The sequence below is a fragment of the Pseudomonas sp. 1152_12 genome, assembly GCF_052850675.1.
Map to the genome: position 1 here is coordinate 1 of NZ_VXCW01000011.1, position 57,671 is coordinate 57,671.

Annotated in this window: 44 protein-coding genes and 1 pseudogene (1 of these 45 running past the window's edge); 16 read left to right on the forward strand and 29 right to left on the reverse strand. The window is 60.2% G+C overall.

What is annotated here, in order from left to right:
* The 3 genes from FW764_RS20460 to FW764_RS20470 all read left to right on the forward strand — a co-directional run.
* Window positions 1–1,197: RHS repeat domain-containing protein (locus FW764_RS20460; protein WP_446435431.1), on the forward strand; the 1,197-nt coding region annotated here is incomplete at its 5' end.
* Between the two features lie 32 nt (window positions 1,198–1,229).
* Window positions 1,230–1,526, forward strand: a complete 297-nt coding sequence (locus FW764_RS20465) for a hypothetical protein (protein WP_446435432.1) — start codon at window positions 1,230–1,232, stop codon at window positions 1,524–1,526.
* A 92-nt stretch (window positions 1,527–1,618) separates the two neighbouring features.
* Complete coding sequence (locus FW764_RS20470) at window positions 1,619–1,954, forward strand: hypothetical protein (protein ID WP_446435433.1); 336 nt, start codon at window positions 1,619–1,621, stop codon at window positions 1,952–1,954.
* 7 nt (window positions 1,955–1,961) lie between these two features.
* Here the strand turns inward: FW764_RS20470 and FW764_RS20475 are convergent, their stop codons facing one another.
* The gene (locus FW764_RS20475; RefSeq protein ID WP_446435434.1) at window positions 1,962–2,399 is read right to left on the reverse strand and encodes a DUF3995 domain-containing protein; all 438 of its coding nucleotides are present in this window, start codon (window positions 2,397–2,399) and stop codon (window positions 1,962–1,964) included.
* Window positions 2,400–2,492: 93 nt separating this feature from the next.
* Between FW764_RS20475 and FW764_RS20480 the strand changes: the two genes are divergently transcribed.
* Both FW764_RS20480 and FW764_RS20485 read left to right on the forward strand, forming a co-directional pair.
* On the forward strand, window positions 2,493–2,882 hold the full coding sequence (locus FW764_RS20480) for a DUF2946 domain-containing protein (protein WP_414189117.1): 390 nt from the start codon (window positions 2,493–2,495) through the stop codon (window positions 2,880–2,882).
* A gap of 96 nt (window positions 2,883–2,978) precedes the next feature.
* Window positions 2,979–5,105, forward strand: a complete 2,127-nt coding sequence (locus FW764_RS20485; protein ID WP_446435435.1) for a TonB-dependent receptor — start codon at window positions 2,979–2,981, stop codon at window positions 5,103–5,105.
* Window positions 5,106–5,245: 140 nt separating this feature from the next.
* On the opposite strand, the gene FW764_RS20490 is transcribed toward FW764_RS20485, so the two are convergent.
* The gene (locus FW764_RS20490; RefSeq protein ID WP_446435436.1) at window positions 5,246–6,262 is read right to left on the reverse strand and encodes an ABC transporter substrate-binding protein; all 1,017 of its coding nucleotides are present in this window, start codon (window positions 6,260–6,262) and stop codon (window positions 5,246–5,248) included.
* A 133-nt stretch (window positions 6,263–6,395) separates the two neighbouring features.
* A complete protein-coding gene (locus tag FW764_RS20495; RefSeq protein ID WP_446435437.1) occupies window positions 6,396–6,845 on the reverse strand; it encodes a hypothetical protein in 450 nt (149 codons plus the stop codon).
* Window positions 6,846–7,638: 793 nt separating this feature from the next.
* On the opposite strand from FW764_RS20495, the gene FW764_RS20500 reads away from it, so the two are divergent.
* Together FW764_RS20500 and FW764_RS20505 are read left to right on the forward strand one after the other, a co-directional pair.
* Window positions 7,639–7,869: a hypothetical protein gene (locus tag FW764_RS20500; protein WP_446435438.1), complete on the forward strand. Its 231-nt coding sequence runs from the start codon at window positions 7,639–7,641 to the stop codon at window positions 7,867–7,869.
* A 73-nt stretch (window positions 7,870–7,942) separates the two neighbouring features.
* Window positions 7,943–8,179 (forward strand): DUF2789 domain-containing protein, encoded by a 237-nt coding sequence (locus FW764_RS20505; RefSeq protein ID WP_446435439.1) that lies wholly within the window; start codon window positions 7,943–7,945, stop codon window positions 8,177–8,179.
* A gap of 1 nt (window position 8,180) precedes the next feature.
* On the opposite strand, the gene FW764_RS20510 is transcribed toward FW764_RS20505, so the two are convergent.
* The 14 genes and pseudogenes from FW764_RS20510 to FW764_RS20575 all read right to left on the reverse strand — a co-directional run bounded on the left by FW764_RS20510 (window position 8,181) and on the right by FW764_RS20575 (window position 23,154).
* Window positions 8,181–8,384: a hypothetical protein gene (locus tag FW764_RS20510; protein WP_446435440.1), complete on the reverse strand. Its 204-nt coding sequence runs from the start codon at window positions 8,382–8,384 to the stop codon at window positions 8,181–8,183.
* Between the two features lie 115 nt (window positions 8,385–8,499).
* On the reverse strand, window positions 8,500–10,182 hold the full coding sequence (locus FW764_RS20515) for a methyl-accepting chemotaxis protein (RefSeq protein ID WP_446435441.1): 1,683 nt from the start codon (window positions 10,180–10,182) through the stop codon (window positions 8,500–8,502).
* 96 nt (window positions 10,183–10,278) lie between these two features.
* Complete coding sequence (locus FW764_RS20520; RefSeq protein WP_010564800.1) at window positions 10,279–10,683, reverse strand: TraR/DksA family transcriptional regulator; 405 nt, start codon at window positions 10,681–10,683, stop codon at window positions 10,279–10,281.
* A 349-nt stretch (window positions 10,684–11,032) separates the two neighbouring features.
* Window positions 11,033–12,055 carry an ABC transporter permease gene (locus tag FW764_RS20525; RefSeq protein WP_083358077.1) on the reverse strand — a complete coding sequence of 341 codons (1,023 nt, stop codon included), beginning with the start codon at window positions 12,053–12,055 and terminating at the stop codon, window positions 11,033–11,035.
* A 58-nt stretch (window positions 12,056–12,113) separates the two neighbouring features.
* A complete protein-coding gene (locus FW764_RS20530) occupies window positions 12,114–13,667 on the reverse strand; it encodes a sugar ABC transporter ATP-binding protein (RefSeq protein ID WP_446435442.1) in 1,554 nt (517 codons plus the stop codon).
* Window positions 13,668–13,730: 63 nt separating this feature from the next.
* Window positions 13,731–14,666: a sugar ABC transporter substrate-binding protein gene (locus FW764_RS20535; protein ID WP_446435443.1), complete on the reverse strand. Its 936-nt coding sequence runs from the start codon at window positions 14,664–14,666 to the stop codon at window positions 13,731–13,733.
* Between the two features lie 48 nt (window positions 14,667–14,714).
* Window positions 14,715–14,894: a hypothetical protein gene (locus FW764_RS20540; RefSeq protein ID WP_446435444.1), complete on the reverse strand. Its 180-nt coding sequence runs from the start codon at window positions 14,892–14,894 to the stop codon at window positions 14,715–14,717.
* Between the two features lie 128 nt (window positions 14,895–15,022).
* Window positions 15,023–16,051 carry a Gfo/Idh/MocA family protein gene (locus tag FW764_RS20545; protein WP_446435445.1) on the reverse strand — a complete coding sequence of 343 codons (1,029 nt, stop codon included), beginning with the start codon at window positions 16,049–16,051 and terminating at the stop codon, window positions 15,023–15,025.
* 154 nt (window positions 16,052–16,205) lie between these two features.
* Complete coding sequence (locus tag FW764_RS20550; RefSeq protein ID WP_446435446.1) at window positions 16,206–17,216, reverse strand: Gfo/Idh/MocA family protein; 1,011 nt, start codon at window positions 17,214–17,216, stop codon at window positions 16,206–16,208.
* 19 nt (window positions 17,217–17,235) lie between these two features.
* Window positions 17,236–19,167 carry a 3D-(3,5/4)-trihydroxycyclohexane-1,2-dione acylhydrolase (decyclizing) gene (gene iolD / locus FW764_RS20555; RefSeq protein WP_446435447.1) on the reverse strand — a complete coding sequence of 644 codons (1,932 nt, stop codon included), beginning with the start codon at window positions 19,165–19,167 and terminating at the stop codon, window positions 17,236–17,238.
* 53 nt (window positions 19,168–19,220) lie between these two features.
* A pseudogene (locus tag FW764_RS20560) lies at window positions 19,221–19,325 on the reverse strand (TIM barrel protein); the annotation flags it as partial.
* A gap of 46 nt (window positions 19,326–19,371) precedes the next feature.
* Window positions 19,372–20,160 carry a 5-deoxy-glucuronate isomerase gene (iolB, locus tag FW764_RS20565; protein WP_446435448.1) on the reverse strand — a complete coding sequence of 263 codons (789 nt, stop codon included), beginning with the start codon at window positions 20,158–20,160 and terminating at the stop codon, window positions 19,372–19,374.
* Window positions 20,160–21,050 (reverse strand): myo-inosose-2 dehydratase, encoded by an 891-nt coding sequence (iolE, locus tag FW764_RS20570; RefSeq protein WP_446435449.1) that lies wholly within the window; start codon window positions 21,048–21,050, stop codon window positions 20,160–20,162. Before iolE ends, iolB begins: the two co-directional genes overlap by 1 nt.
* Before the next feature lie 166 nt (window positions 21,051–21,216).
* Window positions 21,217–23,154, reverse strand: a complete 1,938-nt coding sequence (locus FW764_RS20575; protein ID WP_446435450.1) for a bifunctional 5-dehydro-2-deoxygluconokinase/5-dehydro-2-deoxyphosphogluconate aldolase — start codon at window positions 23,152–23,154, stop codon at window positions 21,217–21,219.
* Between FW764_RS20575 and FW764_RS20580 the strand changes: the two genes are divergently transcribed.
* The gene (locus FW764_RS20580) at window positions 23,153–23,356 is read left to right on the forward strand and encodes a hypothetical protein (protein ID WP_446435451.1); all 204 of its coding nucleotides are present in this window, start codon (window positions 23,153–23,155) and stop codon (window positions 23,354–23,356) included. The genes FW764_RS20575 and FW764_RS20580 overlap by 2 nt on opposite strands.
* Before the next feature lie 83 nt (window positions 23,357–23,439).
* The gene (locus tag FW764_RS20585; RefSeq protein WP_017136418.1) at window positions 23,440–24,348 is read left to right on the forward strand and encodes a MurR/RpiR family transcriptional regulator; all 909 of its coding nucleotides are present in this window, start codon (window positions 23,440–23,442) and stop codon (window positions 24,346–24,348) included.
* A 222-nt stretch (window positions 24,349–24,570) separates the two neighbouring features.
* On the opposite strand, the gene FW764_RS20590 is transcribed toward FW764_RS20585, so the two are convergent.
* Window positions 24,571–25,476 (reverse strand): hypothetical protein, encoded by a 906-nt coding sequence (locus tag FW764_RS20590; protein WP_446435452.1) that lies wholly within the window; start codon window positions 25,474–25,476, stop codon window positions 24,571–24,573.
* Between the two features lie 322 nt (window positions 25,477–25,798).
* On the opposite strand from FW764_RS20590, the gene FW764_RS20595 reads away from it, so the two are divergent.
* Together FW764_RS20595 and FW764_RS20600 are read left to right on the forward strand one after the other, a co-directional pair.
* The gene (locus tag FW764_RS20595) at window positions 25,799–26,482 is read left to right on the forward strand and encodes a response regulator transcription factor (RefSeq protein WP_083358060.1); all 684 of its coding nucleotides are present in this window, start codon (window positions 25,799–25,801) and stop codon (window positions 26,480–26,482) included.
* Window positions 26,460–27,854, forward strand: coding sequence for a sensor histidine kinase (locus tag FW764_RS20600; RefSeq protein WP_446435453.1), 1,395 nt, complete (start codon window positions 26,460–26,462; stop codon window positions 27,852–27,854). The genes FW764_RS20595 and FW764_RS20600 overlap by 23 nt, the downstream gene beginning before the upstream one ends.
* A gap of 139 nt (window positions 27,855–27,993) precedes the next feature.
* Here FW764_RS20600 and FW764_RS20605 read toward each other — a convergent pair whose 3' ends face one another.
* From FW764_RS20605 to FW764_RS20620, 4 genes are all read right to left on the reverse strand, one after another.
* Window positions 27,994–28,410 (reverse strand): SRPBCC family protein, encoded by a 417-nt coding sequence (locus tag FW764_RS20605; protein WP_446435454.1) that lies wholly within the window; start codon window positions 28,408–28,410, stop codon window positions 27,994–27,996.
* Between the two features lie 177 nt (window positions 28,411–28,587).
* The gene (locus FW764_RS20610) at window positions 28,588–29,883 is read right to left on the reverse strand and encodes an NAD(P)/FAD-dependent oxidoreductase (RefSeq protein ID WP_446435455.1); all 1,296 of its coding nucleotides are present in this window, start codon (window positions 29,881–29,883) and stop codon (window positions 28,588–28,590) included.
* The gene (locus tag FW764_RS20615) at window positions 29,880–30,968 is read right to left on the reverse strand and encodes a polyamine ABC transporter substrate-binding protein (protein ID WP_446435456.1); all 1,089 of its coding nucleotides are present in this window, start codon (window positions 30,966–30,968) and stop codon (window positions 29,880–29,882) included. The genes FW764_RS20610 and FW764_RS20615 overlap by 4 nt, the downstream gene beginning before the upstream one ends.
* Window positions 30,969–30,989: 21 nt before the next feature.
* On the reverse strand, window positions 30,990–32,348 hold the full coding sequence (locus FW764_RS20620) for a glutamine synthetase family protein (protein ID WP_446435457.1): 1,359 nt from the start codon (window positions 32,346–32,348) through the stop codon (window positions 30,990–30,992).
* Window positions 32,349–32,486: 138 nt separating this feature from the next.
* Here FW764_RS20620 and FW764_RS20625 point away from each other — a divergent pair, with 138 nt between their 5' ends.
* On the forward strand, window positions 32,487–33,383 hold the full coding sequence (locus FW764_RS20625; protein WP_446435458.1) for a helix-turn-helix domain-containing protein: 897 nt from the start codon (window positions 32,487–32,489) through the stop codon (window positions 33,381–33,383).
* A gap of 114 nt (window positions 33,384–33,497) precedes the next feature.
* Window positions 33,498–35,645, forward strand: a complete 2,148-nt coding sequence (locus FW764_RS20630; RefSeq protein ID WP_446435459.1) for a TonB-dependent siderophore receptor — start codon at window positions 33,498–33,500, stop codon at window positions 35,643–35,645.
* Here the strand turns inward: FW764_RS20630 and FW764_RS20635 are convergent.
* Window positions 35,635–36,765 carry an MFS transporter gene (locus FW764_RS20635; RefSeq protein ID WP_446435460.1) on the reverse strand — a complete coding sequence of 377 codons (1,131 nt, stop codon included), beginning with the start codon at window positions 36,763–36,765 and terminating at the stop codon, window positions 35,635–35,637. The genes FW764_RS20630 and FW764_RS20635 overlap by 11 nt on opposite strands.
* Before the next feature lie 98 nt (window positions 36,766–36,863).
* On the opposite strand from FW764_RS20635, the gene FW764_RS20640 reads away from it, so the two are divergent.
* The gene (locus tag FW764_RS20640) at window positions 36,864–37,634 is read left to right on the forward strand and encodes an AraC family transcriptional regulator (protein ID WP_446435461.1); all 771 of its coding nucleotides are present in this window, start codon (window positions 36,864–36,866) and stop codon (window positions 37,632–37,634) included.
* A 4-nt stretch (window positions 37,635–37,638) separates the two neighbouring features.
* Here FW764_RS20640 and FW764_RS20645 read toward each other — a convergent pair whose 3' ends face one another.
* Both FW764_RS20645 and FW764_RS20650 read right to left on the reverse strand, forming a co-directional pair.
* Window positions 37,639–38,076 (reverse strand): carboxymuconolactone decarboxylase family protein, encoded by a 438-nt coding sequence (locus FW764_RS20645; protein WP_446435462.1) that lies wholly within the window; start codon window positions 38,074–38,076, stop codon window positions 37,639–37,641.
* Window positions 38,077–38,359: 283 nt separating this feature from the next.
* Window positions 38,360–38,830 carry an Lrp/AsnC family transcriptional regulator gene (locus FW764_RS20650; RefSeq protein WP_446435463.1) on the reverse strand — a complete coding sequence of 157 codons (471 nt, stop codon included), beginning with the start codon at window positions 38,828–38,830 and terminating at the stop codon, window positions 38,360–38,362.
* Window positions 38,831–38,953: 123 nt separating this feature from the next.
* On the opposite strand from FW764_RS20650, the gene FW764_RS20655 reads away from it, so the two are divergent.
* Both FW764_RS20655 and FW764_RS20660 read left to right on the forward strand, forming a co-directional pair.
* Window positions 38,954–40,198, forward strand: a complete 1,245-nt coding sequence (locus FW764_RS20655) for a methionine gamma-lyase (protein WP_446435464.1) — start codon at window positions 38,954–38,956, stop codon at window positions 40,196–40,198.
* Window positions 40,199–40,429: 231 nt separating this feature from the next.
* A complete protein-coding gene (locus FW764_RS20660) occupies window positions 40,430–41,101 on the forward strand; it encodes a helix-turn-helix transcriptional regulator (RefSeq protein ID WP_446435465.1) in 672 nt (223 codons plus the stop codon).
* A 71-nt stretch (window positions 41,102–41,172) separates the two neighbouring features.
* Here the strand turns inward: FW764_RS20660 and FW764_RS20665 are convergent, their stop codons facing one another.
* The 4 genes from FW764_RS20665 to FW764_RS20680 all read right to left on the reverse strand — a co-directional run.
* Complete coding sequence (locus FW764_RS20665; RefSeq protein ID WP_446435466.1) at window positions 41,173–43,131, reverse strand: MacB family efflux pump subunit; 1,959 nt, start codon at window positions 43,129–43,131, stop codon at window positions 41,173–41,175.
* A 4-nt stretch (window positions 43,132–43,135) separates the two neighbouring features.
* On the reverse strand, window positions 43,136–44,287 hold the full coding sequence (gene macA, locus FW764_RS20670) for a macrolide transporter subunit MacA (RefSeq protein ID WP_446435467.1): 1,152 nt from the start codon (window positions 44,285–44,287) through the stop codon (window positions 43,136–43,138).
* Between the two features lie 246 nt (window positions 44,288–44,533).
* Window positions 44,534–55,858, reverse strand: coding sequence for an amino acid adenylation domain-containing protein (locus FW764_RS20675; RefSeq protein ID WP_446435468.1), 11,325 nt, complete (start codon window positions 55,856–55,858; stop codon window positions 44,534–44,536).
* Window positions 55,855–57,671 carry the 3' portion of an amino acid adenylation domain-containing protein gene (locus tag FW764_RS20680; protein WP_446435469.1) on the reverse strand. The gene runs 11,095 nt beyond the window's last position, so only the last 1,817 of its 12,912 coding nucleotides appear in the window; its start codon lies off the right edge, out of view — the gene reads right to left on this strand; the stop codon is at window positions 55,855–55,857. Before FW764_RS20680 ends, FW764_RS20675 begins: the two co-directional genes overlap by 4 nt.

The following is a 57,671-nucleotide window of genomic DNA, read 5'->3' on the forward strand; positions in this document are numbered from 1 at the left end:
CGGGCCGACCACTCACAAGATGTGCAGGAACGCTTCGGCCACGACCCGGCCGGCAACCTGTTGATGCAGGATCGACCCGGCCCGGACATCGTTGCGGGTAACCGGTTAGTGATCCAAGGCGATCATCATTATGACTATGACGCCTTCGGCAACCTGATCCGCCAAAGGCGGGGTAAGGGCCATCAACTCGTTACCGAGTACCGCTACGACTGCCAGCATCGGCTGATCGGCATCACTCAACCCAACGGCCAAACCGCCAGCTACCGCTATGACCCGTTTGGTCGGCGGATCAGCAAAACCGTTGATGACATAACCACGGAGTTTTTCTGGCAAGGCGACAAGCTTATTGCGGAACATCACGCAGATCGCCACCGCAGTTACATCTACGAACCGGACAGCTTCCGTCCGCTGGCACTGCTGGAAGGCTTTGGTCCGAAAGAGACCAAGCCTTTCCACTACCAACTCGACCATCTCGGCACACCGCAGGAACTCACCGCCCCCGACGGCGAAATCGTCTGGTCCGCGCACTATCGCGCCTACGGCGAGGTCAGTCGCCTCGACATAAATAAAATCGACAACGCGCTACGCTTCCAAGGCCAATACTTCGACCCCGAAAGCGGGCTGCACTACAACCGCCATCGCTACTACAATCCAGATATTGGTCGCTACCTGACGCCCGACCCGGTGAAGCTGTCGGGTGGGATCAACGCGTACCAGTACGTGCCTAACCCTACGGGGTGGGTAGACCCGCTGGGTTTGAATACATGCCCAGGCGGAGACGGATGCAAGCCAGACTTGGTTGCCAACGACCCGGCAAAGCCTGCAAGAGTTGATGAAGGAGAAGCCGTATCACCAAAAGCTGCGGGAGCTCAGCGCGCGGCTAAATACTCTGCAAACTGGAAGAGCGCCGATTTGAGTGAAAGCGTAATTAAATTTGCTGGTACTGATCCAATCGTGACTACGACAGATAAAGGCAAAAGAATATATAAGAATCATCGCGATGGTATTGAGATTGTAGAGGACCTCAATGGAGGCTATTTCAGAATCTACGACCCCTCATTGCCGGGCTCAAGACGTTATTTAAGCCTTGATGGCGTGGTTCCTAATAACAAGACCTCTCCGACTGGAAAGCAAATGGGCAGGAGCCAAAGCGAATACAATGAAGTCACCCACTTTAATAAGGCCCCAAGTAAATGAAGACAATTTGCGTGCCACTCACGACAGAAGCAATGAAACTGCTAGACATAAACGACTGCCCCGACGTTCTACTTGAGAGTGCGGAGCTTACGGAAGAAGAATACCAACAATTTTTAGAGTCTGGCGCGTTAGAAAGCATAAATATTGAAGTTGGAAAGACAATCGATGAATATGAGGACGAAATCATAAGCACCCCTGAAGACCTAAGCAAAACCTTAAAAATATTGAAGACACACTTAAGACCTGAAAACTCAAAAACACTAAATAAATTGATCCACTTAAATGTATTGGCAATTAATAGAAATACAGGATTATTTTTCTTTTTTTAACTATTTAACCTTAAACCCGTCGTCATTTTCACCCAGCAAAATACAGTCATAGGAAAATTACCGATGTATTTTCAGGTCAGGACGTATTGCACGTGAGATTCCACTCACCCGTTGGAGGTGGCATTGCACTATGGAACGGAAGTGCGCCAAAAACCGGTGAGACCGTTGACGTAGAGTACGATTTAGACGAGGTTTTTTCATGGGGAAAAAACATCATGCCCTCATCGGAAAAAACCTCAAAAATCAACTTGATAGCCGACACTATCTATATAATCGCTGAACTAACCCCTAGTGCAGACAGGACCTGCGCAGCATTAAAACTCAGCGACTCAATAATCCTCATCGAACTCGAAGGACCGATCCCCCTAGAATCCGGATTTGTTGAGGTGAGAGCAGCCAGGATTCACCTCTACCCAACAAACATTTAACCCCACCTCACCCCCACGCCACCACCAACAACCCCACCCCCAACACCAAACACAACGGCGAATAAAAATACGTATCCAGCCGTGCAAACCTCGACCCACCGACCTTCTTGAAAAACCCCACCAACTCCGAATCCCCAATCGCCCTGGCGAACATCACCACGGCTATCGCACTGATCCCCCATTGCAACGCCCCATGGGACACCGGCGAAAAATACAGACCGGCCCGCAGGCAGACGAGCAGTGCTATCGCGACCAAGCCCATTGCGACCAGGAATGTGCCCAACGCTGAGGGCTTGAACGCTGGCCGGGGCCCGTGGGCGAATTCGCCGGGCAATTGCGGGATGGCGGCAAGGCTGCCGAGTTTGCCGCCGGCGGCCCAGTATAGGTGCACCATGCTGATGCAGGTGAAAACCCCAACGATCCATCGTGCGATGAAAAAGCTCATGGCGTGCGCTCCCTGAAAATGTGCGAGTGATGATAGTCGCCCTGAGATTTTTTGTGGGTATTTCGTCGGCGACTGATGGTAAAGTGCCGCCCCATGAAAATCGCTCGTGCCGACCGCTCGCTCATTGCTTGGATGCTTTATTGCTGCGTCCTGTTCAATGTGTTCGCCTGCAGTATCGGACATGGGCAGATGCTGGGGATGCAGCTCAACGGTATCAGCGGGCAGTTCTGTACGGTGGACCCGCGCACCCAGGCGCCCAAGCAGAGCAACTCCACGGATGAGAACCTGCCGACGCTGTCGAAGGCGTTCGGTTGCCCGCTGTGTTCAACCGGCGGCATGGGCCCGGCGCTGAGTTCCAGCCTGAATGTGGCGGTGTTGCCGCAACCCCATGCGCCGCCGCCGGCGGTGGTTCTCGCCGCTGATATCCCTGCCCGTTTCACCTGGCCCACGGCCAACCCGCGCGCGCCTCCCGCTTTCGCCTGATCCCTTCGCTTTCTGATCTGCACCGGCCAACGTTCCCATTGGGGAATACGCGCGGCTGTGCGTTGTTTTTCAAGCCAAGTTTTTCAGGATTCAACCATGAAACATTTACCCCTGTTGGCGGGCCTGTTCGGCTGCCTGCCTGTCTGTGGCTGGGCGCTCGAGTTGGCGCCAACTACCATCGATGGCGAACAAGCCGCAGAGCCTGGCCTGACCCTGGATCAATCCAGCGGCATGGCGTCGCGCCTCGGCCTGAGCGTACGGGAAACCCCGGCGTCGGTGGCCATCGCCACCCGTAACGATATCGAGCGCCATGGCGCGAAGACCTTCCGCGATGCGGCCAACACCTTGCCCGGCGTCAACGCCAGCGCGCCGCCGGGGTTTGGCGGTTTTGTGTCCTACCGTGGGTTTACCAGCAGCCAGATCACCCAGATGTTCAACGGCATCAACGTCGCCACCGGCTTGGCACGCCCAGTGGATGCGTGGATCTATGACCGGGTTGAACTGGTCGGCGGCCCCTCCTCCTTGATCAATGGCGCCGGCTCCGTGGGCGGTTCGCTGAATTACGTGACCAAGTTGGCCACGCGCGAGGAACAAGCTGCAGAAGGCCAGCTCACCTATGGCAGTTACGACACCGCCGGCATGGCCTTCGGCCTCAACCACGCGCTGACAGAACCGGGCGCCGAGGTGCAGCATTACGCGCGCCTGGACGTCAGCCGCAACACCAACCACAGCTATATCGACCGCGACCAGCGTGAGGCCTGGAGCCTGGCGTTTTCGTTGCTCAGTGACCTGACCCCCAACCTATCCCACACCTTGGCGCTGGAATACCAGGATGAACATGAAGACAGCCCGTACTGGGGCACGCCGGTGCTCAACCCCAAGGCCGGTGAGCTGAAGATCGACCGACACAACCGCTTCAACAACTACAATGTTGCCGATGGTCGATACGAACAGCGCACGGTCTGGGCACGTTCGATCATCGACTATCGAATCAGCGACAGCACCTCGCTGAAGAACACCCTCTATCACTTGGACAGCCAGCGCGATTACCGCAACCTGGAAACCTACCAGTACAACGCTGACAACAGCGCAGTGAACCGCTCGACGGCCTACCAAGTGCGCCATCAGGGCGAACAGAACGGCAACCAGTTCGAGTTGCGCCATGACGACACATTCTTCGGCCTGTCCACCACCTGGTCCGGCGGTTTTGAGTACAAGGTCAACAGCACCACCAGTTACCCGCTGAAACAACCGGGCAATAGCACCGTAGACCCGAACAACTACAACCCTGGGCACTTCTACGACATCCCCGGCACCAAACCCGGGCTTGTCAAGGACAAGACCAACGAAGTCACCACCAAAGCCTTGTTCGTGGAAAATCGCCTTGGCCTCACCGATAAATTGTCACTGCTCACCGGCCTGCGTTACGACGCTATCGACTTGGACGTAACCAACCACAGCAGAGTGACGGCCACCAACCCACGCCACTTCAAGCGCAGCTGGGAACCGGTGACCGGGCGTGTTGGACTGACCTACCAGTTCATCCCCTCGGCTAATGTGTATGTGCAATACAGCACGGCGGCCGAGCAGCCATCGACCACCACTCAAGTGTTCGACGTATCGACCGGTAAGCAGTGGGAGGTAGGCAGCAAGTTCGACTACCTGGACGGCCGCGGTTCGGCCACGGTCGCGGCCTACAAGATCGAGCGCAAGGATTTCGCCGTCACCGACCCACAGGACCCGAACAACAGCATCCCAGTGGGCGCGCAGTCGTCCAAGGGGATCGAGTTGGCCAGCTCATTGCGCATCACACCGAAACTGTTGGCGGAAGGTAACTTTGCCTGGGTGGATGCTGAGTACGACGACTTCAACGAGAAAATCGCCAGCGGCGCCGTGGTCTCGCGCAAGGGTAATACACCGACCAACGTGCCAAAACGCGTAGGCAACCTATGGCTGACCTATGACTTCACGTCAGATTGGCAAGGCGGCGTGGATGCGCGGTATGTCGCACAAGTGTATGCGGACAATGCCAACACCCTTACGGTGCCGGCCTACACGCTGTTCGGAACGTTCCTGCGCTACAGGGTCGACTCGCACACCTCGGTGACCGGCCGCGTGCGCAACCTGACGAATGAGGTGTATGCCGAGTTCGCGCATGTGTCGCCAGCGTATTACCTGGGGTCGCCGCGCACGTTTGAAGTGGCGGTTCAAACCAAGTTCTAAGCCTGCAATACAATCAAAAATGAGTCAGCGGGCTTACTCGCGAAAGCGGTGTGCCAGCCACTGGAGAGATTGGCTGAACCATCGCATTCGCGAGCAAGCCCGCGCACACTTTGATCGATGTCTTACCGTTAGATAGGCGCTTACTTCAAACTGGCCTCAACCTTCTGCGCCACATCCGCCGTCAACCACGTCTTCCACACGTCAGGGTGTTCCTTGAGAAACGCCTGGGCCACTTCCCGTGGCGCCGTGTGATTCTCGCTCATCGTCGCCAGAGCTTTGTTCAGCGGCTCGATTGGGAACTGAACCTTGGTGAAGAAGTCGGCGATCTGCGGGTGCTCCTGCTGGAAAGGCGTCGACACGCCAATGCTCAACTTGGACGCCAACGACCGTGTCGGCCTCGGGTTGGGGTTATCCGCGTCGGTCAGGGTTTTCCAGGCATCGGCGTCAAACGGTGGCTCTTCCAGCTGGATCAACTTGTAACGCCCCATCAAGGGCGTTGGCGACCAGTAGTAAAACAACACCGGTTTGCCCCGGCGGATCGACGATGCGATCTCAGCATCCAGGGCTGCGCCCGAGCCGCTGCGAAAGTTCACATAACTGTCGTCAAGGCCGTAAGCCTTGAGTTTCTGTTTGTTGACGACTTCCGAGGTCCAGCCGATCGGGCTGTTGAGAAAGCGCCCCTTGCCTGGGGATTCCGGATCCTTGAACACGTCCTTGTAGCGCGCCAGGTCCTTCACGCTTTTGAGGTCTGGCGCCAGAGGCTTGAGGCCTTTGGCGGGGTCGCCCTTGACCACATATTCCGGCACCCACCAACCTTCGGTAGCGCCCTTGACTGTATCGCCTAGGCCCACCACCTTGCCCTCGGCCTCGGCTTTGATCCAGACGGGACTACGGCCGGCCCATTCTTCGCCGATCACCTGAATGTCATTTTTTGCCAGGGCGGTTTCCAGGGTGATGGTGGTGCCGGGCAAGGTGTCGGTGGGCAGGTCATATCCCTTCTCGACGATAAAGCGCAGTACTTCAGTGATCAGGCTACCGCTTTCCCAGTTCAAGTCGGCGAAATGCACCGGCGCTTGCGCGGCCGATACAGGCCCTGAAGCCACTGACAGGCTCAAGGCCGTAAGTGACGCAGCCAACAGGGTTCTCAATCCTTTCATGCCTTTACACCTCGCGTTTTTCGCAGCCATAGCGGACGGCTTTGCTGCCAATGCGCGAAGCCTCTGAATAGTTAAGTCAACTCAACAGTAGTAGAGGTTCCGATAGAGCAAGAATACACGCGAGGTTTATCGACTATTCACTGGCCTTGAACGTCACCAGCTCACCCTTGCGCCACTTGGCGGCCTTGCCGGTCACGGCCTTGAGGGTCTTGGTCAGGCCTTCCTGCAATTGTTCGTTAGCGGCAAACACCAGCATCACACTGTGGCCTTCCTTGAACACGATGCCCTGGCCTTCGGCCGAAGAAACAAAGGCGTAATCGCCCAGACCATACACCGTCAACTTGATGTCACGGAACTTCAATTCGAACTTGCCACCCTCACGACTCGGCAACACCGAAGCACGAAAATGGTCGCCGACCTTGAGTTCCAGGTGCTGCTTGTCATCCACCACCATCGCCGATTCGGTGTCGATTTCGGCAATGTAGATGCCTTCCGGCGTCTGTTCAGTGATGTAAACGAAACGGCATTGAAACTGCTTGACCAACTTTGCGCGCAAATCACCCAGCACGAATAAAGCGTGCATATCCAGATTACTGACTGCCAAGGAAACGCCCCCACATCAAAAAGACAGCTGACCGCCGGAGCGGGCAGCACAAAAAAACGGCCCTGGGGCACGATCACACATTCGTTAAAAAACTGAAGAGAACCTGCTGCTGTGCCGTAACACTAGTACCCACATGCGCGATGGACCTTATGCAGGTCATCAGGTGCTACAGGAAATCACAGGTTCAACGACCCGAGAACACGGGCCGACCAGCTTCAGAGAATAACTCAATTAAAAACGCAGTTTCCGACAACCTACACATATCAAAATACTTGGCACGGAACCAGGGATCGGCTGCCGACGACAATACTAAAACAGCAACCGGGGTTAAAAGTACCCGAAACGCTGCTGGTGGATCAACAAGACCGATCGACAGGAGCCGACCATGCAACCAGCTCAACACCACGCTACGTCTTCCCGCACTCGTTCATCATGCCAAGACGAGCGCCAATACTACTGCCTGCCTGGCCCTAACGGGTACCGCAATTGCGTCCTTTACCAAGTTGTACCTGCCGGGCGGAATTTCTTTCATATCCTGGAAGTCACCAGCGGCCGGATCCGAGGCTTTCGCAGCAACCACACTCAGGCCTGTGAATTGGCCAAAAAGCTCGAAGCCCGCTTGCACACCGTACACGGCGGGATCGTTTCGTCATCTGCATGACTTTACTGCGCCGCCGCCCCTCAACAACTGCCATACTCGCCCGTCGATTGAAGTTTGCCCCGCGCAGGGTCAGGTTTCATCAGTGCGGTTACCTTGAAGGGAAGGCTATACGTGACGGAATTTGATATTGGCGAATTTTTCATCCATGGCGATGCAAGGGAAGTAAACGGTGAGTTTCAAGCGGTGATCCTCATGCGGGCTAAACCGCCGCTGGCTACAGTGACAACGCACCAGGTGGAAAAGGATCGCTGGTTCAAAACTGCCGACGCCGCCGCAATGGCAGCAAAGGATGCCGCCAAGGCGCTGAAAACCGCTGTGGATTCAGGCGCACTCAATTCCTGACAATCCGATAGAACTCTGCCGCTTCCTGCGCCTCACATGCACAACGACCATCACCTTGCATGGAGAACGAAAAATGGACGCGCCAATCCCCACTCTTGAAACCCTGTTTGAACAACTTGGCCTGGATTCAACGCCCCAAGCAATCGACGCATTCATCGACGCGCACCCGCTGACTGAAGAAGTGAAGTTGATCGACGCACCTTTTTGGACGCCGCAACAGGCGGCGTTTCTTAAAGAAGAATTGCGCGAAGATGCCGAATGGGCGATTGCCGTGGACGAGTTGAACCAACGCCTGCATCAATCTCAATAACTCAATGCACGCTGGCTGACGGCTCCAGGCACAACAGCGCCTGCCAGGCCGCTCTGCACTCCTGCGCTTCATCGCGGCTGGCGAAAGCCGTGCCGCGTTGCTCGCCATTGAGCAGCACAACCCAGCAAGCTTTCTGGCCCAAGGCACGCAAGGTTTCAGGGACGCCACTGCCAATCATCACGGCAATATCGACTTTGTTTTGCATAGCGCTTCTCCGCAACATTAGTTAGCTGACTAACAATGTGGGCCATGCTACGGTCTTCTACCCGTAGGAAAAAGCTATCCCCGGAATAGCTCTGTTGCACAAACAGCAATAATTGCTACCGCGCAGGCTTTGCCCCCTGCGGTTTATAACCCAAGCGTAACCCACCCCAATGCCGATCATTGACCATGATCGGAACAGACAAGTCGTGCATCAACTCACCGGTATCTCGGGTGTAGGTCTGCAACAGCACCGCTTGTTGATGGCTGCCGCAACGAATGCCTGTACGGTCGTCGAACTTGCGCTTGGTGCGGTTCTGCACCGCGTCGATCTGCGCATCGCCGGTGAGGGCCTGAGAAAAAGCCTTGTTGTGCGTCGGCACATAGCCCTGAGGAGTGCAGGCTATGGCAAACACAAGCCCTTCATGGCGCGGTAACAACGCTTCCTGGATCGCCGGTAAAACCTGATCGGTGTAGCCGTCAAACCGCGTGTGATATTTGCTCGGGCTGGTTTTCGGGATCGCGGTGTAGCTACGGTCGAACAAGTCCTCCAGGCTGATACGGCTTTGCCGTACATCGGCCTCGAACTGTTCGGCAATGCGGTTTGCGCCTTCACGGGCCAAGTCATAGATGCGCTGGTGGTAGTCGTCCAGTCCCACCTCGGCCAAGCGCTCGCTGATGGTTTCGGCCTGCCCTTCCATTTGTACGGCGGCTTCGGCCAGTTGGCGGGTTTGCTGATCGCTCACGGTCAAGTCGCTGCGCATCTGCTCCACCGCATGGAACAGGCTGTCGAGTTGCGCACGGTTGGTGTCGGTGCCCTGGGCGATTTCGTTGACCTGCCCCTCCACATCCGCGGCCAGGCTGGCGATACTCTCCAGTTGTTCCCCGGCATGTTCCACCTGCTCGACGCCGGTGTGCAACTCCGCCGACAACTGGCGAATCTGCTCCACGACCTGCGCCGTGCGCTGCTGGATATCGGCGACCATCACCCCGACCTCATCGGTCGCCGTAGCCGTACGTCCGGCCAGGCCGCGCACTTCATCGGCAACCACGGCAAACCCGCGCCCGTGCTCACCGGCACGCGCCGCTTCAATAGCGGCGTTCAATGCAAGCAGATTGGTCTGGCTGGCGATGGATTGAATCACCAAGGTTACGCGCTGGATTTCCTCGCTGCGCTGGCTCAACGCCTCGATCAACTCACGACTGGCATTTGCGCGCTGGCTGAGTTTGTGCATCCGGATAATCGATTGGGCCAACACTTCGCGCCCTTCGGTGCTGCGTTGGTGCGCCTGACTGGCCGCGCCTAGGGCTTGGCGGCTGAGCTGCGAGGTGACCGTTTCAGTGCCAATCATGATTTCGGCGCTGCTGACGATTTGCTTGGCCGCAGTTAACTGCGACTGCAAACGCGCCGCCAGTTGCTTGACCGAATAGGCCACGCCGGCAGCAGAAAGCGCGTTATGACTGGTTGTATAGGAAAGGTCGCGGGTCAACTCGCCCATCGAATCGCTAGCCTGGGCAGGCAGCCCACGCGGCGCACGCCCCTTAAGGGTGGGTAGCCAGATCACCAGCAAAGCCAGTGGCACGCACAGGTAAATCGGCAAGCCGGCAAACGCCAGGCCCAGCAGTACCAACACCAGGGCGGTGCTCTGCAGGAGCGGCGTCAACCAGCCGGGCAGCACGCGCACCACCGTTTGCGGTGACGCTGCTGCACCCATCAGAGATCCGTCTCCAGCCATCGTCGTAACCCCACTGTTTGTCGTTATTGTGTCTGCATTAAACGCCACTATCGGGCCATTATCCATCGGCCTTTAGTGGGGGAGCTTGCAGCAGATCAATAGACGTGGGCGTAACTGGTATTTCTCTTGGGCGCTGCATGCACAACGCCCAACTTCAGCACATCAGGCTTGACGCTGGTGCTTGTCGATCTGCTCGTGGCGCTCTTGCGCTTCGATGCAGTACTTGGTGGTCGGGCTGATCAGCAGGCGTTTGAGGCCGATAGGCTCACCGCTGTCGTCGCACCAGCCAAAAGAATCTTCCTTGATGCGCTCCAGGGCACGCTCAAGCTGCGGCAGCATGCGCTGGTCGCGATCGATGGCATTGACCAACCAAGTGCGCTCTTCTTCTACCGAAGCAGCATCAGCCGGGTCAGCCGGTGTATCCAGGCTTTCAATGGCGATGCGGTTTTGTTCGATGCGCTCGTGGTGTTCCACTTTCATGTCTTGCAGCAACTGCTCAAAAAAAGCGTGCTGTTCGGCATTCATGTAGTCATCCGCCGGCATGGCCAGCAACTTTTCCTTTGTCATTGATTTCTCTATAAAAAATACGTGCATTAAGGCGAATAAGGGAGCGTTCCGGCAGACCTCTGCTGGCCTCGGAAAGGCGCCGTCCATTTCAAGCGCCACCCGGCACTCAATTTACGAGGGGCGGCAGTCTAAGGCCGACTTGAGGGCTCAGCAACTGAAATGACAGGCATTTTTTCCCAATTAACCCCCAAAGGCACCAGGACGGGCTTGGCGAATGGTCATCGGAGTGCGTTTATAGCAAGAAATTCAGTCTTATGGAGCTATATAGAAGACAAACGGTTAGAACTCATAGGCGAATTTCAAATGTGGGAGGGCTTGCTCCCTCCCACCTTCCTGCGCTGCGCCAGGCTTAACGTTTGAGTTTGCGCTTATTGCGATACTGGTCGATCACCACCGCGATTACGATGATCAGGCCCTTAATGATGTCCTGGATGTACGCATCCACGCCAACAAAGGTAAACCCGCTGGCCATCACGCCGAGGATCAACGCGCCGATCACGGTGCCAGTGATGCGCCCTACGCCGCCCGCCAAGCTGGTGCCGCCGATAACAGCCGCAGCGATCGCATCCAGTTCATAGGACATACCCATGCCGGCCTGGCCAGTCGCAGCCCGTGCCGAGGCGACCACGCCCGCCAAACCCGCCAGCAAGCCGGCGATGCTATAGACGATGATCAAGTGGCGCTTGACGTTGATGCCCGACGTGCGCGCCGCCTGCATGTTGCCGCCGATGGCGTAGGTGTACTTGCCGTACTTGGTGTAGCGCAGGGCGATATGGAAGATTACTGCCACCACCAGGAAGATGATCACTGGCATCGCGCCATGGCCGATGGCGGTGTAGGAATCCGAGAGCATGCTGACTGGCTGACCTTCGGTGTAGTAACGCGCCAGGCCACGGGCCGAAACCATCATGCCCAACGTTGCAATGAACGGCGGGATACCGGTAACGGCGATGATACTGCCGTTAATGGCCCCCGCCAGCAGCCCTACACCCAGGCCCATCGCCACCGGAATCCATACCGGCAAATCCGTCAGACTGGGAAACACCGCTCGGGAAAAATCGGAAGTCTGCGCCAGACTCGCGGCGATCATCGCCGATAACGCCAGTACCGAGCCCGACGACAGGTCGATACCCGTGGTAATGATCACCTGTGTCACACCAATCGCCAGCAGGCCGATAATCGACACTTGCAGGATCATCAGTACCAGGCGCTGGGCATTCATCAGGAAACTCTGGTCGCGCACGATCCAGCCGAACAGTTCAAATACCAGGCCGATGCCGATCAGCACCAGGAAGATGCTCAGTTCGGTGGGTAAGCGCCTGCGGTGCTTGACCGGTGCTGTGGCAGGCTTGTTGTCTGTTATTGCGTTCATTGCCGATCACCTTCTTATTCTGTGGCACAGGCCAACCGCCGGCCCATGCTGCTGTTCGTCAGTGGACTACGGTCAACCCGGAGGCCAGATGCATGACTTTTTCCTGGGTCGCATCTGCGCGATCCAGGGTGCCCATCAGTTCGCCCTCATGCATCACCATCACTCGGTCGCTCATGCCCAGCACTTCGGGCAGTTCGGAGGAAATCATGATCACCGCCATGCCTTCGCTGGCGAGGAAGGAGATCAAGCGATAGATCTCGGCCTTGGCGCCGACGTCGATGCCTCGGGTCGGCTCATCCAGAATCAGCAGGCGTGGGTTGGTCATCAGCCAGCGCGCCAGCAGGGCTTTTTGCTGGTTACCACCGGACAAGGTGTCGATGCATTGCTCCAGTGACGGCGTTTTCACCCGCAGTTTCTTGCACATGTCCTCGCACAGGGCGCGCAGGGCTTTTTGCTGGATAAAGCCTTTACCCGAATAATGCGGCAGCACCGCCATTTCCATGTTCTCCAGTACCGACAGGCACGGGAACAGGCCGCTGAGCTTGCGATCCTCAGTCAGCAGCGCAAACCCTTTCTCGATGGCCATATGCGGGTCGCTGATGCGCACCGGCTTGCCGTCGAGGGTGATCTGCCCGCCAGAGCTTGGGGTGATGCCGAAGATGGTTTCGGCCACATTGGTACGGCCCGAGCCCATCAACCCGGCGATGCCGAGGATTTCACCGGCGTGCAGGTCGAAGGACACGTCCTTGAACACGCCATCCAGGCGCAGGTCGCGCACCGACAGCAGCAACTCGCCAATGGGCGTCTCACGTACCGGGAACAGCTGGCTCAGTTCACGGCCAACCATCATCGAAATCAGGCTGTCGCTGTTCATGCTGTCGGCGCGTTGCAAACCGATGTACTGGCCGTCACGGAACACCGCCACTTCATCGGCGATCGCGAACACTTCGTTCATTTTGTGGGTGATGTAGACGATGCCTTTGCCCTGGGACTTGAGGTCGGCAATGATCGAAAACAGGTGGGCCACTTCCTTCTCGGTAATGGCCGACGTGGGTTCATCCATGATCAGGATGTCGGAGTCGTAAGACACTGCCTTGGCAATCTCGACCATCTGCCGTTCGGCGATGCTCAGGTTGCCGACGTGTTCCTCAGGGTCCAGGTTGATGCGCAAGCGCGCCAACAACTCAGCCGTGCAGCGGTGCATTTCACGGTGGTTGACCATGTGCAGGCTGTTGAGCTGCTCGCGGCCGATCCAGATATTTTCGGCGATGCTCATGTGCGGCATCAGGTTAAGTTCCTGGTGGATCATCGCGATCCCCGCCTTTTGCGCCGCCAGCGGCGTTTCAAACACAATCGGCTTGCCGCGCAGGCGAATTTCCCCGGCGTCAGGCTGATAGATGCCGGCGATGATCTTCATCAGCGTTGATTTACCCGCACCGTTCTCACCCATCAGCGCCAGCACGGAACCGGGGCGTACGCGCAGTTGCACATCGGCCAGAGCCACGACGCCAGGAAAGCCTTTGCTGATGTTGAGGATTTCCAGCAGGTAGGGTGCTTCCAGCGACGGCGGCTGGATACCGGGAGGCTGCGAGACAATCGCTTGAGCAAGCATATCGGGTACTCCATCAGCAGGGCGACCGTGGCCGCCCTGCCCGCTTATTGTTGTTATGAAGGGCTACTTGAAGTCTTTGACATTGTCCGGGGTGATCAGCTTGAACGGAATAATTACGTTCTGTTCGACCGGCTCGTGCTTGGCCATCTTGCGCGCCGCTTCCACTGAACCGACTGCCTGGCCTTTCGCGTCCTGGAACGCCGACGCGGCCATGTCGCCCTTGGCAATCGCATTCAAACCGTCCGGCGTACCGTCGACCCCGGCGATCAACACCGTGCCAGGCTTGGTGCCCGCCGACTTCAAGGCCATCGACGCACCGATGGCCATCTCATCGTTGTTGGCCAGCACTGCATTGAATTCACGGCCTTGGGTCAGCCAGTCGTTGACCAGGGTCATGCCCCGGTCACGTAGCCAGGTGCCGGTCTGTTCCTGTTCGATGGTGATGCCCGGGTATTTGGCCAGGACCTCTTTCACGCCCTTGGTGCGGTTGGTGGTGGAGTTGTTCGCCAGGTCACCCAGCAGGATCACAATCTTGCCTTTGCCGCCGAGTTTGTCGGCGATGTATTGCATTTGCAGGCGACCGGCCTCGACGTCATCGGAGGTCACCGCCACCACATCTTTAGGCAAGTCTTTCTGGTCGGGACGGCGGTTGACGAACACCAGCGGAATGCCGGCCTTGGTCGCCGCAGCGATGATGTTCTTGGTCGAGGCTGTGTCCACCGGGTTGACGATAATCGCGTCGACCTTCTGGCTGATAAAATTCTCGACCTGGCTCAGTTGCTTGACCACGTCGGCGCGGGCGTCTTCAAACTGCAATTGAACACCGTCGCCCTTGGGATAGGACTGGGCTTGCTTGTCCATGTCTTCGCGCAGGTAGGTCAGGAAGGTGTCATCGAAGGCGGACATGGTCACGCCCACCTTGATATCGGCAGCCGCGGCAAAACCGCTGGCGAGCAGCATGGACAGGGCCAGCGCGGTGAAACGGATCGGGGTCTTCATGAACGGTCTGTCTCCAATTTCTTGTTGGTTTTGTGGACGTTGCGTTTTTCAGAGCGAAGAGGTCGGTAATCGCACGATCGGTGCCCCCGGGATACAGCACACCAAGGCGCCTTTATTTTCGACGCAGAGCACATTAAGGAAGGAGAAATAAAACGGCCGGGCGCGGGGCAGACCGCGTGGCGCTGTGGAGGGGCGTAAAACTCGCAGTACAGCGTTGAAGATTTTCATCTGACGGTACCTGGTTGTTTTTGATCTTGTTTTTGTTGAGTCGCCTGGATCAAGCCCGAGACGTACTTTTTGCAACCTGGAAAAGACTTTATTGGAAAATAATTTCCATATCAACTTGTTTTAGAATTTTATTCTATTTTTGTCGAAACCACCTGTTGCCGCTCGTTGCTAAGGCGTGCGGCGTCCAATATACGGGTGGTTTCCAGCGCGTCATAGGCGCTGACCGGCAGCGGCCCCTGCCCTTGCACAGCGCGTTGCAACTGCCGATAAAACTGCGTCCAGCAGCCTTTTTCCGAGGGCACTCGTTCGCGCTCCGCGCCTTGTTCAAACCAACCCCAGCGCCGATGTTCTTCCGCACCCCAATGCTCGCCTTCGGTTTTCGGCGATTTGCCGGCTATCAGCGCATCCTCCTGGCCATCCAGACCTTCCACGGTGTAACAACCGAGGGTGCCACTGACGCGAAAACGCGGGGCCTGGCTGTTTTGCAGCGCATTGCCCCACAGGTGCGAAATCACGCCGTTGGCGTGGGTCAGCGAAACAAAAAAACCGTGGTCGAGGGTCGGGTATTCCGGGCTGAACTGCAGTTGTGCGAACACCCGCTCCACCGGGCCGAACAACTGCATCGCCTGGTCCACCAGATGGCTGCCAAGGTCACGCAGCCAGCCGCCGCCGCTGGCATTACCCACGGCGTGCGGGCTGAAGCGCTCAACACGCGATTCAAAGCGGGTGATCTGGCCCAGGGCACCGGCGTCGATCAGTTTGCGCAAGGTCAGAAAATCCGAGTCCCAACGTCGGTTCTGGTAGACGCAAAGCTTCACGCCTTGACGTTCGGCAGCGGTTATCAGCGCCTGGGCCTGTTCGGCATTGCTGGCGAAAGGTTTGTCGCTGACCACCGCGACCCCATGTTCGATGGCTTCCAGTACCAAGGCCGGGCGGCCTTTGAGGGTGGTGGAAATCACCAAGGCATCCACGCCGGCTTCGACGATTTGGCCGATGGAGTCGAAGGCCTTTACACCTGGGAGGTCAGTGCTCAGTTGCTGGCGGCGTTCCGGTGAACGCGTCACCACGCCGACAAACGTCGCGCCTGGCAGCGTTGCAATCAATGGTGCGTGAAAGAAGCGGCCGCCATGGCCGTAGCCGACTAGTCCAATTCGCATACATACACTCCTTCTAGAACTGACAACCCAATCAAATGTGGGAGCTGGCTTGACTGCAATAGCAGTGTGTCAGTCAATGAACCCGTCACTGAAAGACTGCTATCGCAGGCAAGCCAGCTCCCACGCTGACTGCATTCCACCTGTCCAAATATGATTAGCCGTAGAAGCGTGGGCGATCCGGCAAGCTCACCTTGACGATCTGCTCACTGCTCTGCGCTTGGATACACGCATCCGCCGCGACCGCTGCGGCGAAACCATCCCACGCTGACGGCCCACCCACTTGCCCGGCGCGCACGCTGTCGATGAAGGCCTGCAACTCGACGTCATAGGCGCCGATAAACCGGTCCTTCCAATCCATCAGAATCGCATTCGACAGCTTGGCCCCGCTGCGCAGCTGCACCTGCGAAGGCTCCGGCAGTTTGGCGATGCCGGTCTCCCCCACCACTTCGCACTGAATGTCGTAACCGTACTGGCAGTTCACAAACACCTCCACATCGATGCGCGTGCCCTTGGCGGTTTCCAGCAGCACGATCTGCGGATCGCGCAGGTGCGCCAAGGCCTTGCTCGACTTGCGCGGGAACACCACCTGCACCGACACGTAGTCGTCGTTAAGCAACCAGCGCAACACATCCAGTTCGTGGATCAAGGTGTCGGTGATGGCCATGTCGGTCTTATAGTTCTCGCCTACCGTCGGGTTGCGGTGCGCGCAGTGCAGCATCAGCGGCTCGCCGATCTGGCCGCTGTCGATCACCGCCTTGAGGGCGCGATAGCCTTCGTCATACGGGCGCATGAAGCCCACTTGCACCAGGCGCTTGCCATAGGCGACTTCGGCGTCGACGATCTTGCGGCAGCCCGCGGCCGTCACAGCCAACGGTTTTTCGCAGAACACCGGCTTGCCGGCGGCGATGGCGGCGAGCACGAACTCCTCGTGGCTCGGGCCCCAGGAGGTGACCAAAATGGCCTCGACTTGCGGCGAGTTAATCAACGCATGGCCGTCCGCGTACACCTCGGCGGTGAGTTTCAAGTCAGCCACGACCTTGGCGGCTTGCTCAAGGTTGATGTCGGTCACCGCCACCACTTGGCTGTTGAGCAAGGTCTGGCTGCAACGACGAATATGGTCACGGCCGATCGCGCCGGTACCGATAACACCCAGCTTCAACGACATACATTCACTCCTCTTGTTATTAGTACTGCCGGGCTTTCGCCAGCTGTTCATTGAGTTTTTTCGCAGCGGCATTCGTGCGCTCGCTGGTCGACACCTGGGCCACACCCACCCGCCACCACGACAGGTAGCCGTGGATCATGGTCTTGGGCAGCACCTTAATGTCGATCAGCGTCGACACCGTCTGCGTGCGTGCATCGGCCAGCGCCGCTTCGAGTTGCTCCACGCTGCTGACTTTGTAGGTCTTGCAGCCATAGGCCGCCGCACTCATGGCGAAATCCACCGGTACCAGGCCGCCGTCGAGCTTGCCGCTCTCGGGGTTGCGATAACGGAACTCCGTGCCGAAGCTGTCCATGCCGTTGCCGATCTGCAGGTTATTGATACAACCGAAGGCCATGTTGTCGAGCAACACCACATTGATCTTGCGCCGCTCCTGGATCGAGGTGGCCAGTTCCGAATGCAGCATCATGTAGGAGCCATCGCCGACCAAGGCGTAAACCTCCTTAGACGGTTCGGCCAGCTTCACACCCAGGGCCGCATTGATCTCGTAGCCCATGCAGGAATAGCCATATTCGACGTGGTAGGTATTGACGCCTTTACTGCGCCAGCTGCGTTGCAAGTCGCCGGGCAGGCTGCCGGCGGCGGCGACGATGATCGCATCGTCGGCCAACGTGCTGTTGAGCACGCCGAGTACGCGGCTTTGGGTCAGGCACGAGCCGGTCAGCTCGATAAATTCGCGCAATACGGCGCGGTCCAGGTGGTCATCGACCTCGGGCACAAAGTCGTCACCCTGGTATTGAACCTGATGCACGCGGTCCACTTCCGCATCCAACTGCGCCTTGGCGTCGCGGATCTGCTCGCCCCAACCGGCACGGTAATCACCCAAGGCATCGGCCAGCGCTTGGAGGGCAACCTGCGCGTCCGCCAGCACTTGTACACCGTCGAGTTTCAGGGCGTCGCAAGGGCTGATGTTCAGGTTGAGAAACTTCACCTCAGGGTGCTTGAACAGTGACTTTGATGAGGTGGTGAAGTCGGTGTAACGCGTGCCGATACCGATGATTAGGTCCGCTTCGGGCGCCAGCAGGTTGGCCGCCAGGCAGCCGGTCTCGCCGACGCCACCCAGGTTCAGCGGATGGCTGGACACCACCGCGCTCTTGCCTGCCTGGGTTTCGGCGAAGGGAATATCAAAGCGCTCGGCAAAGGCCTGCAGCGCGGCATTCGCGCCGGAATACTTAACCCCGCCGCCACAGATGATCAGCGGCTTGCGTTTGCCCCGGAAGGCGGCCACCGCGTCACCGATCATCGCTTTGGTCGCCGGACGCCGCTCAATACGGTGCACACGTTTCTGCAGAAAATAGTCAGGATAGTCCCAGGCTTCGGCCTGCACATCCTGCGGCAAGGCCAAGGTAACGGCGCCGGTTTCCGCCGGGTCGGTGAGTACGCGCATGGCGTGGATCGCCGCCGTCATCAGTTGCTCGGGGCGGTTGATACGGTCCCAGTATTTGCTCACGGAACGGAAGGCATCGTTGGTGCTGATGCTCAGGTCATGAAACTGCTCAATCTGCTGCAGCACCGGGTCAGGCTGGCGGCTGGCGTAGACATCGCCGGGCAACAGCAATAACGGAATACGGTTGGCGGTGGCGGTTGCAGCGGCGGTGAGCATATTCGCCGCACCTGGGCCTACGGAGGCGGTGCACGCGTAGATCTTGCGGCGCAGGTGCTGCTTGGCAAAGCCGATGGCGGCGTGGGCCATGCCCTGCTCATTGCGGCCTTGATGCACCACCAGGTCGCCGCTGTCCTGCTCCAACGCCTGGCCCAGGCCGAGCACGTTGCCGTGACCGAAAATGGTAAAAACCCCGGCGACAAACTTGCTCTGCACGCCATCGACTTCGATGTATTGGTTATCCAGAAACTTCACCAGGGCCTGGGCCATGGTCAATCGTGTTGTGGTCATGTTCGCACCTTGTATGAATGCAAATCTGTCGATCAACCACAGGTTGATCGGCGTCAGGCTCGAGAATTCTGTAAGTGGGCGATACTTGCGCCAATCGCGTGCTGAATATCCGCCAGCACCTGCACGCTTTCGGCAAACGGTTCAAACGACAAGTAGCCGGCTGAGCGAGGCGACTTCATCGTTATTGCTCTCCATTCCAACCGCTTAGAGGTCCAGCAGCCAGCTGTGCTGCGGGTCGTTGTGGAAATGCCAGGCGCGCTTGGGGCCGGCCATTACGTTCAAGTAATACGACTCGTAGCCATACGGCACGCTGACCGGGTGATATCCCTTGGGCACCACCACCAGGTCGCTGTTTTCCACGGCCATGGCCTGGTCGATGCTGCGGTCGTCGGTGTACACGCGTTGGAACACGAAGCCCTGGGGCGGGTTGACCTGGTGGTAATAGGTTTCTTCAAGAAAGCTCTGGTACGGCAGGTCGTCGGTGTCGTGCTTGTGCGGCGGGTAGCTCGAGGAGTGGCCCGACGGCGTGCGCACTTCCACCACCAACAGCGAATGGGCCGGCTCGCTGTCGGGCAGGATGTCGCACACATAACGGGTGTTGGCGCCCTTGCCGCGCACGCTGCGTTTACACTGTTCGGGGCGGATCAGGCGCGGTTCGAAACCCGGCGCACCGGGCGCGGCGCAAACGGCGATTTGCACGTCGCTCAAGGCCGTGATTTGCGCGTCGGTGCCTGGCGGCAGATAGGCGGCGAAGGGTGATTTGTCTTCGAATACCGACTGGCGATCACCAAGGTTCTGCCAGTTGAACCCCTCGCCTTCGATAGTCACCCGGCCGCTGAGCAGCACCAGGCACAACTCCTGATCACCGGCCGTGACCGGCAGGGTTTCGCCCAGGCTCAGGCGGTAGGCGGCAAAGCCGACGTATTCCAAGCGCCCTTCTTCCAAGGCGACCATGGTTTGCCCGCGTTTGCTGCTTTTGACCAACAAGCTCATCACTTAGTCCTCTCGTTGAGCAGCGCGCGCAAGGTGTCATAGCCCTTTTTCGCATAGATATAACTGGGCGCCACGGCCGGGTCCTGCTCGGCTTCGACCACCAGCCAACCTTCGTACTGGGCGGCCAGCAGCACATCGAGCAACTCGGCAAAGTCGATATCGCCGTCGCCAGGCACGGTGAAGGTGCCGTTGACAATGCAGTCGGGAAAGCTCCACATCTGGTTGCGCGCCAGCTGCACCACCGATTTGCGCACGTCCTTGAAATGCACGTGGCAGATACGTTCGATGTGTTTGCGCAGTACCTTGATGGGCTCACCGCCACCCATGTAGCAGTGGCCCGAATCGAACAGCAAGCCCACTTCCGGGCCCGTTCGCCTCATAAGTTGGTCAATGTCTTCGGGGGATTCGACGTAGGCGCCCATATGATGGTGATAGGCCAGGCGCACGCCTTGGGACAGGGTGAAGCGCGCCAACTCAGTGAGTTTGTCGGCGTAGTCCTGCCAGGCGTGTTCACTGTGAAAACGCGGGCGTTCGATCAGGCGCACATTGGAGCCTTGAATCGAATCGGCGACTTCGCCGTAGACCAACACCTTGGCGCCGTTGAGTTTCAGCAGTTCGACGTGGCCCGCGATGGCCTCGATTTCTTGCGCCACCGAGCGCCGCGCCAGGCGGCTGGAATACCAGCCGGAGACCAACGCCAGGTCATAGGGGCGCAGCACATCGCCGACGCCTTTGGCGTCCTTGGGGAATTTGCCGTTGAGCTCAAAACCTTCGTAGCCGATCTCCTTGCCTTCGCCAAGGGCCGTGCTCAGAGGCGTTTCACCGCCCAGGGCCGGCAGGTCGTCGTTGCTCCAGGAGATCGGGTTGATGCCAATTCGGATTGCGGGCATGGCTGCACCTTTTTGTTGTATTTCAGCTATCACTGAGATCTGGCTTTATGTGAGAGCTGGCTTGCCTGCGATAGCATCACATCGGCTTGGCAGGTGGAACGAGTCGCCTGCATCGCGGGCAAGCCCGGCTCCCACATTTGATTGCATTTCAAGTTAAAGACTGTGTTCAGGTTCGGGCGCTACGCCAGGCGTTGATGAGCTGTTCGAATGTACCCTGCACCTGCTGGATCAGGGTTTCATCATCAATTTCCCCCGCCATCCACGCGCGGCTGGGTTCCTGGAAGATCGTGCGGCCAACGGCGAAACCTCGGCAGGTAGTGCTCTTACTGGCTTGCTGGAAGCCGTCGGCGAGAAACTCGGCCGAGGCGTTCAGGCCCAGCAGCACCACGCCACGGCAGTACGGGTCGCGCTCCTGGATCAGTTCGTCGAGCTTTTTCCAATCCTCGGCCGACTGCGCCTCGATCTTCCACCACGCCGGGTAGATACCCAGGTTGTACAAGCGCTTAAGGCTGCGATAGAGCACATCGGGATAGGTCGAGGGGTGATCCTTGGGCGGGATGACTTCCAGCAGCAGCTCATGGCCGCTGACCACCGACGCTTCGTACACCGCTTTCAGTTGCGCTTCCTGCTCCAGGCGCAACATTGGCTCGTCATCGGGGTGATATTGCACCAGGCACTTGATGATTTGCTCCTGGGGCCAGGCGGTCAAATTGCTGCCCACCGAACGGCCGTGCTCGAACGCCAGCGGCCGTGAGTTCTGCACCTCTACCGGGCGGGCGATCCACCAGCCGCGACCACTGGCGGCGTTGAGCGCGTCCTGACCAAAGCGCTGGTCGGCCAACAGGCCCACATCGGCTTCGACACCTTGCTCGCGCAGTTTGCACTCGACGCGTTCGATGGCTTGGATAAACAGCTGCTTGATGTCGCTGATGCAGGCTGGGTCCCGGCCGCCTTTTTGCGCCAGGTCCACCAGTTGCCAGCGGTGATCAAAGGCAAACACAAACAGCTGCTTCCAGGCTTTGCGCGGCACCGTGACACGGTGCAGGCGTTGCAGGGTGACGTCTTGATCGGGTCGGGTAATGGGCACCGGGCTGTTGAACAAGTAATCCAATTCGGCAGGCGTGGGCATGGCCGGTGCGCAGGCGTGGCGGGATACCACCAGGCCGCCGCAGGCATTGGCCAACTGGCTGCAACGTTCGTCGTTGGCATCCTTGAGCCAGCCGCTGAGGAAGCCCGACATGAATGCATCGCCGGCCCCCAGCACGTTAAGCACTTCAACGCGCACGCCGGGGTAGATTGCGCCGTCTTCCAAGCGCGCCGCAATTGCGCCGTGGATCACCGTGCAGCCCTGCGGGCCGAGCTTGACCACCAGGGTAGCCGGGGTCAGCTCACGTACGGTGCGCAGCGCGGTAAGCAAATTCTCACTGCCGCCGGCGATTAAAAACTCTTCTTCGGTGCCGACGATCAGGTCAAAGCGCGGCAAAATTTTCTGCACGTGCTGGCTGACGTTCTGGTCGGCGACAAACCGCGTTTCGCCATCTGCCTTGCCCGCCAGGCCCCACAGCACCGGGCGGTAGTCGATATCGAGCACGCGCTTGACGTTGTGCTTGGCCGCGTAATCCAGGGCTTGAATGCTGGCCTTGTACACGCCGTCGGTGGAGAAATGCGTGCCGGTGATCAGTAAGGCTTTACTGGAGGCAATAAAGGCTTCGCTGATGTCTTCGGCGCGCAAGGCCATATCGGCGCAGTTTTCGCGGTAGAACACCAGCGGGAAGGTTTCGCGGTCCTTGAGGCCCAACAGCACCAACGCGGTGAGGCGTTCCGGATCGACCTTGATGCCGCTGACATCGCAGCCTTCGCGGGCCAGGGATTCCACCAGGAAACGGCCCATATGGTCGTCCCCTACCCGGCTCAGCATCGCTGACTTGAGCCCCAACCGCGCGGTGCCGAAGGCGATATTGGCGGAGGACCCGCCGAGGTACTTGGCGAAGCTGGACACGTCCTCAAGCCGCGCACCAACTTGCTGCGCATATAGGTCGACGCCCAAGCGCCCGAGGCAAATCAGATCCAATTGACGCCCACTGGCAAAACGAGTCTGGCCCATGCTGGCTCCTGTTATTTTTATCAGCCTACGTGGTGCCGCCGTGGTGACGGCACACGCTCTTGGTGAGAGCAGACTAGAACGTCCGGCGGCCGCAATCAATATTTATTCCATAATTATTTTTAGTGGAATATTTTTTCCAATACGCCAGCATAATGGCATGCCAGCAGTCCTGCATCGTTTCAGCTGGCGACTTGCACCGTGATGCCAAGGTATTTTTTTGCGCCTACCCTGTAGACTTGCGCCCACCCATCAGCGCATCAGAAGAACACGCCAGAAGGATTGCCCATGTCCCGCACCGATCCCGAGACCACCCTGGAAGACACTATCGCCAGCCCTCCGATCAATGCCGAGCGCCTGTTGCAGCTGATCACCGACGAATACGAGAGCCTGCCACGCCAACTCAAACGCATCGCCAGCTATATGAGCCAGCAGAGCGACCGGATCATGGTCGACCGCATCAGCGACATCGCCCGCGAATGCGAAGTGCACCCGTCGGCCATCGTGCGGTTCTCCCAGCGTTTCGGTTTCAGTGGGTTCAGTGAAATGCAGGCGCTGTTCCGCGAGGCCTACACTCACAAGACCACGCCGGTGCAGAACTACCAACAGCGTATCCGCAGCATGATCGCCAACAAGTCGCAGAAGGCCAGCGGCGGCGACCTGGCGCGCGAATGCGTGAATGCCACCCTCTCCGGCATTGAGCGCTTGGGCCTGGAGCTGGATGATGTGGCCTTCGAGAAAGCCGTAGACCTGGTGGTCAACGCCGACAATATCTATGTGGTCGGTGTGCGCCGTTCCTTCGCGGTAGCCGATTACCTGGTCTACAACCTGCAGCACACCAACAAGCGCATTCACCTGATCTCCGGTTTGGGCGGCAGTTATCGCGAGCAGATGCGCAGCGTGCGCGCCAATGACCTGGTGATTGCGATCAGCTTTACACCGTATGGCAAAGAGACTCAGCACTGCTTGAGGATTGCCCAGCATCATCAGGCCAAGACCCTGATCATTACCGACAGCAACCTGTCGCCCCTGGCCAAGCGAGCGAACGCGGTGCTGTTGGTGAATGAGGGGTCGTCGTTTGCGTTTCGCTCGCTGAGCGCCACGCTGTGCCTATGCCAGGCGTTGTTTATTGCGGTGGCGTATCGGTTGGAGTTGAAGGTGGATGAGATTCATGAGCAGGTGGGGTTTGATGACTGATCTTCTGGCACTGAAGATCACCTGTGGAAGGGGGCTTGCTCCCGATAGCAGTGGGTCAGCCAACAGGGTTGGCGACTGACGCCCTACTATCGCGAGCAAGCCCCCTCCCACGGGGACCGAGCCTGGCTCAGGTTTAGTGCATGAAGATCGCGATCAGGATGATGACCGGGATGGGTACGCCGAGGAACCAAAGCAGTAATGAGCGCATGATGTTCTCCTTAATTAACGAACGTTGTTTTCAGTGTCGACATACACCACGGCATCACGACGACGGCCGCCGAAGGTTGCAGCGAAGCTGGCGAAGAATGCGCCGATCAACAGCGCGATAAAGGTCCACAGCGAGGTATAGGCAGCCACTTTCGCAGCGGTATCGGCGGCTTGTTTGGCTTTAAGCTTGGCGTCTTCGATGGCTTTTCGTGCATCACCGTAAACCTTGTCGATGCGCGCTTCGGCGTCGGCTTGGCTGAGGTTGGTGCGTTGGCTGATCAACTGGGCCAGGTAGGTACGGTCTTCCGGCGCCAGTTGGCCGTCGTTGCTCAGGGTACGAGTGAAGATGCGCGCTACGACGCCATGCACGGCGTCATCGCTGACGGCGGCTGGGCGGTCATCGCGAAACAGGCTGTCGACGTAGTAACCAAAATCACCACTGCTGGCGCCTTTGGCGGCACTGCCCGCTGCCTGGGTCAGGCCGCTGGCGGCACTGGAAGCAACGCCCGCACCGGCTTTAACGCCGCCGCTCACTACGCTGCTGACCGAACCGACCACCAGTATCGCGGTGACCAACGTAGCGACTGCCCAAGCGAGAAAACCGTGGGCGGTGTCGCGAAAGTACACCTCATCGCCATGCATGTTGGCCCATTTCACGCGCAACCGCCCGGCGATATAACCGCCCAGGCCCGACGCGATGATCTGGGTGAACGCCAGCCAGACAATCGTAGAAATGCCAAGCCCCTTGGCACTGATACCGCTGTCGGCCCACGGCGACACCGCCGAAAAGCCCAGGCCGAAGCCCAGCAACACCAGAATCAGCGACAGTGCAGCCGCGGCAGCGGCACCAGCGAAAATCGCCCCCCAAGAAACCCCGGAGTGCGTACTCGACTCTTGCAGCGTGGATGAGGATGAAATCATTGTTGTTTTGCTCCCGGCAGGAAAAATAGTGTTACAACTCGCAAAAGGGACAGTGCAGGCACCATGCCAGCCGACAGAAAAATAAATTCTTTATATTTCAACAAGTTAAAAAAACTGAACTCACTTGAACCATGCAAGTTGCAAGAAATGACCTAAGAGAGCGTGCTTTATGCATTATCTCCACGAACGCGCCCTCAGGGCCCCGCGCTCGCAATCAAAATTGCGTCAGTCTTGCCAAGATGAAGTTTAATTTAGGAAACATTCAGCTACTTCTTGGCAAAATGTCCGCACTTCTAGTGTGTATCGCTCACCAGGTAATCCTATGACCCGTATTTTGACTATCGAGGATGACGCCGTAACAGCTCGAGAGATCGTCGCCGAGCTGAGTAGCCATGGACTGGATGTGGATTGGGTGGACAACGGCCGCGAAGGCCTGGTCCGTGCTGTGAGTGGTGATTACGATCTGATCACCCTCGACCGTATGCTGCCGGAACTCGATGGCCTAGCCATCGTCACGACCTTGCGTACCATTGGAGTGTCGACGCCGATCCTGATGATCAGTGCCCTCTCCGATGTTGACGAGCGGGTGCGGGGCCTGCGGGCCGGTGGCGATGACTACCTGACCAAGCCGTTCGCTTCCGACGAGATGGCCGCCCGCGTCGAAGTGCTGCTGCGGCGCAACAGTACAGTCAAGGAGTTCGAGACCGCCCTGCGCGTGGCCGACCTGGAACTGAACCTGATCAGCCGCGAAGCCAGCCGCGCCGAACAGCCGCTGAGCCTGCTGCCCACCGAATACAAATTGCTTGAATTCCTGATGCGTAACACCGGCCAGATCCTGTCGCGGATGATGATCTTCGAGGAAGTCTGGGGTTATCACTTCGACCCGGGCACCAACCTGATCGACGTGCACATCGGTCGCCTGCGCAAGAAAATCGATCCACCGGGCCTCACGCCGCTGATCCGCACGGTACGAGGTTCCGGTTATGTCATTGCTGAACCCCTCTAAGGGCTGGCGTTCCTCCAGCAGCCGCTTGCTGGCGCTCTACAGTTCGCTGTTTGTGGCTTGGAGCTGCATCCTCATGGGGGTGCTGTACTACGAAGTGTCGGGCTATCTGGGCGACTTGTCGCGCCACTCGCTGATGCAGCGCCAGCACCTGTTCCAACGCTTCGACGGCGAAGAGTTGGTGGATGCGCTGACCACCAGCATGACCTTCGATATGAAGGGCGTGGACGCCTATGGCCTGTTCGATGAGCAATTTCGGCCGTTGAGCGGACCGATCCGCGCGGTGCCGCCCGACCTGCCGCTGGACGGCAAGATCCACGCCCTGACCCATTGTGTCGAATCCAACGACCCGAAACTGCCCAAAGACAGCTGCGACGCCGTCGCCACCCACACCGAAGACGGCCGCTGGCTAATACTGGTGCGCGCCAACGGTTCACTGTTTGGCGTAACTCGAATCATCTGGCATGCGCTGTTGTGGGCGCTCTCTTTGACCATTATCCCCGGCGCCGCCGGCTGGCATTTGTTACGCCGTCGCCCGTTGCGGCGTATTCGCGGGATTCAGGCCAGTGCCGAGGCCATCGTCGCCGGCGACCTGACGCACCGTCTGCCGCTGTCCGATCGACGCGACGAACTGGATATGCTCGCTGCCATCGTCAACGCCATGCTCGACCGCATCGAGAAACTGATGAATGAGGTCAAGGGCGTGTGCGACAACATCGCCCACGATCTGCGCACGCCACTGACGCGCTTGCGTGCGCAGCTCTACCGCATCAAACAAGAGGCAGAGGAAAACTCCGTCTACGCGGTGAAACTCGACGACGCGATTGCCGAAACCGACACGCTGATGGCGCGCTTTCGTGGGCTGTTACGCATCTCGGAGTTGGAAGACCACCAGCGCCGCTCGGGTTTCCTGGTGATGGACCCGCTGCCGTTATTGCGCGAGCTGCATGATTTTTACCTGCCACTGGCCGAAGAAGGCGAACTGCAGCTACGCCTTGAAGTGCCCGACTCGCTGCCGTGGATCACCGGCGACCGCGCACTGTTGTTCGAAGCCTTGGCCAACCTATTGAGCAACTCGATCAAGTTCTCGCCATCTGGCGGTGAAGTGATCTTGCGTGGCGTCAATGATGCCGGCAGCACGCGCATCGAAGTGCACGACTCAGGCCCAGGCATTCCGGCAGCGGAGCGCAACGCGGTGTTTCAGCGCTTCTATCGCGTGGATGAAAGCGACCAGCAAGGCGGGTTCGGGTTGGGCTTGTCGATTGTGGCAGCGATCATCAACTTGCATGGGTTCAAGCTGGAGGTCGGCAGCAGCCAGAGTGGTGGCGCGCGGTTGGTGCTGGAGTGTCGGCAACAGTTAATGCCCGAAGCCTGAAGGTTACCTTGGGCAAAAAAATGTGGGAGGGAGCTTGCTCTCGATAGCGGTGGTTCAGTCGATATTTCTGCTGACTGACGCACTGCCATCGGGAGCAAGCCCCCTCCCACATTAGATCTCAACTGTCTGTCGGATCAGATCAGGCCGGGAAGTTTGCGCGCAGCGCCTCAAGCCCACCGCCGTACACACCGGCAAACAACTCTTCGACCGCCGCATCCGTAGTGCCGGCGACGGGGGTGAACACGCCGGACCAGGTCACTTTTGCCGACGCCTGCGTCAACGCCTCAACCTGCAACGTCGCCAGGTAAGCACTCACCGGAAACGGCGACTGCTCAATGGTGTAGCTGTACGTGCGCGCCACGTTATCAAAGCGCTGCAAACGCTCGACCACTACACCGCCGTCCGCCGTTTCCAGGTGACGCACACGCCCACCGTCGCTCGCCTCGCTCTTGACGATAAGCGGCAGCCAATCCGGCAGCGCGTTGAAGCCGCCAATCAATTGCCAGACCTGATCGGCCGAAACCGGAACCTCGATTACAGAAGAAGCTGTCGCCACAATAAATACTCCAAAAAATAAAATGAATTCAGATCGCCAGGCTGTCGACCCGCAACGCAGCACCTGTGGTCGCAGAAGACAGGAAAATCAGGCGCCCGCCGGTAGTCACCGAACCCGCAGGCTGACCATGTTTTAAAGGTGGGCGCAAATACCCTCCCACATGTGGATCGCGGCGCATCAGCTCACCCTCTCGCGCAAGCGAAACCATAACATCCCCAGCGCCAGCAGGGGCGAGCGCAACGCCTTGCCGCCCGGAAACGTCATGTGCGGCACCTGGCTGAAAATATCCAGGCCCTGGCTGTGACCGGCATGAATAGCTTCGGCTAACAGCTTTGCACACCAATGCGTCACGTTGAGCCCATGCCCGGAATAGCCCTGGGCATAGAACACATTCGGGTATTGCTTGAGTTGCCCAACTTGGGGAAAGCGGTTAGCGGTAATGCCAATCTTGCCGCCCCACTGGAACTCGATGGCGGTGCCTGCCAACTGCGGGAACACTTTGAGCAGCTTCGGTTGCATATACGCAGCGATATTCACCGGATCACGCCCGGAGTAATGACAGGCACCGCCGAACAACACGCGTCGATCGGCAGAAAGCCGATAGTAATCCAGGCCGACTTTCTGGTCGCACAGCGCCAGGTTTTGCGGAATCAATTGCTGGGCGACGGCCTCGGACAGTGGCTCGGTAGCGATGATGTAACTGCCCGCTGGAAGCACCTTGCCACTTAGTCGCGGCTCCAATTCGTCCAAGTGAGCATTGCACGCCAGCACCAGGTGGGCGGCGCGCACCGTGCCGCCGGCGCAACGCACCTCTACGGTGTCACCGTGCTTCAGTTCGAGCACCTGGGTCTGTTCAAAAATCCGCACCCCCAGCCGCTCCGCCACCTGTGCCTCACCCAATACCAGATTCAGCGGGTGCAGATGCCCGGAGCCCATGTCCACCAGGCCGCCGGCATAGCCTGTCGAGGCCACCACCTGCGGCATATCCTGCGGCCCTACCAGACGGGTTTCATGGCTGTACCCAAGCGCCGCCAGGTGCGCCTGTTCGCCGCTGAACGCAGCAAACTGCGCCGCGGTGTTGGCCAACTCGCAGAAGCCCCAGCGCAGGTCGCAGTCGATGCCATGCTCACGAATACGCGCGCCCACCAGCGCCACTGAATCAATCCCGGCGCGCTCCAAGTAACGCACACCCTCCTCGCCTACGTATTTGGTGAACCCCGACACGTCATGGCCGATGCCACGAATCAACTGCCCGCCATTGCGCCCGCTGGCGCCCCAGCCAATGCGCCGAGCCTCCAGCAGGATCACCGAGAGACCGCGCTGGGCCAGTTCGATAGCGGTGTTCACGCCAGTGAAACCACCGCCGATCACACACACGTCGGCGCTCAAGTCAGTGCCCAGCGATGGACGCTGCGGCATGGCATTGGCCGAAGCGCGGTAATACGACCGGGCGTGGTCTTGGGACTGCATCATTTATTGGTCTTCACTTTGCTCCAGGCGCGGGTCATCAGGCGCATGGTCGCCGGGGTCGGCGTGGTGGAAATATACAGTTTGTCGAGTACTTCCTGGGACGGGTACACCTCAGGGTTGTTCACCAGCTCTGGGGCCATTAAGGGTTTGGCGGCCGGGTTGGCGTTGGCATAACCGACCGAGGCGCTGACCTTGGCGATCACCTCTGGCTCGAGCAGGTAATTAATAAAGGCGTGAGCTTCTTTCGGGTTGCTCGCGTCGGCGGGAATCGCCAGCAAGTCGAACCACAGGTTGGAGCCTTCCTTGGGAATCGAGTAGGCAATGTTCACGCCGTTCTTGGCTTCCTTGGCGCGGTTGGCCGCTTGGAATACGTCGCCTGAATAGCCGAAGGCCACGCAAATATCGCCGTTGGCCAAATCCGATATGTACTTGGAGGAGTGGAAATAGGTGATGTAGGGCCGCAACGTCAACAGCTTGGCTTCAGCCTGTTTGTAGTCCTCGGGGTTCTCGCTGCGCGGGTCCTTGCCCATGTAGTTGAGGATCGCCGGGAACAGTTCATCTGCCGAGTCGAGGAAGGCGACGCCGCACTCGTGCAGCTTCTTGATGTTCTGCGGTTCGAACAGCACCGCCCACGAATCGATGTGGTCGACGCCCAGCACCTGTTTGACCTTGTCGACGTTATAGCCGATGCCATTGGTGCCCCACAGGTACGGCACCGAGTGCGCGTTGCCAGGGTCGTTTTTCTCCAGCAACTTGAGCAACTTGGGGTCGAGGTTCTTGAAGTTTGGCAGTTGCGAACGATCCAGTGTCATGAACGCGCCGGCTTTTACCTGGCGTGCAAGGAAGTGGTTGGACGGCACCACCACGTCATAGCCGGTGCGCCCAGCGAGCAGCTTGCCTTCCAGGGTCTCGTTGGAGTCGAATACGTCGTAGATCACCTTGATCCCGGTCTTGGCCTGGAAGTCAGCCAAGGTGGTCTCGCCGATATAGTCGGTCCAGTTGTAGACACTTACCGTTTGTGCGGCTTCGCTGGTGCTGCTGAATATAGCCACCAGGGCCAGCGGGAGAAGCTTTTTCACAAGACACATATCCACACCCCTTTAGTTTTTTTAGACGCTCAACAGCAGGAACTCGCGCTCCCAGGAACTGATCACCCGCTTGAAATTTTCATGCTCGGCGCGTTTTACCGCGACATAGCCGCGCACGAATTTATCGCCCAGGTACTGCTTGACCGTGGCGCAATCTTCCATCCGCGCCAGTGCGTCTTCGAGGGTAAATGGCAGGCGCAGGTTGCGGCGCTCGTAGGCGCGGCCTTCCACCGGCGCGCTCGGCTCGATCTTTTCGATCATGCCCAGGTAGCCGCACAACAAGCTGGCCGCGATTGCCAGGTAGGGGTTGGCATCCGCGCCCGGCAGGCGGTTTTCCACGCGCATCGCATCGGGACTGGAGGTCGGCACGCGCAGGCCGACAGTGCGGTTTTCTTCGCCCCATTCGACGTTGACGGGCGCCGAGGTGTCCGGCAGAAAGCGGCGGAACGAATTGACGTTGGGCGCGAACATCGGCAGCAGCTTGGGGATGTATTTTTGCAGCCCGCCAATGTGGTGCAAAAACAATGGGCTCATCTTGCCATCCGCGTCGACAAACACCGGTTTGCCGGTGGCAATGTCCACCACGCTCTGGTGCAGGTGCATGGCGCTGCCCGGCTCGTCACCCACTGGCTTGGCCATAAACGTCGCCGCCACGTCGTGCTTGAGTGCGGCCTCGCGCAGGGTGCGTTTGAACACGGTGATCTGGTCGGCCAGGTCCAGCGCGTCGCCGTGGCGAAAGTTGATTTCCATCTGCGCCGGGCCGTCTTCGTGGATCAGCGTATCGAGGTCCAGGCCCTGCAGTTCGCACCAGTCGTAGACATCTTCGAACAGCGGGTCAAACTCGTTGGCGGCATCGATGGAGAACGACTGGCGGCCCGTTTCGGCGCGTCCGGAACGACCCACCGGGGTTTTCAGCGGCAGGTCCGGGTCTTCACAACGCTGGGTCAGGTAGAACTCCATTTCCGGCGCGACAATCGGCTGCCAGCCTTGCTCGGTATATAGCTGCAGGACCTTTTTCAGCACGTTGCGCGGCGACAATTCGATAGGGTTGCCGTGCTTGTCGAAGGTGTCGTGGATCACGATGGCGGTGGGTTCAATCGCCCAGGGGATGACGTATGTGGCGTTGACCACCGGGCGGCAGATCATATCGATGTCGGCCGGGTCGAGCAGGTCGTAGTAGATATCGTCGTCAACAAAATCCCCGGTCACCGTTTGCAGCAACACACTTTCCGGCAGGCGCATGCCTCGCTCATGCAGGAACTTATTGGTGGGCGCAATCTTGCCGCGTGCGATGCCAGTCAAATCACTGATCACGCATTCGACTTCGGTAATCTTGTGTTCTTTCAGCCAGGCGTGCAGCTGATCGAAGGGGGCATTCATAAGGACCTCGTCATGGGTTGGATGATGCGTCGGCTTGTACTCCTGGCGCATTGAGGTCTATCTTGGGCCAGCCGTGTAACGGCATCTATCCACTTTGCACGCAGCACAACGCACCAATAGAGTGCGCACGGATCACCCATGACACAGGCAACAGCTTTGCGCGTACAGGCCTTCACCACCGGTGATGTGGCCGCTCAATGCAGTGCGACACCCGGTTGGGTGCAGCAGTACCAGCAGATGTCCCCAGGGCATTTTGCCGGGCAGGTTCGCTACCTCGACCTGCAAGGCGTGCAGGTGTACGAAGAGTGCATGAACACCCGCGTGGAGCAGCATTTCAACGCGCCGCCCGGCTCGTTGGCGTTCTGTTTCGATGGCAGCGATAACGCGCTGTACATGCTCAATGGTGAAAGCCACAACACCTGGATCACCCCGGAAAACTACCGCGAAGTGGCGGTGGTGTTCGGCCCGCAATTTGTGCAGCGCCATGGCCTGGATGTGGCCAGACTTGAAGGGCTGTTCATGGCCCCGCTGACCTGTCAGCAGAACGCACTGTTCACCCGCTGGCTCAGTGGCACCCTCACACGGTTATCGGCGACGGTCGACCCGATCAGCCGCGATGCTCTCACCCAGCAGTTGCTCGATGACTGTCTGTTTATCCTCGACAATGCCTGCGTGTGCCTGGATCGCAGTTCGTTGCAACGGCGCAGCGAAGAACGCCAGTTGATGGCGCGTATCGGCGAGTGGGCGGCGGATGCGCCGGATGAAACCGTCAACCTGCTGGCGCTGGCGCAGATTGCCGGTGTGCCGTTGCGCCAATTGCAGCAAGGCTTCAAGACCTACACCGGGATGAGCCCGGCGCAGTGGTTGCGCTTGCGGCGGTTGAACGGGGCGCGGCGTGAGTTGCTGAGTTCAACCGCCACCACCGTGGCCGAAGTGGCGATGAATTGGTCGTTCTGGCATTTGGGGCGGTTTTCCAATAGCTATCGGGTGTTGTTCCAAGAGCTGCCGAGCGAGACGCTCAAGCGTTCCAGCTGAAATGCAATCGCCCTGTGGGAGCGATGTGACAGAACCACTCTCAATCACTTGTAAAACCCAGTCGATCCACCTAGCTTATGCGCCCCCCCGCCCTGCGCTTTAAGGCCTTGCCCCATGGTTTTGCGTTTTCGCCCCGTCGTCACTTCACGTTTCGCCCTCGGCCTGCTGCTCAGCGGCGGTATCGGTAGCAGCCTGGCAGCTGAAATAGAACTGCCGGTGGTGAACGTCCAGGGTCAGGATGAATCGGGGTATCGCACCGACACCGCCTCGGTCGGTGGCTTCGATGAAGCGCCGTTGCTCGACACGCCTGCCTCGATCACCGTGATCAACGCCGCCATGATCAAGGACCAGCAGGCCCGTCTACTCAGTGAAGTGCTGCGCAACGACGCCTCGGTGGGCGACAGCTACGCCCCCATCGGCTACTACGAAAACTTCGTGGTGCGCGGCTTTTCGCTGAACGCGGCGAGCAGCTACAAGATCAACGGGCGCACCATCACCGGCGAACAGAACGTCGCCCTGGAAAACAAGCAGCAAGTGGAAGTGCTCAAAGGCCTGGCCGGGCTGCAAAGCGGGATTTCCGAGCCCAGCGGCGTGATCAACTACGTGACCAAGCGCCCGGAGGATGTGCGCTCGGTAACGGTGTCCACCGATGATCGCGGCAGCGGCTATGTCGCCACCGATGTCGGCGGCTGGTTTGGCAGCGAGCAGCAGTTTGGCCTGCGCGCCAACGTCGCCCATGAAGACCTCAATACTTATGTGGAACACGCCAATGGCCAACGGGATTTTGTGTCCCTGGCTTTCGACTGGAACATCAGCTCCGATGCGCTGCTGCAACTGGATGCGGAATACCAGAATAAGCAACAGCGTTCGGTGCCGGGTTATCAGTTGTTGGGCGCAACCGAAGTGCCGCACGACGCGTCGCCGAAAAAACTGTTGGGCCACCAGAGTGGTTCCAAGCAGGTCGGCATTGAGTCGCTGAACCTCAACGGCAAGTTCGAGTACCGCTTCAGCGATCAGTGGAAAGGCAGCGTGAGTGCGGCGCGCAGCAAGGTGGTGATTGATGATTACAGCTCGTTTACGTGGGGCTGTTACTACGTAGGCAGCTGTAACGCCAACACCTTCAGCCCTGAGGGTGACTACGACATCTACGACTACCGCAGCCCCGACGACACCCGCCGCGACGATGAAATCCAGGCAGCCATGACCGGGCTGTTCGACACCGCAGGCCTGGGCCATGAACTGACCTTTGGCACCAGCGCTTTTCGCCGGGTGATCGACAAGCGCGACGCGGTCAACGAATACATCGGCAGCGGCAATATCAACGAAGATGCCCCCACCTTCACACCCACCGATAAACCGCTGAACGACAGCCACCGCAACCTCGACAGCCGCCAATATGGGCTGTTCGTCACCGACCGCATCCGCTTCAACGAGCAATGGCAAACCATCCTCGGTGGTCGCGAGGTGCGTCTGGATGAAAAAGCCTTCGATGTGAATGGCAACGAAAATCGCCACACGCAGCAATACGTATTCTTGCCGCAAGCCTCGCTGATCTATAAGCCAGTGGAAAACATCTCGCTGTACACCAGCTACAGCAAGGGTCTGTCACTGGGCGGTACGGCGCCTTGGTTCGCCACCAATAAAGGTGACACTTTAGCCCCAACCGTCTCACGCCAAATCGAAGCCGGGGTGAAATACGACTGGCGCCGTATCAGCTTCGCCGCCGCTGTGTTCCAGACGCGCCAGGCCTATCAATACGCCAAGCCCGAAGGTGTCGAGTTCACCTACGTGCAACAGGGCCAGCAAAAGAACACCGGGATTGAATTGTCGGCCAACGGCTGGGCCACCGACCGCCTGCAAATCGCAACCAGCGTGGCGGCGATTCGCGCGCGGGTGAACGGCAGCGGCACGCCGGATTACGAAGGCCACCAGGCGATCAACGTGCCCAAACTGCGCGCCAGCGTGTACGCCGACTACGCCCTGCCGTGGGTGAACGGGTTGGCCGTGCTTGGCGGCGTGCAATACAGCGCCAAGAAGTCCGCCAACCGCAGCGGCAACGTTGAGGTGGGGGATTACGCGGTGGTCAATGTCGGCAGTCGCTACACCACCAAACTCGATGGCTATGAGACGGTGTTTCGCCTGAGCGTCGACAACCTGTTCGACACGCGCTATTGGCGAGACGCGGGCGAATACATGGGCGATGACTACCTGTTCCAGGGCGCGCCGTTGACGGCGCGACTGAGTGCTTCGGTCAACTTCTGAACACCCGCGGCGCTGCCAGGCACAGCGCCGCCAGGCCGCAGATCAACAGGCTCCAACCCAGGTCCTGGGCCCAGGCCACCAGGCTGAGTCCGGCACCGATCAGCAGGTAATACATCAAGCCAAACAGCGCAGCGGCGGTGCCCAGCCGATCGCGATAGGCGACCAACGCGGCCCCCAGCACATTGGGAATCGCCATGCCGAACGCCAACACCACCAGCAACATCGGCGCTACGAATAACCAGCTGTGCTGCAACAGCAGTACCAACAAACCGCCCAGCACCGCGATACCTGCAGCGGTCAGCACCAACTGCTCACCGTTCATGCCGCGCTTGAGCAAGCACGTGTTCAGCCACGCGCCAAGCCCAGACCCCAGCGCCAGCAGCACACCGCTGTAGCCGAACTCGGCGGCAGACAACCCCAGTCGCGCGAAGATAAACGGGCCCACGCTGTAATAACCGAACAGTGCAATATTGAACGCCGCCACCAAGCCGACCGAACGCCATATCTCCGGGTCCTTGAGCATCAGGCCCAAGGTCTGAGGCAGCGATGCCGTCGGCAACGACGAAGGTCGCGTCTCGGGCAAAGCCCACAGGCACCACCCCCACAACGCCAGCGCGAGCAGCAGTAAACCGGTGAGCACGCCGCGATAGCCAAAGTGTTGCACCAGGGTCGCGCCACTGAACAGACCCAGTGCCGGGCTGGCAGCCAGGGCAATGCCCATCAGCGAAAACACTTGAGCCAGTTCGGCGCCATGGTAGCGGTCTCGCAGCAGCGTCTGCGTGACGACCGAACCCACGGCAGCGCCAAACGCCGCCACGGCCTGGGCCAGCAGCAGAGCGTTGAACGTCGTTATGTTCAAGGCCAGCGCCGAGGCGCCAACGTACAGCGCCAACCCAACCAACATCACCGGCCGCCGCCCCCAGCGATCACACAGCCGACCCCACACCACAACGCCGAAGGCGAACGCCAGGAAGTACACCGACAGTGTCTGCCCTGCCCGTTCAGGCCCAACCGCAAAGGCCCGGCCAATGTCACCCAGGGCCGGGCTATACAGCGTTTGGGCCAGTTGCGGAAACATCAGCAACGCCATCGCCAGCACCAACAGATTTTTAACGTTCATTACCCGCTCACTCCCATTTAACAGCGCAAGGAGTGTAAGGATTGGCGACTGGGGTATTATCCAAACTTTGACAATTTATCCATCGAATCGGACAACCTATGACCTGGCTTGCCGCCACCGCATCTTTCGATCCCGACCGCTTGACGGCCCCGGTCATCGGCATCGCCGCCGTGCTTGGCGACCATGACTCCGGCCTGCACCAGCACCAACGTGGGCAACTGCTGTTCACTCAGCAAGGCTGCACCCGTATCACCCTGGACAACCAACTGTGCCTGCTGCCGCCTACGCGCGCGGCGTGGATACCCTGCGGCGTCCCCCATCGCGCGGTGATGCACAAAACCGTGGATTACCGTTCGGTGTATGTGAGCCCGGCGCTGGCCGAGCAATTGCCGAAACAGGTACGGGTGATTGAGGTGAGCGCCTTGTTGCGCGCGGTGCTGGAACCGATGGCGATGGCGCCCTTCGAGACCGACTGGCAGGCCGGCCGGTACGCTCATTTATTGGGGCTGTGCCTGGACGAAATCCAGGCGGCTACCGAGCAACCGATGCTCCTGCCCTTGCCGCAGGACAAGCGCCTGGCACCGTTGTTGGTCGATCTCGAAACGCTGCCGCCAACCCTGCAAGACCTGGAAAAGCAGATTGGTGCCAGCGCCAAGACCATCGGCCGGATTTTCCTGCGCGAAACCGGCCTGGGGTATCAGCAATGGCGCCAACAGTGGCGTTTGATGCGGGTCATCGAACTGCTTGCGAGCGGCCGTAGCCTGGGCTACTGCGCGTTCGCGCTGGGCTTTGCCAGTGACAGCGCGTTGATTGCTTTTTTCAAGGGCATGACCGGCACCACGCCACGCGGGTATTTCAAGTCACGCTGAAGGCTTACTTAGGCATCTTGCGAAAGCCCACAGCCAGGCGGTTCCAGCTGTTGATGGTGGCGATGGCTACGCTCAGGTCGACTTGTTCTTTGGCGCTGAATTCGGCGGCCAATGCGGTGAAGTCTGCATCCGGGGCGTGGGTATGGCTGATCAGGGTGAGGCTTTCGGCCCAGGCCAGGGCAGCGCGTTCACGTGGGGTGAAGAATGGCGTTTCGCGCCACGCGGAAACGGTATAGAGGCGGCGCTCGGTTTCGCCGCCTTTGCGGGCGTCGGCGGTGTGCATGTCGAGGCAGAAGGCACAGCCGTTGATTTGCGAGACGCGCAGGCGGATCAGTTCCAGCAGCGGCAGTTCGATGGACAGTTTGCCGACTGCGGCTTCCAGGTCGAGCATGGCTTTCATGGCGTCTGGGGAGGCAGTGTAGAAATCGGTACGGGCTTGCATGGTGGTACTCCAGAACGGTGGGGATTGGTGGCTAGAGTAGGTATCGCGAGGGGCGGGAGGAATATCCAATTTTGGGGAAGATTGGGTGGCCAATGGGGTGGGTTGGGTACATCCCACCACTGCGCACCTCGCCCACGTTTGGATCTCAGTGCCGATGTACCCAGGAGTCTGCATCGCAGGCAAGCCACGCAGAAAAACAGCTCTGTTGTTGCTGTGCTTTTGCTTCAATCACTCAGGTCGGCTACTAGGCCGCCGTTACCACAGCAACGGACATGTACTCCTATCAACCAGGCAAAGGAATCACCCGCAAACGCCTCACCGACTTATACGAAAAACTCGAATAAATCTCCTTAACACAAGGCAACGTCTGCAACACCTCGCGGGCAAACTCGCCGAACGATTCCAGGTCCCTGGCCACCACTTCAAGCAAAAAATCATAGCGCCCCGACACGTTATGACACGCCACAATCTCAGGGATCTCCAACAACCGCTGCTCAAACGCCCGAGCAATCTCCTGGGTATGACTTTCCATCATAATGCTGACAAAGGCCGTCACCCCATACCCCAACGCCTTGGGTGACAAGATCGCCTGATACCCGCTGATCACCCCACTCTCTTCAAGGTTACGCACCCGCCGCCAACACGGCGACGTCGTCAACGAAACCCGCTCAGCCAGCTCGGCCACGGTCAGCCGGGCGTTGCCTTGTAAGGCATTCAACAGCGCTCTATCGGTACGATCCAGACTCACGGGCATATCTTGCCTCTATTCATTGTTTTTATCGACGTTTAAACCCTTAACCACGGCAGTACCAGCAAACTTTGCAACGTTCAGCTGTGATTATGAGCATAGCATTGTGGGAAATGAGGAGCGCCCGAGATGAACAATAAACACAACACATTCGGCTTTTCCACCCGCGCTATCCACCACGGCTACGACCCGAAGGAGCACCACGGCGCCCTCGTGCCGCCGATCTACTTGTCCGCCACGTTCGCGTTCCCCACCGCCGAATACGGCGCCGCCTGCTTTGCCGGTGAAGCCAGCGGCCACGTCTATACGCGTATCTCCAACCCGACCCTGGCCCTGCTGGAATCACGCATGGCCACCCTGGAGAACGGCGAAGCCGCCGTGGCCTTCAGCTCCGGCATGGGCGCAATCGCGGCCACCTTCTGGACCCTGCTGCGCCCAGGCGATGAAGTGATCGTCAGCCAAACCCTCTACGGCTGCACCTTCGCCCTGTTGCACCACGGCATCGGCGAATTCGGCATCAAGGTGCGCCACGTCGACCTGACCGATCTGGCCGCCTTGCGCGCTGCGCTCTCACCCGCCACCCGGATGATCTACTGTGAGACGCCGGCCAACCCCACCCTGCGCCTGGTGGACATCGCCGCTGTGGCCCAGCTCGCCCACGAGCAGCCCACTGTCACCGTGGTAGTCGATAACACTTATTGCACGCCGTACCTGCAACGGCCCCTGGAGCTAGGAGCTGACGTGGTGGTGCACTCGGCTACCAAGTACCTCAGCGGCCATGGCGATATCACTGCCGGCATCGCCGTGAGCAGCCAGGCCCTGGCGCAGCGCATTCGCCTGCAAGGGCTCAAGGACCTGACCGGCGCAGTCATGTCACCGCAGGACGCTTCCTTGCTGATGCGCGGTCTCAAGACGTTGGCCTTGCGCATGGACCGCCATTGCAGCAATGCCCAGGCAGTAGCCGAAGCCTTACAGGCGCACCCGGCGGTGCAATGGGTGACCTACCCCGGCCTGCGTTCTTTCCCACAATACGAATTGGCGGCGCGGCAGATGAAGCAGTCCGGCGGCATGATCGCCTTTGAACTCAAGGGCGGGATTGAGACCGGTCGACGCTTCATGAACGCGCTCAAGCTATTCACCCGTGCCGTCAGCCTCGGCGATGCCGAATCACTGGCCCAGCACCCGGCCAGCATGACCCACTCCACTTACACCCCGAAGGAGCGGGCTCAACACGGTATCAGCGAAGGCTTGGTGCGCTTGTCGGTCGGGCTTGAGGATGTCGACGACCTACTGGCAGATCTGCAGCAGGCTCTGGCGAAGTGCACCCGCGTCGCGCCGCGTCATGCTGTAACGGATGAACACTCAGTAAAATAAGGCCTACGCCTGGCGTAATGCGTTCCCACAAACGGTGGTCGGACGGGTCCGACCGCCGTTATGCATTTTTAATCTGATTTTTTCCAGATTGGATCCCCCTCATCTCGCGATGCTGTACTAGCATACGTCGCGGCGGGAGCACTATCACTGTGGGTTATTCATACAGGTTACCTTCTTAAACCCCGTCGCTATAAGGCTGAATACCTACACTCGAAACTCATGGACGAATTGATGAACTCACACCTGTTCCCACATATAGGCAAGGTCATCGCCAGCACCGGCAGTCGCCACTTCCCACGTATGCTGCATGACCTCATCCTCACCCAACTGGCAGTGGACGCGACCCATATCACCCAATTGCGGGTGAGTGCCGAAGGTCACACCCGACGCCTGATCAGCCCGGTCTATACCGGTTCGGTGGCCGCTCTGGGTGATGAACAACCCGCCGCACAGCTGCATCTCACGCGCCACAAGGACGATGTGCGCTACGTACTCTCGGTGTATCGCGCGCACCACTCCGAACGTTTCTCGCCGCAGGAACGCAGCATGCTGCAGGACTTCTCCACGCTGTTGCTGCCCATGGTCGAAAAACACATCACCGCGATCCAGCCGTGCCACCAGAACAGCAACACGGCGGTGCCGCACAACCAGGGCATCGAAACCCTGCGCCGGCGCATTGAAGAACGCTTGGCGCAATCGGGACTGACCTTGTCCAAGCGCGAACTCGAGGTATGCGTAGGCCTGCTGGCGGGGCGTACCGCGCCGGAGTTGGCGGAGCAGTTGGCGCTGAAGGTCAACACCATCGAGAGTTATCTCAAGCGCGCGGCGATCAAGCTGGGAATCAGCGGGCGGCATTCGTTGTTGCGGTGGATGTATGCGACCGAAGACACCGTGAGTGTTTAAACCTACGCAGATCTAAATGTGGGAAGGGGGCTTGCTCCCTCCCACATTTGATTGGCGTTGGCTGAAAATGCTCAGTCCCGCGCCAACGCCTCGATGGGGTCCAACCGTGCCGCGTTCCTGGCGGGCACAAAACCAAACACAATGCCGATCATCGTCGAGCAGGCAAACGCGGTAATGATCGAGCCCAAAGAAAACACCATTTCCCACTCCTTCACAAACAACGAAAACAGGTAGCCGATCGCGAACGACAGCGAGATCCCGATCATCCCGCCGATCAGACACACCATCACCGCCTCCACCAGAAACTGCTGGCGGATATCCGACTGCCGTGCGCCCACCGCCATGCGAATACCGATCTCGCGGGTACGCTCGGTCACCGACACCAGCATAATGTTCATCACGCCGATACCGCCCACCAGCAACGAAATCACCGCGATCAGCGACAACAGCAGCGCCAGCGAGCGGCTGGTTTTTTGCACGGTCTGCATGATGCTGTCGAGGTTGTTGGTAAAGAAGTCCTTGGTGCCATGGCGTTGCAGCATGAGTGTATTGACGTTCTCTTCGACCACCTTGCTTGGCTGACCATCCTTAATACGCACGGTGATGCTGTCCAGGTGGCGCTGACCTAAAAGACGTCCCGCCGCCGTTTCGTAAGGCACCCACACATTCAGCGCCTTGCTGGCGGCGAACATATTTTTGTTGTCGGCCGTCACACCGATCACCGTGCACGGCAGGTTGCCGACCAGGATCACCTGGCCCAACGGGTCCACATTCGGCCCGAACAGACGACGCCGCGTGTTGTGGTCAATCACCACCACCTGCGCCTGGCGCCGCGCGTCGCTTTCGCTGAAGGCAATCCCGGCTTCAAGCTTTAATCCCTTCACCTTGAAGTAGCGGTCGCTCACGCCATTGACCTGCGCATCCAAGTCGATATTGCCAAAGCGCAGCAACAGGTTGCGGCCCACCACGGGCGTGGCACTATCGACGTAGTACAGTTGGTTCAGCGCCTCTACATCCGAGGGCATCAACGTCTCGATGGCCGACGCGCGACTGTCACCGAAACTGGTGCCGGAAAAAATATCGATGGTGTTGCTGCCGATCGCCTGGATGTCCTTGAGCACATAACGCTTGGCGCCCTCACCAATGGCCGAGATTGACACGACCGAGGTGATGCCGATGACAATGCCGAGCATGGTCAGCAAGGTGCGCATGCGATGGGAAATCAGTGCGACCCACGCCATGTTGAACGCTTCCTTGAATAACCCCAGGCTCGCCACCAGGCGCCGTGCACCGCTGCGCCGGGTCTCGATTGGCGCTTCGCTTGGCGCGTCCAAACCGGCACTGTCGTTGGCCTTGTCGCTGACAATCTCGCCGTCACACACCTCGACAATGCGCTGGGCATTTGCCGCCACCTTGGGGTCGTGGGTGACGATAATCACCGTATGCCCGGCGGCGTGCAGCTCGGCGAGGATACGCATCACCTCCTTACCGCTGTGGGTGTCGAGTGCGCCAGTGGGTTCGTCCGCAAGGATCACTTCTGCGCCGTTAATCAACGCGCGGGCAATACTCACCCGTTGTTGCTGCCCCCCCGAAAGCTGGCTCGGCCGATGGCTTGTATGCCCCGCCAGCCCCAGCCGCGTGAGCAACTCCCGTGCGCGGCTGTGGCGCTGAGTTTGTGGCGTGCCGGCATAGATCGCTGGCATTTCCACGTTGTGCAAGGCGCTCAGGTGCGCGAGCAAATGGTAGCGCTGGAAGATAAAGCCGAAGTAATCGCGGCGCAGTTCCGCCAGTTGCTCATCGCCCAATGAGCGGGTTTCGATGCCATTGATCTTGTAGCTGCCGGCAGTGGCGTAATCCAGGCCGCCGAGGATGTTCATCAGCGTGGACTTACCCGAGCCCGAGGCGCCGATGATTGCAACCATCTCCCCGGCATGAATGGTCAAGTCGAGGCCCTTGAGTGCAATGAACTCACGCTCGCCGGCCATGAAACTGCGGGTGATGCCCTTTAACTCCAACAGTGGCTGGGTCATGGAATCAATTCCCCGCCACAGCAGGCGTTGCGTCGCCGATCACGACTTGATCGCCCTCGGCCAGGCCGTCCAGAATCTGCACTTTGACGTTGTTGTTGATCCCGGTCTTCACCTTGCGCAATACCGCTTTACCCTTGGCGTCGAGCACGCGCAGCGGATAGCTGCCATCGGCGTTGCGCGCGCCGAGTGCCGCCACCGGCACTATCAACGCCGCCTGGGCGGTGTCGAGCACAATACGCACCTGGGCAGTCATGGCGATGCGCAAGCGGTGGTCAGGGTTGGGCACGTCAAACAGTGCGTTGTAAAACACCGCGGTGTTCTGCTTGGGCGTGCCGGCGGTCTGGGTCTCGAGGAAATTCTGCGGCGCCGGCTCCGTGCCGCGCAGCTTGGCGTAGTAGCGCTTGTCAGCCTCGCCGAGGATGGTGAAGTACACCTGCTGGCCAGGGCTGATATGAATCACATCCGCCTCCGATACCTGGGCTTTGACGGTCATGGTGTCCAAGTCCGCGAGCTTCAGCAGTACCGGCGCCAACTGGCTGGCAATCACCGTCTGGCCTTCCTGGGTGACGATGCCGACCACATCACCGTCGATGGGCGCGACGATGCGCGTGTAGGCCAGGTTGACCTTGGCGGTGTCGATCTGGATATGCGCACTTTTGATCTGCGCATCCAGGGACAACAAGTTGGCTTGCTGCACCTGGAAAGTGGATTCGGCGTCTTCAAAATCCTGGCGCGACACCGACTCGTCAACCTGCAAGCCTTTATAGCGCTCGTAGACCGACTTGGCCTGCTTGAGCTGCGCCGCCGTGGCGCGTCGCTGGGCTTGCAGGTTTTCTTCATCGACCTGGGCTTTGCGTAAGGTATTTTGCAGAATCAACGGGTCGATTTCGGCGAGCCATTGGCCCTGCTTGACCTTGTCGCCGAGCTTGACCTTGAGCGACTTCAACTGCCCGGAAACCTGGGCACCGACGTCAACCTGCTTGATGCCTTCGAGCACGCCGGTGGCTAATACGGCGTTCTCAATATCACCCCGTTCAGCCGTAGCGGTGAGGTATTGCGGCGCATCGGCGGGTGCTTGCACCGTGTAAACAACAAGGCCAATGGCAACCGCCAATACCGCGAGCATTCCGAGTTTGCGAAACGTTGACTTTTGCATAAATGACCATAAAAAGATGAAGAGGATCTGAAGCGAACATATTCAAAACATGGGAGGGGGTTTGCTCCCGATTGCAGGGTGTCAGTCAACCCATCAGGCACTGACATTGCGCATTCGCGAGCAAGCCCGCTCCCACATTTGGATCGCCATACATCAGGAAGAGATCGCTCGGCTCTTGATCTGCTTTTGATCTGAGGCGCCCCGTTAAACCACGCTGGCCATGGATATGTACGCGACATACAGCGCTCAAGACACCACCTCCCCAATCACCACCCCCTCAACCCACCACCGCGCCAACCCCAACACATTCGGCGCCTTAAGCAACGTAAAATGGTTCCCAGGCCCATACCAAACCTGCAACCCACTCCCCTGCCGCCGCCACCCCTCAACCATCAACCCCTGCTCCCGCTGATTCCCCGCCGCATCCAGCGAAGGATCCTCAGCCAACACCAACCGCACGACCCCGTTATAACGCTGCAAAGGCCGATACACCGTGCGCAACGCCGCCGCATACGTGCGGGCCGGCCCGTCCATGGCATCCACCGCAGAACGCCCCGGCAACAACCCCACGTCCACCATCCCCGCATGCAGCCATTGGCGCTGCGCCACCTCATCACGCCCGGCAAAATCCACCGGATCGATACCCAGCAGCCTTCCTGCCGCCAACTGCATCGCCTCGATCAACCGCAACAACGCCGCCGTGGTCGTATACGGCTTACCCAAGCCCCCCGGCGACTCACTGTCAATCACCGTCAACGACGCCACCTCACGGCCCATCGCCTGCAACCGTAACGCCATCTCCAACGCCACCCAGCCGCCAAACGAATGCCCCACCAAATGCACCGGTCCCTGCGCAAACTCCTGCAACAGCGCGGCCAGATAACACTGCGCCGCCGCTTCCACCTGGCTGTGCGGCACCGCCTCACCGTCCAAGCCGCGCGGCTGCAGCCCGAACAACGGCCAGTCGCGCCCCAGTGCCTCACTCAACCCTACAAACCCAGTGACGCTGTCTCCTGCCCCCGGCACACAGAACACCGGCGCATACCCCGCCCGCCCACTCTGAATCCGCAGCAGCGGTTGATGCGCCACCTCCATCCTCGGCAAAGCCGCCGCCAACGCCTCAGTCATCGCACGCCCCAACGCCTGGATATGCGGTGCCTGCATCATGCTCTGGTGATCCCCCGGCACCGCCACTTGGCGCAACTGCCCCGGCGCCAGCGCGTCCTCCCAGCCCAGCGAAACACTGCGTTGCGACAACTCGGTCGGCCGCTCCATAGCGCTGAACAGGTGCACCTCAACCGGCAACGGGAACAGGCTGTAATGCGCCAACGCGTGCCCATGCCCCACCTCCCGCTCGATAAAGCTCAAGAGGTCCGCGTCCGCAGCCGCTGCCATTTGCGCGTATAGCAGACCTTGATCGCGACAGCGTTGCAGCAGACCTGCAAAGTCCAGCTGTCCAATGCCCGCCTCCAAGTGCTCAAGGCTCGCCAGTTCATCCACACCTCCCTGTGCTTTCCAATACGCCGTGCACTGCAACAACAAATGCCGCTTGAGCGCATTCGGCCCGCTCCAGCGCGCCTTACCCTGATCGGTCATGCGCGGCACATAGCTGTCGATCAACCCCAGAAACGCGACGGGCTCATCCAGCCCCAGCAATTGCATCGCCACTTCATACGCCAACACACCGCCAAACGACCAGCCCGCGAGCCGATACGGCCCGTGGGGCTGGATCTCTCGAATCAGCCCGACCATGCGCGCCGCCAGGCCTTCCAGGGTGTTCAGGTGCCGCTCGCCAAGCGCCACGCCGGGCAGGCCGTAAATGGGATAGTCACCGGGCAGGTGCTGGCCGAGCGCCGGGAAGTACACATCCATACCGCTGAACTCGTGCACCAGAAACAGCGGCGGCTGCGAGCCGCTGCTGCGCACGGGAATCACCGAGGTATCGCGCACCGGCGCCTGTGTGCGCTGGTGCAACATCGCCGCAACGGACGCCACGCTGGCATGCTGGAACAGCTCAGCCAAGGACACCTGCAGCCCCGCCTCGTCCATCAGATTGACCAGTCGAATCGCCAGCAACGAATGCCCGCCCAGCTCGAAGAAACTCTCATGCCGGCCGACCTGTTCGAGCTTCAACACCTCGGCCCACAAGTGCGCCAGCGTCTGTTCCAAAGCATCGACCGGCGCTTCGAAGTCGCAGCGGCTAAATGCGTCCAGGGCCGGAACCGGCAGCGCCTTACGATCAATCTTGCCGTTGGCCGTCAGCGGCAACAGCTCGAGCGGCACATAGGCCGACGGCAGCATGTAGTCCGGCAATTGGCCTTGCAGATGCGCACGCACGCTGTCGATGCCGACGGGTTCGCCAGCCCAGGTGAAATACGCCACCAAACGCTTGTCACCCGGCACGTCTTCACGCGCCAGCACCACCACATCCTGGATAGCCGCACAGGTGGCCAGGCGTGCTTCGATCTCACCCAGCTCAATACGGAAACCACGGATCTTGACCTGATCGTCATTGCGCCCGATGCACTCCAGCAGGCCCTGCGCCGTCCAGCGGCCAAGGTCGCCGGTGCGGTACATCAAGGCGCCAGGGTTGATCGGGTCTTGCACAAATTTTTCAGCGCTCAGCTCAGGTCGGTTCAAGTACCCCTTGGCCACGCCGTCGCCGCCGATGCAAATCTCACCGGTGACCCCCACGGGCACCGGCTGCAACTGCGCATCCAACACGTGGATGTGTGTGTTGGAAATCGGCCGCCCCACGGGCACGCTGTCGGCGTCGTCGGCAATCGCGCGCACCTCGTAGGTGGTGGCGTAAGTGGTGGTTTCCGTTGGCCCGTAGCAATGCACCAACCGCAACTCGGGCGCCTGCGCCAACAGACTGCGGAACGCCGCCGGGTCGGCACGCTCACCGCCGCACAGCAGGATTCGCAGGCCAGCCAACGCCTCAGGAATCATCTGCACGTACTGGTTGAACAACGCCGTGGTGACGAACAGCACCGTCGCACCCTGCAGTGCCACGCCGAAGGCGCTCGGGTTGAGCAAGGTGGCGTGGTCGATCACCTGCACCTGCCCGCCGTTGAGCAACGGGCCCCACACATCCATCGTACTGGCGTCGAATGCCGGGTTGGAGGCGAAGGCCACGCGGTCGGCGGCATTGAAGTCGGCATAGCCGTTATTGAGCACCAACCGCGTAATGCCACGGTGCGGCACTAACACGCCCTTCGGCGTGCCGGTGGAGCCTGAGGTGTACATGATGTATGCCACGCTGTCCGAGGACTGCGACAGGTCCGGGTTGTGGCTCGGTTGCGGGTCGAGGGCCAGGGTGTCCAAGTCCAGGCGCTGGGCTGGACAGTCGATGGCGACGTCGCTGCGGGTCAGCAGCCACATGGCGCCGCTGTCCTGCAGCATAAAGCGCTGGCGCTCCTCCGGTGCGTTGATGTCCAACGGCACATAGGCCGCCGCGCACTTGAGCACGGCCAGCTGGCTGACCAACAAATCCATTGAGCGCGGCAGCAGAATCGCTACAGGGTCGGCGGGCCGAACCCCCAGGCTTTGCAGGTGGTGGGCCAAGCGGTTGGCGCGGGTGTTCAGCTCACCGTAACGCCAGGCTTGCTCGCCGTGCAGCACTGCGGTAGCGTTTGGACGCGCCTGGGCCTGGGCTTCAAACAACCGCTGCACCGTGTGTTCACGCGGGAACGCACGGGCAGTGGCGTTGAAGCTCGACAGCTGTTCGTGTTCGGCGGCGGGCAGGATCGGCAGGCGGCTGATGGCGGTTTCAGCGTTGTGCTCCAGCGCCTCCACCAACTGCTGCAGCGCGATCTGCAGGTAGTCGCACAAACGCGCGGCACCCGGCCCCATGGCTTCCAGGCTGAAACCCTCACCGAGGTCATCCACACTCACCGACAACCCATAATTGGTGTGCTCCTCGGCCTTCAGCAGTTGAATACCTTGCCAGGCCTCGGCCACGCCGCCCCGTTGCGGCGCACTGTGACGGTAGTTGAACAGCACGTTGAACAACGGCGTCGCTACCGGCACCGCGCTGCAGCGCTGGGCCAAGGCCAGCGGCGCGTGTTCATGGCTGAGCAGTTGCGTCAGGCGCGCATGGGTTGCGCGCAACGCGCTACGCACCGAGTGTTCACCCAGGTCGACGCGCAACGGCAACGTGTTGATAAACACGCCCATGGCTCGCTCGGCGCCCTCACCGCCGTGCAATCGACCGAGCATCACGGTGCCGAACACCACCTGCTCGCGGCCGCTGACTTTGCCCAACACCTGCGCCCAGGCCAAATGCATCAGGCTCGCGGCGCTCACACCCGACTGGCGGGCCTGGGTGCGCAGGCGTTGGCTCAATTGCGGGTCAATCACCTGATGCACCTTTTCATCAACGCCCAGGTTTGCGACGGCGGTCGGCTCGTCGATCTCACCGAGCATTTCACGGAAGAACACGGCGTGATCGTCAACCGCAAAACGGGTTTGAGCCACGTAATTGCGATACGGCACCGCATCGCCCAGCTCACCCTCACGGCCCAACAGAAATGCCTGCATTTCATGCTGCAGGATGTCCAGCGCAATGTGGTCCATCACCAGGTGGTGGAACAGCAACGTCGCCACCACGCGCTGCGGTTCCTCGACGTAAACCAGGCGCATCAGTGGCGCTTGGGCCAGGTCGAGACGTTCCGCCAGCGGCCCGTTTTCAACGCTCAACCTGGCATCACGCCAAACCACCTGCACCGGCTCTTCAAGGCCGTCCCAATGAAACGATGAGCGCAGCACGTCATGCCGCTGGATCACCGCCTGCAACGCGCGGGCGAAGTCCTCCAGGCGCAGCATGCTGTCGAAGGCAAACTGCGCTTGCAGCAGGTACGCATCGCCCTCCTCTACCGCCCGATGGTGATAGAGAATACCGGCCTGCAACGGTGCCAGCGGGTAGATATCCTGAACATTCGCCGCGCCACCTGGAATGCAGGCCACGATGCGCTCAATAGTTGGCTGATCCAGCTGGATCAGCGCCAGCATGTCCGGCGTGATGAACGTGCAGTCGGGTGCAATGCCATTCACTGGCACCGCCACTTCACGCCCGCCCCCCAGCGCCGCCGCCAACGCGGACAACGTCGGCTGGCCAAACAGCGCTTTCACATCCGCCGACAACCCGAGGCGACGCATGCGCCCCGCCAAGCTGACGGCCAGCAGCGAGTGCCCGCCCAGTTCAAAGAAGTTGTCGTGACGGCCCACGCGTTCCACGTTGAGCAACTCGGCCCACAGGCTGGCCAGGGCAATTTCGGTATCGCCCTGAGGCGCTTCGTACTCGCGCACCACCACCGCGTCCAGGCCCGGCTCGGGCAAGGCTTTACGGTCGAGCTTGCCATTCGGGCTCAGCGGCAAGGCGTCGAGGTGGACGAAGATCGCCGGCACCATGAACGCCGGCAGGTGTTGCAGCAGATGGTTACGTAGCGCGTCGATGTCGCTGTGAGCACCGGTGTAGTAAGCCACCAGGCGTTGCTCGCGGGCCACAACCGCCGCTTCATTGACCAATGGGTACTCGGTCAGATGGGCTTGGATTTCACCCAATTCGATGCGTAGACCACGGATCTTCACCTGGTCGTCATTGCGGCCCAAATACTCGATATTACCGTCCGGCAAGTAGCGCCCGACATCACCTGTACGGTACATGCGCCCGTGGGTAAACGGGTCGTCAAGGAAGCGCTCGGCCGTCAGTTCAGGCCGGTTCAAATAGCCGCGCGCCACTTGTACGCCACCGATGAACAGCTCGCCGACCACACCCAACGGCACCGGTTGCAACTGGCTGTCGAGCAGGTACATGCGCGTATTGGCGATGGGCTTGCCAATCGGCGTGTTGTCCGCAGTGGCAGCGCCCGCGCAGTTCCACGCTGTCACGTCGACCGCCGCTTCAGTCGGGCCATACAGATTATGCAACGCACAGCCCGGCAACTGCTGCTTGAAGCGCCGTACCAGACTGCCGGGCAAGGCCTCGCCGCTGCACATCACGCGCACCAGCACAGCCGCCTGGCTCACATCGCCATGGGCCAGGAACACGTCGAGCATCGACGGCACGAAGTGCAGCGTGGTGATCTGCTCGGCCTCGATCACTTCGCACAGGTACTCCGGCTCTTTGTGACCGCCAGGACGCGCCATCACCAAGCGCGCGCCGGTAAACAGCGGCCAGAAGAATTCCCACACCGACACGTCGAAGCTGAACGGGGTTTTCTGCAGCACCGCGTCATGGGCCTTGAGGCCATATTCGTCCTGCATCCACAGCAACCGATTGACCACACCGGCGTGTTCGTTGATTACGCCTTTAGGCTGGCCGGTGGAGCCGGAGGTGTAGATCACATAAGCCGTCGCACCCGCTGCATCGGGGTTGGTGACCGGCTGATGCTGCCAGCAAGGCCGGTCCAGATCGACCACCGGCACCGCGCCCAGTAACCCGCGCGTGGCGCCCTGGGCCAACACAACTGCCGGCGCACTGTCCTCCAGCATGTACGCGATTCGTTCCAACGGATAAGCCGGGTCCAGTGGCACATAGGCGGCGCCAGCCTTGAGGATCGCGTACAGGCCAACGACCATTTCCAGGCCACGTTCAACGCAGATCGCCACCCGCGAATCCGGCTGCACGCCAAGCGCCAGCAGGTGATGGGCCAACTGATTGGCCTGCGCATTCAGCTCGGCATAGGTCAGTTGCTGCTCGCCGGCCTTGACCGCAATCACCTGCGGCGTGCGCTTGACCTGCGCCTCGAACATCCCGTGCAGGGTCTGTTCGAGGTTGTACTTCACCTCGGTGGCGTTTAAATCAAACAGCAGGTGCTGACGCTCACGCGCCCCCACCAGCGGCACATGTTCGAGCACCGCCTGGTCGTTGTCGACCATCGCCTGCAGCACCCGCGTGAAATAGCCGACGTAACGCTGCATCGTCGACGCGTCAAACAGCGCCACTGCATACTCCAGCGCACCGAGAATGCTGCCCTGCACCTCACCAAGATTCAGTGACAGGTCGAACTTGGCAAAGTGGCTGTTCTCAACAATCCCTTCCAAGGCCAAGTCGCCCAGCGCCAGGGTCGGCGCACTGCTGTCCTGCCAGCTCAACAAGGTCTGGAACACGGGGCTATGGGCCAGGCTGCGCACCGGCCGGGTGATTTCCACCACCTGCTCGAACGGCAGGTCCTGATGCGCCTGGGCCTCAAGCGTCAGAGCCTTGACCCGTGCCAACAGCGCCTCAGCGCTCAGCTCGCCCGAGGTGTCAATGCGCACCGCCAGGGTGTTGACGAACAAGCCGATCAGCCCTTCGACTTCACTGCGCGTGCGGTTGGCCACCGGCGAGCCAATCACCACGTCCGCTTGCCCGGACAGCCGCGCCAGCAGCGCGGCCCAGGCTGTCATCAAGGTCATGTAGAGCGTGGTGCCATGGCGTTGGCTCAAGGCCTTGAGCCCAGCGGTCAGGCGTTCATCCAGGCGCACTTCGACGCTGCTGCCGGCGTAGTCCTGTTGGGCGGGACGCGGGCGGTCAGTGGGCAGCGTAAGTAAAGCCGGCGCACCCGCCAGAGCCTGCTGCCAGTAGCGGCTCTGGCGCTGCAACACTTCACCGCTCAGCCACAAACGCTGCCATACGGCAAAGTCAGCGTACTGGATCGCCAGCGCTGGCAACGGGTCAGGCAAGCCGTGGCTGAAGGCTTGATACAGCGCCATCAGCTCGCGCGTCAGCACGCCCATTGACCAGCCATCGGAGACGATGTGGTGCAAGGTCAACAACAGCACATGGTGATCGTCGGCCATCACCACCAACCGCCCGCGCAGCAGCGGGCCGCGCTCCAGGTCGAACGGTGCCGAGGCTTCGCCGTGGATCAAGGCATCCAGCGCCTGCTGCGGTTGCGGGTGGCGACGCAGGTCCTGCACTTGCAACGGCAGCACGTCTTCGGCGGGCACGATCAGCACGTGGGCGTCGTCGCCGTGCTGAGCGAAGCGACTGCGCAGGGTTTCGTGGCGCGCGACGATACGCGCCAGTGCACGCTGCAAGGCTTGGACATGCAACTGCCCACGCAGGCGCAAGCCGATAGGTATGTTGTAGGCCGTGTTGGCACCTTCCATCAGCGCCAGGAACCACAGGCGCTGCTGGGCGAAGGATAGCGGTACATCGTCCTCACGATTGGCCGGCAGGATATCCGGCAAGGTGCTGCGCCCCGCCTGGGCCAGCACTTGCGCGACCGCCGCCAACTCGGCGTTGGCAAATAGGTCGCCGAGTATCAGTTCCACACCCAGGCGCTGACGCACCTGCGACACCATGCGCATCGCCAGCAGCGAATGCCCGCCCAATTCAAAGAAATGATCGCGACGCCCGACGCGCTCGACTTGCAGTACATCAGCCCAGATCTGTGCCAACACGCTTTCAATCTCGCCCTGGGGCGTTTCGTATTCACGGGTAAATACCGCGGCCATGTCCGGCGCCGGCAAGGCCTTGCGGTCGAGTTTGCCGTTGGCGGTGAGCGGCAATGCATCGAGCTTCACGTAGGCCACCGGGACCATATAGTCCGGCAGGTGCGCCACCAGGTGAGCACGAATGTCGCCGACGGCCAAGGGATCGAGCTGCGTGTGTTCAGTGAAGTAAGCCACCAGACGCTCTTCGCGAACCAACACCACCGCCTCTTGAATGCCCGGCAATTGGTTGAGCTGGGTTTCAATCTCGCCCAACTCGATGCGCACACCACGGATCTTCACCTGGTCGTCATTGCGCCCCAGGTATTCAATCTGGCCGTCCGGCAACCAGCGCGCCAGGTCGCCAGTACGGTACATGCGCCCGGCGTTGAATGGGTCTTGCAGGAAACGCTCGGCGGTCAGCTCCGGGCGGTTCAGGTAACCGCGTGCCACGCCTTTACCACCTACATACAGCTCACCGGCCACACCCAACGGCACCGGCCGTTGCTGTTCATCCAACAGGTACACCGTGGCGTTGGCGATCGGTTTGCCGATGTGCAGCGGCTGGCCCGACTCGACCTTGCCGGAGGTAGCGACCACCGTCGCCTCAGTCGGCCCATAGTTGTTGATCAACTCAAAATGCTGGGCCCGCGCGAACTGGCGCAGGCGGTCGCCGCCGATCAGCAAGGTGCGCAACGTAGGATGTTCGATCTGTTGGCTGAACGCGTATTCGGCCACCGGCGTGGGCAGGAAGCACACGTCCAGGGGTTGCGCGCACCACCAGGCGAGCAAGGCGTCGATGTCTTCGGCACCATCATTGGCCGGCGGCAGGTGCAAGGTCGCGCCGACACACAGCGCCGGCCATACTTCCCAGGCCATGGCATCAAAGCCGAAACCGGCGACGCTGGCGGTGTGGCGTCCGGCGCACAGGTCGAAGGCGCGGCAATGCCAGTCCACCAGGTTGGCCACGGTGTGGTGCTCGACCATCACGCCTTTGGGCAGGCCGGTGGAGCCGGAGGTGTAGATCACATAGGCGAGGTTCGACGGCGTGACCGCCACCGTGGGGTTGCTTGCCGAATGGTGCTGCCAGGTGAAGCGGTCCAGGTTGATCACCGGCACTTCCAGCGTGGGCAGACGGTCCAGTAGCGCCTGCTGGGTGAGCACCGCGACCGGGGCACTGTCGGTCAGCAAGTAGTTCAGGCGCTCGGCCGGGTGAGACGGGTCCACCGGCACATAGCAGGCGCCGGCTTTGAGGATCGCCAGCAACCCGGCCAGGGTGTCCAGGCCACGGCGGGCGACGATGGCCACGCGGTCGTCGGGTTTGACCCCCAGCGCCAGCAGGTGATGGGCCACCAGGTTGGCTTGCTGGTTCAGTTCGGCGTAGGTCAATTGGCGGCCCTGATGCACGGCGGCGATGACCTCGGGCGCGCGTGCGGCCTGGGCCTCGATACGCGCGTGCAGCGTGGTGCCTTGGGGGAAGTCGGCCTGGGTCGTGTTGAACTGCCGCAGCAGTTGTTGTTGCTCAGCGATGGGCACTACCGAGACCTGATTGAGCGGTGTATGCGGCGCCTGTTCCAGCGCAGTCACGAGGTTATCCAGGGCGGTTTGCAGGTAGGCGCAGACGCGCTGCGGGTCCACCAAGGTGCTGGCGAGCAAGCTCAAGACAAAGCTTTCGCCGAGGTCATCCACGCTCAACGTGAGCGGGTAGTTGGTGCGTTCTTCGGCGCTCAGCGCCGCGATGCCTTGCCAGGCCGACACGGCTTGCGCGCTGGCGGCCGGGGCACTGTGGCGGTAGTTGAGCAAGGCACTGAACAGCGGCGTCGGCGCCACCACGCCACTGCAACGCTGGGCGAGTGCCAAGGCGGCGTGCTCGTGGCGCAGCAAGGTAGTCAGCCGCGCATGGGTGGCCTTGACCCCGGCGCGCACGTCTTCGGCGCCCACGTCCACGCGAAACGGCAGCGTGTTGATGAAGATCCCCAGCGCCCGATCCGTGTCATGGCTGCCTTGCATGCGGCCCATCAATACGGTGCCAAACACCACGTGTTCTTTACCGGCCAACACACCGAGCACCCGCGCCCAGCCCAAGTGGAACAGGCTGGCGGCGCTCACCCCCAGTTGTCGGGCTTGCGCACGCAAGCGCTGGCCCAGCGCAGGCGCCAATGGCAGGCTGACTTCGGCTATTGCACGGGCATCGCCTTGCACGTCCTGCAAACCGAATGGCAAGGTCGGCTCACTGATGTCGCCGAGCATTTGGCGGAAGAAACTTTCGTGTTCCTGCTCGCTGATCCCCAACCGCGCCTGCGCCACATAGTTGCGAAACGGCACCGCCTGGCCCAGCGCGGCGCCCTGCCCCAGCAGGCACGCCTGCAGTTCATGGCACACCACTTCGAGGGCGCTGTGGTCGAGGGCCATGTGGTGGAACAGCAACGTGGCAACGATGCGCTGATGGGCCGGATCTTCGGCCCGCACCAGGCGCAGCAGCGGCGCCTGGGTCACGTCGAGGCGATAGTGGCGGGCGTCGAACAACGCGCGCAACTGCGCGGCGATATCGCCGTCGTCCGGGTTCAGCGCCAGCGCCTGCACCGGCAGACGCGCCTGGCGCCAGACCACTTGCGACGGCTCTTGCAAACCGTCCCAGACCACGCCGGTACGCAGGATATCGTGACGGTCCATCACGCGTTGCAGCGCCTGGGCAAACGCTTCGAAGCGCTCCAGACTGTCAAAGGCAAACTGCGACTGCATCACGTAAGGGTCGCCCTGCTCAGCGCTGACGTGGTGAAACAGAATGCCTTCCTGCAACGGCGCCAGCGGGTAGATATCCTGGATATTTGCCACGCCGCCATCAACCGTGGCGACAATACGATCAATCTCATCCTGGCTCAGCGTCGACAGGGTCAGCATGGCTGGCGTGATGTGCTCGGCGCCCAGTGCAATGCCATTGGCGGGCACCTGCACTTCGCCGGCTTTGGTGGCCGAATACTCGCCAGCCTTGATCATCTCGATCAGCGCCGGTTTGTGCTCGCGCAACGCGGCGAGGAGCGCCGGGTCGCCCAAGGCTTGTTTGTTGCCTTGCACCGACAACTGCTCGCCCTTGAGCGCCAGTTGGATGTCCTTGGTTTTCAGCGTCGCCAACAGCTCAAAAATGCTCACAGGACGATCTCCATTCGTTCGGTTATGGCGGCGTAGCCGGCCAGGGTCGGCTGCTCGAACAGCGCCCGCACATCGGCCTCCAGGCCTTCCTGGCGCAGGCGTCCGATCAAGCTCACGGCGAGCAACGAGTGGCCGCCCAGTTCAAAGAAGTTGTCATGGCGCCCTACCCGCGCCACGTTGAGCAGATCGGCCCATAGCTGGGCCAGCAGGATTTCGGTGTCGCCCTCAGGCGCCGCGTACTCGCGCACGATCAGCGCGTCCATACCCGGCGCAGGCAAAGCCTTGCGGTCAAGCTTGCCGTTGGGGCTTAACGGCAATGCATCGAGGTGCATGAACAGTGCGGGCACCATGAAGTCCGGCAGGTGCTGCAGCAGATGCGCACGCAGCTGTTCGATATCGCTGGGTATGCCGGTGTAGTACGCGACCAGCCGATCTTCGCGGGCGACCACCGCCGCCTCGTTGACCTGCGGATACTCCAGCAGCCGCGCTTGGATTTCGCCCAGTTCGATGCGCAGGCCACGGATCTTGACCTGATCATCGTTACGGCCCAGGTACTCGATATTGCCGTCGGGCAAGTAGCGGCCAACGTCGCCAGTGCGGTACATGCGCCCATGGGTGAATGGGTCTTCGAGGAAGCGTTCGGCGGTCAGTTCAGGGCGATTCAAGTAGCCACGCGCCACTTGCACACCGCCAATAAACAGCTCGCCAACCACGCCCAACGGCACCGGCTGCAACTGCGCATCCAGCAGGTACATGCGCGTGTTGGCAATCGGCTTGCCGATCGGCGTGTTGTCCGGCACCTCGGGACGCGCGCAGTTCCAGGCGGTCACGTCCACCGCGGCTTCGGTCGGGCCATACAGGTTGTACAGGCCGATCCCCGGCAATTGCTGTTTAAAGCGCCGCACCAGACTGCCCGGCAAGGCTTCGCCGCTGCACATCACGCGCACCAGCACAGCCGCTTGGCTGACATCGCCATGGGCCAGGAACACATCGAGCATCGACGGCACGAAGTGCAGTGTAGTGATCTGTTCGGCCTCGATCACTTCGCACAGGTACTCAGGCTCCTTGTGACCGCCCGGGCGCGCCATCACCAGGCGTGCGCCGGTAAACAACGGCCAGAAAAATTCCCACACCGACACGTCGAAGCTGAACGGGGTTTTCTGCAGCACCGCGTCATGGGCCTTGAGGCCATAGGCGTCCTGCATCCACAGCAGGCGGTTGACCACCCCGGCGTGTTCGTTGATCACGCCTTTGGGCTGACCCGTGGAACCTGAGGTGTAGATCACGTAGGCCTGATGCTGGGCGGTAAGCCCCGGCACCTGCGGATTGCCAGCAGGCTGATGCTGCCAGGAGCAGTGGTCCAGGTTGATCACCGGCACATCCCCCAGCAATTCGCGGGTTGCGCCTTGCGCCAGTACTACCACCGGCGCGCTGTCTTGCAGCATGTAGGCCAGACGCTCGCGTGGATACGCCGGGTCCAGCGGCACATAGCCGCCGCCGGCCTTGAGGATGGCGAGCAGGCCGACGACCATGTCCAGGCCACGTTCGACGCAGATGCCCACCCGCGAATCCGGCTGCACCCCACGTTCACGCAGGTGATGCGCCAGGCGGTTGGCGCGTTCGTTGAGCGCGCTGTAGGTCAGGTGCTGGTCAGCGGCCTTGACCGCCACGGCCTGCGGCGTGCGTTCGACCTGGGCTTCGAACAGGCCGTGCAGGGTTTGCTCAAGGTTGTAGTTGACGTCGGTGGCGTTGAACTCCACCAGCAGTTTTTGCCGTTCCTCGGCCCCCAGGATCGGCAGACAGTTGAGCGCCT

Bases quoted from the DNA above. Each gene is read 5' to 3' on its own strand.
- FW764_RS20635 (WP_446435460.1), bottom strand. From the start codon at position 36,765: ATGAACGTTAAAAATCTGTTGGTGCTGGCGATGGCGTTGCTGATGTTT.
- FW764_RS20465 (WP_446435432.1), top strand. From the start codon at position 1,230: ATGAAACTGCTAGACATAAACGACTGCCCCGACGTTCTACTTGAGAGT.
- FW764_RS20610 (WP_446435455.1), bottom strand. From the start codon at position 29,883: ATGATGCAGTCCCAAGACCACGCCCGGTCGTATTACCGCGCTTCGGCC.
- FW764_RS20540 (WP_446435444.1), bottom strand. From the start codon at position 14,894: ATGAAAATCTTCAACGCTGTACTGCGAGTTTTACGCCCCTCCACAGCG.
- FW764_RS20620 (WP_446435457.1), bottom strand. From the start codon at position 32,348: ATGAATGCCCCCTTCGATCAGCTGCACGCCTGGCTGAAAGAACACAAG.
- macA (WP_446435467.1), bottom strand. From the start codon at position 44,287: ATGCAAAAGTCAACGTTTCGCAAACTCGGAATGCTCGCGGTATTGGCG.
- iolD (WP_446435447.1), bottom strand. From the start codon at position 19,167: ATGACCACAACACGATTGACCATGGCCCAGGCCCTGGTGAAGTTTCTG.
- FW764_RS20640 (WP_446435461.1), top strand. From the start codon at position 36,864: ATGACCTGGCTTGCCGCCACCGCATCTTTCGATCCCGACCGCTTGACG.
- FW764_RS20520 (WP_010564800.1), bottom strand. From the start codon at position 10,683: ATGACAAAGGAAAAGTTGCTGGCCATGCCGGCGGATGACTACATGAAT.
- FW764_RS20600 (WP_446435453.1), top strand. From the start codon at position 26,460: ATGTCATTGCTGAACCCCTCTAAGGGCTGGCGTTCCTCCAGCAGCCGC.
- iolE (WP_446435449.1), bottom strand. From the start codon at position 21,050: ATGCCCGCAATCCGAATTGGCATCAACCCGATCTCCTGGAGCAACGAC.
- FW764_RS20595 (WP_083358060.1), top strand. From the start codon at position 25,799: ATGACCCGTATTTTGACTATCGAGGATGACGCCGTAACAGCTCGAGAG.
- FW764_RS20655 (WP_446435464.1), top strand. From the start codon at position 38,954: ATGAACAATAAACACAACACATTCGGCTTTTCCACCCGCGCTATCCAC.
- FW764_RS20505 (WP_446435439.1), top strand. From the start codon at position 7,943: ATGGACGCGCCAATCCCCACTCTTGAAACCCTGTTTGAACAACTTGGC.
- FW764_RS20665 (WP_446435466.1), bottom strand. From the start codon at position 43,131: ATGACCCAGCCACTGTTGGAGTTAAAGGGCATCACCCGCAGTTTCATG.
- FW764_RS20525 (WP_083358077.1), bottom strand. From the start codon at position 12,055: ATGAACGCAATAACAGACAACAAGCCTGCCACAGCACCGGTCAAGCAC.
- FW764_RS20485 (WP_446435435.1), top strand. From the start codon at position 2,979: ATGAAACATTTACCCCTGTTGGCGGGCCTGTTCGGCTGCCTGCCTGTC.
- FW764_RS20650 (WP_446435463.1), bottom strand. From the start codon at position 38,830: ATGCCCGTGAGTCTGGATCGTACCGATAGAGCGCTGTTGAATGCCTTA.
- FW764_RS20510 (WP_446435440.1), bottom strand. From the start codon at position 8,384: ATGCAAAACAAAGTCGATATTGCCGTGATGATTGGCAGTGGCGTCCCT.
- FW764_RS20575 (WP_446435450.1), bottom strand. From the start codon at position 23,154: ATGGGCCAGACTCGTTTTGCCAGTGGGCGTCAATTGGATCTGATTTGC.
- FW764_RS20535 (WP_446435443.1), bottom strand. From the start codon at position 14,666: ATGAAGACCCCGATCCGTTTCACCGCGCTGGCCCTGTCCATGCTGCTC.
- FW764_RS20625 (WP_446435458.1), top strand. From the start codon at position 32,487: ATGACACAGGCAACAGCTTTGCGCGTACAGGCCTTCACCACCGGTGAT.
- FW764_RS20660 (WP_446435465.1), top strand. From the start codon at position 40,430: ATGAACTCACACCTGTTCCCACATATAGGCAAGGTCATCGCCAGCACC.
- FW764_RS20550 (WP_446435446.1), bottom strand. From the start codon at position 17,216: ATGTCGTTGAAGCTGGGTGTTATCGGTACCGGCGCGATCGGCCGTGAC.
- FW764_RS20530 (WP_446435442.1), bottom strand. From the start codon at position 13,667: ATGCTTGCTCAAGCGATTGTCTCGCAGCCTCCCGGTATCCAGCCGCCG.
- iolB (WP_446435448.1), bottom strand. From the start codon at position 20,160: ATGAGCTTGTTGGTCAAAAGCAGCAAACGCGGGCAAACCATGGTCGCC.
- FW764_RS20585 (WP_017136418.1), top strand. From the start codon at position 23,440: ATGTCCCGCACCGATCCCGAGACCACCCTGGAAGACACTATCGCCAGC.
- FW764_RS20545 (WP_446435445.1), bottom strand. From the start codon at position 16,051: ATGCGAATTGGACTAGTCGGCTACGGCCATGGCGGCCGCTTCTTTCAC.
- FW764_RS20580 (WP_446435451.1), top strand. From the start codon at position 23,153: ATGCTGGCTCCTGTTATTTTTATCAGCCTACGTGGTGCCGCCGTGGTG.
- FW764_RS20630 (WP_446435459.1), top strand. From the start codon at position 33,498: ATGGTTTTGCGTTTTCGCCCCGTCGTCACTTCACGTTTCGCCCTCGGC.
- FW764_RS20590 (WP_446435452.1), bottom strand. From the start codon at position 25,476: ATGATTTCATCCTCATCCACGCTGCAAGAGTCGAGTACGCACTCCGGG.
- FW764_RS20475 (WP_446435434.1), bottom strand. From the start codon at position 2,399: ATGAGCTTTTTCATCGCACGATGGATCGTTGGGGTTTTCACCTGCATC.
- FW764_RS20480 (WP_414189117.1), top strand. From the start codon at position 2,493: ATGAAAATCGCTCGTGCCGACCGCTCGCTCATTGCTTGGATGCTTTAT.
- FW764_RS20490 (WP_446435436.1), bottom strand. From the start codon at position 6,262: ATGAAAGGATTGAGAACCCTGTTGGCTGCGTCACTTACGGCCTTGAGC.
- FW764_RS20615 (WP_446435456.1), bottom strand. From the start codon at position 30,968: ATGTGTCTTGTGAAAAAGCTTCTCCCGCTGGCCCTGGTGGCTATATTC.
- FW764_RS20645 (WP_446435462.1), bottom strand. From the start codon at position 38,076: ATGCAAGCCCGTACCGATTTCTACACTGCCTCCCCAGACGCCATGAAA.
- FW764_RS20515 (WP_446435441.1), bottom strand. From the start codon at position 10,182: ATGGATAATGGCCCGATAGTGGCGTTTAATGCAGACACAATAACGACA.
- FW764_RS20495 (WP_446435437.1), bottom strand. From the start codon at position 6,845: ATGCACGCTTTATTCGTGCTGGGTGATTTGCGCGCAAAGTTGGTCAAG.